The following is a 46004-nucleotide window of genomic DNA, read 5'->3' on the forward strand; positions in this document are numbered from 1 at the left end:
CCAGTCAGACCCAATCAGTGTGACCAACAAGCTCACGCAGAGATAAACCACCCCAACGGCCACGGTCCCTTGGGCAATCGCCGGGTAGCCGGCCGTCTTCATCAATGATTGCATCACCACGATAAATGAAAAGCTCGAGCCCATATAAGCGGGAATCTTGTGCCGGGTAATCAAGATATAAATCAAGGTCCCGACCCCAGAACTGAATAACGCAATCCCAGGATTTAACCCCACCAGGATTGGCACGAGGACAGTGGAGCCAAACATTGAGAATAAATGCTGAATCGAAAGCCCTAACCAACTACCGAACTTCGGTCGATCATGAATGTCTAAGACGACATCATCATTATGAAACGCCGTTTGCTTTGCCATAGTGCACCCCTATCAAAAAAATTTATAAAAGAAAAGACAGACCCCCACTCAAAAGCGGCTGGTCTGTCTGAATTGGATTCACCTATGGCAGGTAAAATTCCGGTCATCCTTTTCAGCCTCTCTGAGCTAAATTAAAGGAACTGTTTGGTTGTTGAATTTAGAATACTCGTGTTAGTTGAGTTTGTCAACAGAGTGTGAGGTAAAGCGGGTTGGGGTCGAGCATTGCTTAGATAAGCCAATTACTCGGTGTTCTTCCGAGTGGTTGACTTATCGTAGCAAGCGGAGTCCCCAGCTTTGCCGAGCACGTTTCGGCAAGAGTGTGAGGTTCGACGGGTTGCTCCTGAGCATTGCCTAGTCAGTCAATTATGCCGGTGCTTTTCCGGTATGGTTGACTGGCGTAGCAAGCGCAGGGAGCAGTCGGGCCGAGCACGTTTCAACAGAGTGTGAACGAGGGCGGGAGTTGATGAGCATTGCCTAGCTATCACAATTACTCGGTGCCCTTCCGAGTGGTTGTGATGGCGTAGCAAGCGGAGTCAACTGCCCGAGTGAACACGTTTCAGCTCGCTAAATAAAAGGGCACTATCACCATTACTTTGCTAAGTCGTAGCAATCTTTGATAATCCTCATTTCTAATCGAGCCAGCATCACCCCCAACAACAACCCAACTTTAATAACCACAAACCAGTTTTCAGCTTAGTTCGTCTCAATAACCATTATTAATTATCACGACATAAGTAATCCACCCAAGAATAATACCAACACTAACTGATCACTCGCCTTACTCCGGTCACCGACATTTTTAACCTTTTTCTACCATAATATGCGGTGCAACCGGGTGGCTCTGCATTGGCCGCTAGTTAACCCAAAATGCAAGTGAGCCTCAATAACGCTTTTTAGGTTACGTTTCTATCACCATCTAAAACCGTCACCCTATTTAAAATAACTGTTCACAAGATTAGGTTTAAATGCGTAAATCCATTAAATAGCCCTCGACCTTAAGTCGCAAAAAAAAACGCCAATTAGCAACTTACTTGCTAACCAGCGTTTAAATTTAGCGTTACGTTTTACTTCGTCCCGAATAATCGGTCGCCAGCATCGCCCAAACCAGGCACGATGTAGCCATCTTCATTCAAATGGTCGTCCAATGCGGCCGTGTAAATGTCGATGTCTGGGTGAGCTTCTTGAAGAGCTTTAACCCCTTCAGGTGCAGCTACTAAGCACATGAACTTAATGTTGCTTGCGCCCCGCTTCTTCAACATGTCCATTGCCATAATTGCTGAACCACCAGTAGCTAACATTGGATCAACAACAAATAATTGCCGTTGTGAAATGTCACTTGGTAATTTGACAAAATATTCAACAGGCTTCAGCGTCTTTTCGTCACGGTACATCCCCACATGCCCAACTTTAGCAGCTGGAATCATGTTTAAGACACCATCGACCATGCCAAGTCCGGCCCGTAAGATTGGCACAATGGCCACTTTCTTACCGGCTAGCGTCTTTTGCGTGGTCTTAGTAATTGGGGTTTCAATTTCAATATCTTTTAATGGCATATCGCGTGATACTTCGTATGCCATCAAAGTTGATATTTCATTGACCATTTCCCGAAAGACTTTTGTGCCACATTCTTTTTCCCGAATGATGGTTAACTTATGCTGAATGAGCGGATGATTCAAAACCTCAAACTTACCCATGTTACTTTGCACGCTCCTTAGTGATTTCTTTCTATTGTAGCTAACTTGGAGCGAAAAAACCAGACCTGTCGCGAATTAGTTAGTCAACATCGATCGGATGCTTGGCAGTTAAGGCCATCGCCTTAGCCTTGACATCATCGAGATTGCCCGCGTTTTCAGGGTCTTGTAAGGCTTGCAAAATTAATTTGGCAACTTCGGTCGCATCGGCTTCATTAAACCCACGCGTAGTAATTGCCGGCGTTCCTAATCGAATCCCAGAGGTCTTAAAGGCACCTAACGTTTCATTAGGAATCGCTTCTTTGTTGACGGTGATATAAACCGTATCTAATAAATCTTGGACTTGACGCCCATTTAAACCAGATTTAGTCACATCTAACGTCATCAAATGGTTATCGGTCCCACCAGAAATGACCCGTACTAAGTCGGATTCATTAAAGACAGCGGCCATAGCCTGTGCGTTCTTGATAATTTGTTGCGCATAAACTTTAAATTCCGGTTGTAAGTCTTCGCCTAACGCGATAGCCTTACCCGCAATGACGTGGTCTAAAGGTCCGCCTTGGTTACCAGGGAAAACAGCGGAATTGATCTTCTTGCCATATTCAGCCTTAGCCAAAATCAAACCGCCACGGGGGCCCCGCAATGTTTTATGCGTGGTTGTCGTAACCACATCCGCATATGGAACAGGACTTGGATGCAATCCAGCGGCAACTAACCCAGCGATGTGAGCCATATCTACCATTAACATGGCGCCCACGGCATCGGCAATCTCACGGAATTTAGCAAAGTCAATAATGCGACTGTAGGCTGAAGCCCCAGCAACGATTAACTTCGGCTTGAAAGCTTGGGCTTGCGCCAAAATCGCGTCATAATCCAATTCTTCAGTTTCGGGATTTAAACCATATCCTTGAAAATCATACAGTTTACCTGAAAAGTTGACACTTGAGCCGTGAGTTAAATGGCCCCCGGCATCTAGAGACATTCCTAAAACCCGATCGCCGGGCTGGATCAAAGCCATATACGCAGCGGCATTGGCTTGTGAACCGGAATGGGGTTGAACGTTGGCATATTCGGCACCAAATAATTCTTTGGCCCGTTCAATAGCTAAGGTTTCAACTTGGTCGATAAATTCATTACCACCGTAAAACCGATGGCCTGGATAACCTTCAGAATATTTATTGGTGAGGACACTGCCTTGAGCCGCCCGGACGCCTTTTGAGACGATGTTTTCAGACGCAATTAACTCAATGTTGTGTTGTTGACGAGCCTGTTCCTTACTAATTGCAGCCCAAACTGCTGGATCTTGTTCTTGGTAATTCATGAATATTCTCCTCCATTTCGCAAGTGACAACTTTCGGGTTTTCCCGACTTGGCATTATTATACCCTAAAATGTGTCTGACCGGCAGATTTATTTAATCGATTCATGTAAGCCGCACCAAGTCCGTAATTATCAAAGGCTTGAGCTAGAATATCCTTGATTGAAGTTTCCGTATCGAAGTGCCGTAGTCCGGCAAATAATTCTCGACTTGCCGATTGAACGTCATTTCCTAACGAAAATCGTTCGCAATTTGCTGGTAGTTCGTTAGCTTTCAAAACAGCGTCGGTTGCCATCACGCCCATCGGTACCTGTTGCTGGGCGGCCCATTTCAAAGCTGCTGGCCAATCCGTCACCTGATCGACGATATAAACTTGCGCATCTGGCGCATAGTGTTTGTACTTCATGCCAGGGGCCTTGGGAACTTCTGTGGCACCAACATGATGCTGCTCAGTTAAGACCGGTTCGTCAATGACGGCTTCAATTGCTTCCGCCGTTACTGCCCCCGGCCGCAAGATCGCCGGTTGGTCACCAGATAAGTCTAAAACAGTGGATTCAACCCCAACCTTGGTGGCCCCATCATCTAGAATCCCCGCAATCTTGCCGTCTAAATCATGTAAGACATGTTGCGCGGTCGTTGGACTCGGCTTGCCAGACGTATTCGCTGACGGCCCGACAATCGGCGTTTTAGCCGCTTTAATCAGCGCAATCGTCGCAGCATTCGCGGGATTACGAAAGGCCGCAGTCGTTAAGCCCCCGGTAACTTCAGGCGCCAAGGCATCGGGCTTCAAATTAAAAATCATGGTTAATGGCCCTGGCCAGAAAGCTTTAATCAACCGTTTGGCATTAATCGACAATGGCTTGGCAAATCGTTCCACCGTTGCGACATCGGCAACGTGGACAATCAACGGATTATCACTCGGACGACCCTTGGCTTGATAGACTTGCTTAACAGCCGCGACGTTTGTGGCATCGGCCCCTAAGCCGTAGACCGTTTCGGTCGGAAAAGCTACTAATTGACCGGCCGCAATCAGAGCAGCGGCCTGATCAACAGCACTTGGTTTAAAAACTTTAGTTTCCATATTAATCTCAATCCTTCTTTTTTAACAATTATGGTAAGGCCACGCGTAACATCCGATCGTGCCCCGCCATATCCTGACGCAAGGTCACTTCAGCAGTTGGTAACGCTTGTTCAAATAGCCGTTTAACTGTTGGACCTTGCTGATACCCAAATTCCAAATACAACCGGCCCTGTGGCGCTAAATGGGCTGCCACGGTTTGAGCTAACTGCTCATAGATAGCTAAGCCTTGGTGGTCGGCAAACAACGCTTGTTTCGGCTCATAATCTAAAACGTTAGCATCCATGACGGCCGTTTCACTCGTGGCAATATAAGGTGGATTGCTGACAATCACATCATACGACGTCGCCGGTAATCCGGCGAACAAATCGCTTTGGTAAAATGTCACGGGCAACTGTAACTCCTGGGCGTTCTGTTTAGCCACCTGTAGCGCGGCCGCTGAGATATCACTGGCAGTCAGTTGCCACGCTGGTCGGGCCGTTTGCAAGGCTAAGGCAATGGCTCCAGAACCGGTCCCGATATCTAAGACGGTTAAGGCTGGCTCGGCATAATCAGTTAAGATCCAATCAACTAGTTCTTCAGTTTCGACCCGTGGAATCAAGACGGCCGGATCAACGTGCAAGTCAAGGCCATAAAACGGGGCTCGTCCTAAAACATACTGAGCCGGCTCACCAGCGACTACCCGTTGAATCGCCGCTTGGTACCTTTCCCAAATAGCGCGCGGTAACGGCTCACGATAATGAACCAATAACTGCGTTTGATCTAATTTCGTCAACCCTAATAACAAAAAACGGGCAGCATCAGCGGGTTGGTTAGCTGTTGTTAGACAAAAAGAAGCCCATCGCTGGGCTTCAAAGTAAGTTGGCTGCTCCGGCAACTTAGTCATTGGCTAAGCGCTCGATTTTCTTAGTTTGATCGGCTAAAATCAACGCGTCGATGATTTCATCTAATTCACCGTTCATAACCCGGTCTAACTTATTCAAAGTTAAGCCGATTCGATGATCAGTCACCCGGTTTTGTGGGAAGTTATACGTCCGAATCCGTTCGGAACGATCCCCAGTCCCAACCGCGGACTTCCGTTCAGCATCGTATTGGTTTTGTTCCCGTGATTGATAATAGTCATAGACCCGTGCGCGTAAGATTTCCATCGCCTTGGCCCGGTTTTGTTGTTGTGACCGTTGATCTTGCATTGAGACCACGATTCCAGTTGGCAAGTGGGTCATTCGAACCGCGGAAGAAGTCTTGTTAATATGCTGACCACCGGCACCAGATGACCGGAAGACATCGACCCGGATATCCTTTTGATCAAGCTTGATATCAACATCCTTGGCTTCAGGCATAATGCCGACTGTCGCTGTTGACGTATGCACCCGGCCAGCAGATTCCGTCACTGGCACCCGTTGAACTCGGTGAGCGCCACTTTCATACTTCAGCTTCGAGTAAACTTTTTTCCCGGAAATAATTAAGACGATTTCTTTAAAGCCCCCGACTTCGGTTTCGTTACGGTCAGCGACTTCAATATTCCAGCCTTGACGTTCCGCATACTTGGAGTACATGTTGAATAAGTCAGCGGCAAATAAACTGGCTTCGTCCCCACCAGCCGCGCCATGGATTTCCATGATGATATTTTTATCATCATTAGGATCTTGTGGCAACATTAATAAGGTGATTTCATGTTCCAATTGGTCTTTTTGGGCGTTTAAGTTCTTCAAATCGTCCTTGACCATTGCATTCATCTCATCGTCGAGCTTTTCACGCAATAATTCGTCATTTTCCTTAATTTGGTCAGTGACATCTTTATATTGCTTGTACTTTTCAACGGTTTCGCGAATGCTGGCTTCTTCTTTCGACAGCTTTAAGAACCGTTGCGTATCCGCAATAACTTCGGGATCGCTCAACAGTTCGCCGAGTTCTTCATACCGGTCGGCAACCGCTTGTAATTTATCAAAAAACTTATCCATACGTGTTTAATTCCTCACTTTGTTAATTTCGGCGGACAGAAGTAATGACGACGACAAACTGGGAAGTATGCTTGATTCCCCCCAATTTGAACTTGGTCGCCTTCGTAAACCGGCTGACCATCGTTATACCGCAAGTTCATAATCGCCTTTTTCCGGCAGAACCAGCAGATCGTCTTCATCTCTTCAATCTTATCCGCATACAACAACAGGTATTTACTACCTTCAAATAATTCATTCTTAAAATCATTCTTTAACCCAAACGTCATGACGGGGATCTGCAAGTCATCCACGATGTGCGCCAATTCTAAGATATGATGTTTCTTTAAAAATTGGGCTTCATCAATTAAGATGCACGCCGCATCAGTATTGATTTTTTTAACGGTCTCTAAAATGTTCGTGTCATCATAAATCGTAACGGCATCCCGTTTTAGACCAATCCGACTGCTGACGACACCCACACCATCGCGGCTATCCAAACTACTGGTCATAATAATGATTGATTTATGTTGTTCCTCATAATTATGGGCGACTTTTAAAATCTCAATCGACTTACCACTATTCATTGCGCCATATCGAAAAAATAACTGTGCCAAGCTCCTCGGTCCCCTTTTTTACACATTTCTAATTAATTATAGCCGATTTAAGCCCAAATTTCAGCATTCAGTTATGAAAACTGATTAATGATTTCATAAAACCGAGTTAAACCCAACAGTATCGCTTTTCTTTTAACCACGTTCAGTATAAAATACTTGGGAGTACTTGAACGCGTTTAGACTGCTTTTGGTGATCGTTAACTTGCCGCCTACCGGTTGGATCCTAAAACTATTGGAACCAATACGGTTTCTAAATTCCAGTTAATTAACGCCGGGCGGCCCAGAATTGGCTCAGTGGTGTCGTTTATTTTGGTCAGTGATTTTTCCGACCTAGATAAAGCCCGGCTTATGAGACCGCACTTTGGCTCATAAACGTGGCCACCACGTTCCAGCCGATTCTGGGCCAACCAGAGTGGCAATCAATCACCAGACGCAGTTAATTAAAAAGTAAGGGGCAGTATCGATGTCAATCAATAGTCTTTTGGCAACTTGGACTGGTAAGTCAGCTTATTGGTTCTTGCATACCTTCCGCGGCGGCGGTAGTTCGCTACCCGGAAAATTAGCATTGAAGCTTGATCCAGCAATTTTAAAACATTTGGCACGCAATTATGACGTCATCGTCATTACTGGAACCAACGGGAAGACGTTAACAACGGCGCTAACTGTTAAAGTTTTGCAGGCCCAATACCCAGACATTCTCACCAATCCTAGCGGGTCAAACATGAAGCAAGGGATCGTCACGACGTTCTTAACAGCACCACGGGCTCATCAAAAGCCATTGGCCGTGTTAGAAGTCGATGAAGCCAATGTCATTATGGTCACGAAATACATCACCCCCAAAGCCTTCGTCTTCACGAATATCTTCCGGGATCAGATGGACCGTTATGGCGAAATCTATACCACTTATCAAAAGATTTTAGATGGGGTTGCCTTAGCACCCACCGCGACGATTATTGCAAATGGTGATTTGCCATTATTTAATTCGAAGCAATTACCAAATCCAATCTTATATTATGGCTTTGATTACCAAGCTGACGGTGACGAACACGCCCCCGCCAATACGGACGGCTTGCTATGTCCCCGTTGTCAGCACATCTTACATTACCGTAACCGCACGTACAGTAACATGGGTAAGTATTTCTGTCCTAATTGTGGCTTTGAACGGCCTCAATTGACCTATAAACTCAATGCCTTAACTAACATGACACCAACGTCTTCGGACTTTGAAATCAATGGTCAAGCGATGCATCTAAACATCGGTGGCCAATATAACATTTATAATGCGCTGGCTGCTTATGCGGTGGGCCGCTTTATGGATGTCCGCCCGGCTCAGATTGCGCAAGCGTTGAGCGATAACGATGAACAAGTCTTTGGGCGCCAAGAAATCTTCCATGTGGGCGACAAAGATGTCACCTTAATTCTGGTGAAGAACCCTGTTGGCCTCAATCAAGTCTTACAAATGATTGGCACCGACACCCGGCCCTTCTCGTTTGCAGCGTTACTGAATGCGAACTATGCCGATGGAATTGATACCAGTTGGATCTGGGACGGCGATTTTGAAGCGTTACCGAAGTTGCATGTTCCCGCCTATATTAGTGGCGGGGAACGCTACCGTGACATCACGTTCCGTTTGAAAGTCGCGGGTGTTCCTACTGACGACTTAACGATCGTGCCGGATCTAACCAACATGACCGCTGAGATTCAAAAATTACCAACGCAGCAAGTTTACGTGGTCGCAACTTACACCGCAATGTTGCAGTTGCGTAAACAATTGGCTAGTCAAGGCATTATTGATGGAGGGATGGCTTAATGGCAACTTACACGTTAAACGCCGCCCATCTATACGGCGACTTAATGAACACTTACGGTGATATCGGCAACATCTTAGCGATGGGTTATTATGCCAAGGCGGTCGATGCCGAAATCAACACCGAACTGGTTAGTTTGGATGATCTGTTTGACCCGGACAACTATGATTTTGTCTTATTCGGTGGCGGTCAAGATTATGAGCAAACGATTGTCTCAAAAGATTTACAGACCAAAAAAGCCGCTTTAACCAGCTACATCGAAAATGACGGCCCGTTTTTAGCCATTTGTGGTGGCTTTCAAATGCTTGGGCACTACTATATCGGTGCCCAAGGTGAAAAAATTCCTGGCATCGGCGCTTTAGATCACTACACCCTTAGTCAGGATCATAACCGATTCATTGGGAACATCACGATTAAGAATGCCGAAACCGGTCAGACTTACTACGGCTTTGAAAACCATAATGGGACAACGTTCCTCGGCAAGAGCGAACGCCCACTGGGGACTGTTGAACAAGGTAACGGCAATAACGGTCAAGATAAATCCGAAGGCGTCATCTACAAGAATACCTTTGGTTCATACTTCCATGGTCCCATCTTGGCGCGGAATGAAGCCCTCGCCAAGCGCATCTTAAAGTTAGCCTTACAACGTAAATATCCTGACGCTGACTTCAGCGCGCTCAATCAATTAACTGAAGATTTAACGAAGAATGTCACGATTAAACCTTAACTAAAAAATCACGTTCGGCCAGATATACGGCTGAACGTGATTTTTTAGTTAACCCCTCAAAGTTATAAATAAATATTATAGACTTAAAAGAAGTAATTATTGTTAAACTGATAGCCACAGCTTTTAGGCAAAAAAGATTGATACCAGCAATTAGCCGATATCAATCTCAATTATAGTTTCAGGTGTTTAACTAATTACGCTTTTTCGCCGGGTTCGGAAGCAATGATTTGTAAATCACCCTTTAACGTCCATTGTTTAACATCGAATGGCAAGATAAAGTGAACCCCTTTCTTCAAGGGATAATCCTTACCGTCAACCGTAATACTCCCGGCCCCATCTAAGACTGAGACCAATGTATAAGGGGCCTTGCCGCGATTGAAAGTGGCTTGACCATCCGTTAACCGCCATTGCCAGACGCCAAAGAATGGCGATTGCACGTATTTCGTAACCGTGGCATCGCCAACCTGGGTCTTCGTAATGTCTAACTTAGGATCTTCATGAGGGACGATCGTCGTATCGATCGATTGTTGTAAGTGCAATTCACGCTTCTTACCAGTCGTCTTATCAACGCGATCCCAATCATACAACCGATAAGTCGTATCAGAACTTTGTTGGGTTTCTAAGACCATGATCCCTTTACCAACCGCATGAATAGTCCCAGATGGCACGTACAAGAAGTCACCAGGTTTAACTGGGACCCGCCGGAACAACTTATCCCATTCGCCGTTGTGAATCCATTCGGCTAATTGTTCCCGAGTCTTAGCATAATGCCCATAAACCATGGTGGCCCCGGGTTCCGCCGCAATCACATACCAGCATTCCGTCTTACCAAGTTCGTGTTCATGTTCAGCGGCGTAAGCATCGTCCGGATGCACTTGGACTGATAAGTCTTCGCTAGCATCCAAAATTTTCGTCAATAATGGGAAGACATCGCCTTTGGCATTACCAAAGACATCGCGGTGTTGTTCCCAGACCTTATCCAAGGTCATCCCAGCATAAGGCCCATTTTCAACCGTTGCTGGGCCATGAGGATGAGCTGAAATTGCCCAGCATTCACCAGTATGATCACTAGGAATTTCGTAACCAAAATCACTCTTTAGTCGGGTTCCACCCCAGATTTTTTCGTGAAAAACGGGTTTTAAGAAATAAGGTTCACTCATTGCACGCACACTCCATTTATTCGATTTGATAATTAAAGTTTAGCATAAATGAAAGCGGTTGTGAAACCAGTCTGACTTAAAATGTAACCGTATCCGCAACCCAGGCCGCAATCAAGCGCCGCCGAGCCGGTAAAAACGCGTTATTCGGCGCCGTCGGATGCACCCGATTCGCTAAGAAAACCAAGGCTGATTGGGTTTCACGATCCAACATATAAAGGGTTCCCGTATAGCCCGTATGGAAAATAATTGGCTGGCGAGTCGCACTTGCATGCCACAAATTCCACCCAAAGCTACGCCGCAACTGCTGATTCGGGGTCCAATCTTGGTACAAACTAGCGATCGTCGCAGCGTCTAGTACTGCTGGGACTGACGTTTGACCAAGCATAAACTGCGCAAACACCACTAAATCTTCCACACTGGCAAATAAGCCAGCCGACCCACAATGTTTACCTAAAACTCGCGCTTTGGGATCATGCACCACACCCTGAAGCAACCCGGCCGTTGGCGAATAAACGGTGGGTACACATTGGGCTTTTTCTGGCGTAAACGTCGCATCCGGCAATCCCAGTGGTTTAATAACCCGGTCGGTAATCGCCGTTTGAATCGGCTCACCGACCAACTTTTCAATCACTAATCCAGTTAAAATCAGGCCTAGATCCGTATACACCACCCGATGATTCAAGTTGGCTTGACTGACCGGCAACTTTTGAATCGCCGCCAACAAGTCTGCCGCTGGTAAGGCATTCCGATTCGGAATATACCCACTGAGACCACTCGTATGAGTCATGAAGTTTAAAATGGTTGCTTGGCGGCTCTCAAAAGCCGGTAAATAATCATGGATTGGCCGGTTAATGGCCAACTCACCACGTGCCATTAGTTGCGCCGCTAGCGTGGTCGTGCCAATCACCTTCGTCACCGAGGCAAGATCATACAACGCATGCGGCCATAGCGGTTGCACGGTCGGTACGATTTGGGCAACGCCCACTTGAGCAGTCTCAATTTGGTCGCCATGCATCACGGCATAGCTGGCGCCAGGAATAATTTTTTGGTCAACCATTTGTTGAATTTGTGCTTTCGTTCGTTCAAAACTCACTGTATCTTCACCCATTCTGTTTTACTTCTTTTACTATCTAGATTGAACTTGCCACTCTGGTTGGGCCAGAATTGGCTCAGTGGTGTCGTTTGACTTAGGCGGTGATTTTCCGACTTAGTCAAAGCCCGGCTTTTGAGACCGTCCTTTGGCTCAAAAACGTGGCCACCACGTTCCAGCATCAATCCAGACCAACTGGAGCGGGAAACTCAACAACAATTAATAACTTACAGTGTAGGCGTCTTTACAGTAGCTGACTACCCTTTTTAGCAAAGCTTACAAGAACGATAGGTTTACGTGAACAAAAAAACACCCGCCAAAATGACGAGTGCCTTAAATTCAAATTTAGTCTAAATCAACCTTTTGTACCCAGCCTTCAGGTGCTTCACGATCACCGAATTGGATACCCGTTAATTCATCGTATAACTTCTTCGTAACGGGACCAACTTCAGTTTCACTGTAAAAGACGTGTAACTTGCCATTGTGTTCCAAACCGCCGATTGGTGAGATAACAGCCGCCGTCCCACAGGCACCAGCTTCAGCGAAGCGGTCTAAGTCATCGATGTAAACATCGCCTTCTTCAACTGCCATACCAAATTTATGTTCAGCCAAATAAAGTAAGGAGTACTTCGTTACTGATGGCAAGATTGATGGTGACTTAGGGGTCACAAACTTGTTGTCTTTCGTAATCCCAAAGAAGTTGGCTGAACCGACTTCTTCAATCTTCTTATGATCAACTGGATCAAGGTAGACACAGTCGGAATACCCATTACTGTGTGCTTCTTGACCAGGGAATAAACTAGCCGCATAGTTCCCGCCAACTTTATAAGCCCCGGTTCCTTTATGAGCAGCCCGGTCATAGTTTGACGTGGTAAAGTTCGTTGGCGTCATCCCACCTTTGAAGTAACTGCCGACTGGCATCGCAAAGACCGTAAAGATATATTCTTTGGCTGGATGAACCCCGATGTTACCACCGACCCCGATCATTAATGGCCGTAAGTACAAGGTCGCTCCTGTCCCATATGGCGGTACGTAATCTTGGTTAGCCCGAACAACTTGTTTAACCGCATCTACGAACATGTCAGTTGGCACTTGTGGCATTAACAACCGTTCGCAACTGGTTTGCATCCGCGCAGCGTTCCGGTCTGGCCGGAATAATTGGACGCTACCGTCCTTGGTTCGATAAGCTTTTAAGCCTTCGAAATCTTGTTGACCATAGTGTAAAGCCGTTGAGCCTTCGCTAATATGTAAAGTCGCATCGCCGGTTAATTCTTTTTTATACCACTTACCATCTTTCCAATACGCACGGTAACGATACGGAAGGTTCCGATAGTTGAAACCTAAGTTATTCCAGTCTAATTGTACATCTGCCATATGATTCGACTTCCTTTATATGTAATTTACCCCAATTGATTAATTGGAATTTAATTAAAAGATTAATAGATTATGAGAACTTTGTCAAGGCCTTTTGAATTCAATTAACGACTTTTCCGCTTCTTTTGGTATAATAGATTAAAATTCTGTACATCAAAGGACGGATTCGTCGTGGCTAGTAATTCAGATTCAATTTATAACGTTATGTTCTATATCGTCCACCACCCCGCGGAGATTACCTTTACTTCGGAATACACCAACGTGGTACGGATGGGGATTCCTGACCAGATCAAAGTCGCCAACCCCGAAATCTATTTTCCTGACAACAAATTGTTAGTCAATCGCTTCCAAGAAGACTTTGTTGCTAAAAATGGCGATTTGTTAGATTTCTTTTTTGACTATACTGAAAAGAAAGTGCCGAACTACCATGAAGTTTGGGTCTCAACGGCGCATTTACCTAGTAAACAGTTGTACTTTTTAGAATTGTCATTTGAATAAGTAACTGGAAGTAACGATTCCGGTTATAAAAAGTCACTCCTTTTTCCTTAAATAGGATGCGTGACCGACTTATTTTTTTACGCAAAAGAACCGGTCCCCTTAACCTGAATTGGTTTTGGGGACCGGTTCTTTTGCTTTTTTTCTAATTTGCCGAAACGTGTTCCGGGCGGCAGTTTCCTGTGCTTGCTACGCTAAGTCAACAATGTGGAAAGACCACCACATTATTGACTTAGCTAGGCAATGCTCAGAAACTCCCAGCCGCCCTTCACACTCTTACTTGGTCATAAAAATATACAAATCCGAAGCCGAGACCCCAACCGAGAACTTCACGCCCTTCGAATAAATCGGATCGATAGTCGTGGTACTGCTCTTGTTGCTCTTGGTTTCTTTACTGAATTTCTTCATGACTTGCTTGGCATTAGCGCCCGTCACACTGGTCATTAAGGCAAAGGCCGTGCCGAATTTCTTCTGGCGGGTCTTATTCTTAAAGGCCTTGGTTGGTACGATCATCGCTGACCCCATCACGTCACCCGCTTGCACATTCAAACGAATCGTATAATCTTTAGTGCTTAAGACATTCGTCACACCTTTAGGCGTCTTAGTTGGCAATAACTCGTCTTTGACCTTAGCCTTAGCCGTCTTCATGGCCGCGGCCACTGACTTTTGACTCGCCTGCAGACTCGCAGCTTGCGTTTGTAATTGGGCCGCTGCTGCCTGTTGGGCTTGCAAGGTCTTTGCGCCAGCCATTGCTGCCGTACCGCCCTTAGCAACTTGCGCTTTAGCCGTCTTAACCGTGGCTTGAAGCTTGGCTTGTTGCTTCTTTAAAGCCGCACCTTGGACTTGTAACTTTTGGGCTGCTTTTCGTTGTTTTTTCGTCAACTTAGACCCAATCAACGCTTGATTGTAACCATTCGCTAATTGCTTATAAGTTGTCAGTCGTTTAGCGGCCTTCACATGGACCGTCGTCTTGTCATTACCAGCCGTTAAGGTCACCTTTTGACGGGTGGTCTTCGCGGGAACTTGAATAACAAACGTCTTGTCCCGAACTTTTTGCTTTTTAGCTTGAGCGCCATCGACTTGGTAACTCACCGTTTTAGCATTGGTATGGCCTTTAACGGCGGCAACTAACCCATTGCGGGTGTAAGTTGATTTCGTGGTCGTCAGCTTAGACTGCCCACAACCAGCCAAGACTAAAGCTAGTAGACCGGCTGTAGCGGCGACTGCGTACGTTTTTTTCAACACTTGACACCCCTCCTTTAGGCTTGTTCGATATTGCCAGAAAATTGACTGTTATACAGATCAGCATAGAAGCCATTTTTCGCCATTAACTGTTCGTGATTCCCAGTTTCGACCACGGAACCATGGTTCATCACAATAATGTTATCCGCGCCTTGAATGGTTGATAACCGATGCGCGACCACGAAACTCGTCCGGTTCTTTAAGAGCCGTTCCATCGCGTGTTGAATATGCACTTCGGTCCGCGTATCAACGGAGCTTGTGGCTTCGTCTAAGATCAAGATTTCCGGATCGGCAACAAACGCCCGGGCAATTGTTAACAGTTGCCGTTGCCCTTGTGAGATGTTGGAGGCTTCTTCGTTCAGTACCGTTTGATACCCGTCTGGCAACTTCCGGACAAAGCTATCCACATGGGCTGCTTTAGCCGCGGCATAGATTTCATCATCCGTGGCGTCTTCACGACCATACTTCAAGTTGTCAAAAATTGTCCCGGTAAACAGCCACGTATCTTGTAAGACCATCGCAAAATGTGACCGCAAATCTTCACGCTTTAAGTCCCGCGTATCAGTCCCATTTAAGCGGATTGACCCACCTTTGACGTCATAGAAACGTTCCAACAAGTTAATGATGGTTGTCTTCCCGGCCCCAGTTGGCCCAACAATGGCCACTTGTTCACCTTGTTTCACATCCAAATTATAGTCAGTCATTAATAAATCGTTATTATCATAACCAAATTGGACATGTTCCAACGTAATCAAGTTAGGATCATCCGTCTTAGCGGGTAAGTCGGAATGTGTTTGGGTCATTTCTGCTTCGTCTAAGACTTCGAAGACCCGTTCCGCCGACGCGACCGTCGATTGAATCGTATTCAATAAGTTGGCCATCTGCGAGATTGGTTGTGAAAATTGTTGGGTGTATTGTAAGAACGCTTGGATATTCCCTAAAGACACGTTCCCATGCGCCACATCAATCCCACCAATAATCGCGACAAACACATACCCAATATTGTTTAGAAACATCATCAACGGCATGATAATCCCAGAAATAAATTGCGCTTTCCAGGCTGATTGATAATAGTTATCATTTTGTTCTTCGAAATCATCAATCGTATCTTGTTCCTTATTAAAACTCTTGATGACCACGTGACCCGCATAGTTTTCTTCAACTTGATTGTTTAATAACCCCAGACTCTTTTGTTGAATCCCGAAGAATTTTTGCGACTTAGGGGCAATAATCCCAACCACGACCACACTTAATGGAATCGTGATTAACGCGATCAATGTTAACTTCCAGCTAATCGTTAACATCATCCAGAGTGTCCCAACAAACGTGACGACACTTGTCACGGCTTGCGTTAAGTTTTGTTGCAAAGTGTTAGCGATGTTATCCATATCGTTAACGGCCCGACTCATAATATCCCCGTTAGAATGGGTATCGTAATATGAGATCGGCACTTTTTGCATCTTGCCTTTAAACGAACGCCGTAATTTATAAACCGTTCGTTGTGAGATACGGGTCATAATAAATTGTTGCATAAAACTGAATAACGCTGAAGCTGCGTACATCAGAATGACAATTAAAACGATCTGACCGATTTTTTCAAAGTTAATTGGGTAACCAGATTGGCTAACGCCCGCTTTTTGTTGGGCGATACCTTTCATGATACCTTTATAAATTTCAGTCGTAGCTTTCCCTAAAATCTTAGGCGTCCGAATTTGGAAAATAACGGAGGCAATCGCAAATGCCATCACGACAACTAAGCCAACCCAACGATCCGACATGTAACGCATCAAGCGCCAAGCCGTTTTCCAAAAACTCTTGGGCTTTTAGACTAAGCCTTGACTGCCAGGACCATGCCGTGGACCGCTTGGCCGTGGTTGATCAGCACTAGTGGCTTTCTTTTCACTCATTATAGCTGATCCTCCTCTCGTAATTGTGACTTCATAATTTCTTGATAGACTTCATTATTGGCTTTAAGTTCAGCGTGGGTCCCCTTACCAACTAACTTCCCGTTATCTAAGACGAGAATCAAATCGGCATCGGCGACGGTTGCAATCCGTTGGGCCACAATAACAACGACACTTTGTTGGATTAACTTATCTTGACGTAGTTCGCCCCGTAATTCAGCATCGGTCTTAAAGTCCAAAGCTGAGAACGAATCATCAAAAACATAGACTGAAGCGTGCTTAACTAAAGCTCGCGCAATCGCTAGCCGTTGCCGTTGACCACCGGAGAAGTTGCCCCCACCTTGTTCAACGTGGGCATCCAGACCGCCTTCTTCTTTAACGAAATCAGTTGACCGCGCAATTTCGAGCGCGTGCCAGATTTCATCATCCGTGGCGTGCTCATTCCCGAACTTCATATTATCGCGAATCGTCCCCGTAAAGAGTGTCGCCGTTTGTGGGACGAATGAAATGGTTTGATGTAAATCGGCGGTCTTGACGTCACGAACGTCTTGTCCGTCCACGCGCACGTGCCCATTTTCAATATCGTAAAACCGGGGAATCAAGTTAACCAACGTCGTTTTACCGGAACCAGTTCCCCCGATAATCGCCACCGTCTGACCAGAATGCGCTTTAAAGTCAATGTCGCTTAAAGCCAACTGTTCCGCCGTTTGATAGCGGTAGTCGACATGGTCAAATTCTAGACTATGCTCCGTCGAAACGGGCAACGTCTTGGGCGCTTCTGGGTCAACAATCTTAGGTTCAATATTCAGAACTTCTTGAATCCGTGAAGCTGAAGCAGCAGCCCGTGGAATGAAGGCAAAGACCATCGCCAGCAACATAAAGCTCATCAACACTTGCATGGCGTATGTCATAAATGCAATCATATTCCCAACTTGCATCGCTTGGCTACTGATCAATTGTCCCCCAAACCAAACAATCGCAACGTTAGTGCCACTCATGATCAAGGTCATCACTGGAAAGGCAAACGCCACGATCGTGTTAACGTTGATCGCGTTGCGGGTGTAATCTTGGTTCGCATCTTCAAACCGATCTTGTTCAAATTTATCTTGCCGGAATGCCCGAATAACCCGGACCCCCGTTAAGCCTTCCCGGAAAACTAAGTTAATCCGGTCAGTCTTGGTTTGCATCGCTCGGAATAATGGAATAGCAAACCCCATAATAATCCCAATAAAGACTAGCAAAACGGGAATGGCCACCACGAAGATCCAAGTCAATTCATGACTTTTGGTATACGCCAAAAAGCTCGCGCCGACTAACATAATCGGTGCCATGATCATCATCCGTAACGCCATCATTGCTACGTTTTGGATCTGGACCACATCGTTGGTTGTCCGGGTAATTAATGAAGAGGTTTCAACTTGATCAAATTCATCGTTGGAAAAGTTGATGACCTTCTTATAAATATCTGAACGTAAATTCTTCCCTAACTTTTGTGACGACCGCGCGGCTAGGAAAACGTTCCCAAACGCTGCCACCACTGACAACAGTGAAAAACCGACCATTTCAAAACCGATCTTCCAAATATAATTGATATCACCTTTGGCGACCCCGTTATTCACAATATTGGAGGTCAAACTGGGCAAATTCAAAGTGGCAATCACTTGGACAATCATAAACAAAATTGCCCCAATGACAGCCCAATATGAGATTCGACCCTTGGCTATTTTAAGCATCTACACGCTCCCCTTCATTAATCTGATTCTGATGTAAGCAGTCAACTATCTAATCTAACTAAAAATGGTGCTTTTGTCAACCATCTTTACAAGACTCACGCAAACTATTGTAACTCACCCAACCCCTTTTGACAGCTAAAATGTCTTAAGATTCATTAAAAGTCATTAATTTTTTTATACTTGGATTAATTATCCGGTGCTTGATATTGGTTAGAGATAAATTGCCACTCTGGTTGGGGCAAAATTGGCTGGTGTTACCTAACGTCTTCCAATACTGTCATGCCTGGTTATTTTAACCGGCAATTTTAACTAAACGGTTGATTCCTAAAATGCACAACTATATTGCCGATCACCATGCTAGTCTTTTCCAAATTGAAGTTAACGACTATTTTGACCCCCAACTAACCAATGACGACAAACCTAACTCGATAACGAAAAACACGCCTCATTCAAAAAAATAATGACTTACTTATTACTATTATAGTAACCAAATTTCGTCGCGACCAATAAATGCGAATCTCACAAACTTGCTTGACAGTTGTAAACGTCAATGCTAGTTTATTAGATAACGATTTGCTTTTTAATTTGATTTTAATCTAATGATGTTGATGAGAAGAGTACGTTAACTAGTAACTGTAACAGCGACCACCGATAGTGTAAGGGTGGCAGTGAACCTTAACCGAAGATGAGCTCGGAGTCTTGGTCAGTGCGTGCAAGCGCCTGCCCCGTGTGGACCCGTTACCGTCCCTGGCATAGCTAGTCTGTGCCGTTGAGGTTAGCTTTAGCTAACGAAATTGGGTGGTACCACGATACGTTCGTCCCTGTAATAACTTACAGGACGGGCGTTTTTTGTTGCCAATTTTTGACACTACTGATTAATACCGCTGTTAAAAATTGCCAGCCCGTGCTCTATTCTCAAATTGACCCACTAATAAACCAAGAGAAGCCTTCAGTCAACATCATAGCTAGCCAAGAGGTTGGCGGCAATTAATTTCAAATTAAAACCCAATCAAATCCACGAAAGGAGTCGATCGACATGAGTAGTTGGGCCATTATTCAGCAAAGCCTGCCCTTATTTCAAAAGGGGTTCTTCATTACCTTAAAACTAGCCACCCTCGGTATTCTTGGCGCTATCGTGGTTGGCATCATCTGTAGTCTGATCCAATATTTCCACTTACCACTCTTAAATCCGCTAGTAACAATCTATACCGAAATCGCCCGTAATACACCCTTGTTAATTCAATTATTCTTTCTGTACTACGCTTTTCCGCAACTGGGCTTACGGTTAACCGCCAGTCAATGCGGTGTCGTCGGATTAATCTTTCTTGGCGGTAGCTACATGGCGGCCGGTTTCACGGGGGGCTTTGACGGCATCAGCCCATCACAACTGGAAGCCGGCCAAGCGATTGGCCTCAGTCGTTGGCAGTTAGCGCATTATGTCGTCTTACCGCAAGGCTTGGCCCTCAGCGTGCCAGCTTTAGCCGCCAATATAATCTTCTTAATTAAAGAAACGTCGATCTTCACCGTGATTGCGATTCCTGAATTAACTAATACGGCGCTAGATCTAATCGGGATGTACTACCACACGAATGAATACTTATTAGTGCTCGTCGTGGCCTATGCGCTTATCTTGATTCCACTATCCATAATTTTGACTTATTTAGAAAGGCGGGTTCGTTATGGCGCATTCGGGAATTGATGTTTTAACTGCTGGCTCAAACTTCAGCCGACTACTAGGTGGCTTGTGGGTCACCGTCAAAATTGCGTTAATCGCGATTTTGATTGGCACAATCGTTGGTATCTTACTCGGCATCTTACGGACACTCCCCAATCGACCGCTCCGCTTTATCTTACGGCTCTACCTAGAATTTTTCCGTATCGTGCCAACGGTCGTCCTCCTATTCTTGTTCTACTACATTTTGCCGAAACAATTTAATGTCAACTTGCCCGCTGAGACAGTGGCGACCCTCGTCTTTGCATTATGGGTCGCATCCGAAATGAGTGATATCGTCCGCGGGGCCCTGGAATCCGTGCCTCAACATCAAAAAGAAGCCGGTCAAGCCATTGGTCTAAGCTACTGGCAATTACAACGCTACGTTTTAATTCCGCAAGCCTGGCCGCTGGGGTTACCGGCTACCGTCAACTTAATGACCCGCGTCGTGAAGACGACCTCCCTGCTAATGTTGATCAGCGTGATGGATGTTATTAACATCGGCCAGCAGATCATTGAGGCTAATAACAAGACCGCGCCCAATGGGGTCTTTTGGATCTACGGAATCATTTTCATGTTTTATTTCATCATCAACTACCCACTATCACGCTGGGATAAACACTTGAATAAACGCCGATTGGAGGCTAATCACTGATGAGCACGCCCTTATTACATGTCAGCCATTTAGAAAAATATTATCAAAAGGCCCATATTTTACACGATGTGAACTTCGAATTAAATACTGGCGAAGTCCTGACACTACTAGGACCATCTGGCTCTGGTAAAAGCACCCTGTTACGCTGCTTAAATGGCTTAGAAGCTTACCAACAAGGCGCCATTACCTTTGACGGTCAGGCAGTCACCCAAAAGCCTAAGCAGTGGCAACAACTCCGCCAACAAATCGGGATGGTTTTTCAGAGTTACGACCTCTTCCCTAATCGTAATGTGTTGGAAAATATTTTATTAGGTCCGCTAAAAGTTCAAAAACGTCCCCGGGCAGCCGTTTTACCAGAAATCCAACAATTACTTAAAAAGGTTGGGATGGCCGACTACGCTGACGCTTACCCACGGCAACTCTCCGGCGGTCAAAAACAACGAATCGCCATTGTCCGGGCGCTCGCCTTAAAGCCAAAATTAATGCTCTTTGATGAAGTCACCGCGTCCCTCGATCCTGAAATGGTCCGCGATGTGCTCAATATTATTCGCCAATTGGCTGCTAGTCACGCGATGACCATGCTCGTCGTCACCCACGAGATGGACTTTGCAAAACAAATTTCTGATCAAGTGCTCTTTTTAGCAGACGGCCAGATTCTTGAACAGACCCCGGGAACACAATTCTTTGAACAACCGCAAACCGAACGGGCTCAGAACTTTTTAGCTAGTATGGATTTTTAATTAACTTTAGGAGGAATTTGCAGATGAGAAAATTAGGATTGAAACGCTTATTAACAACCGTTGGGGTACTGGCCATATTAATTGGTGCATTGGCTGGTTGTGGTAGTAGTAAAGCCAGCTCCAGTCACACTACCAACCAAAATAGTGTCGCTAAGATCAAAAAACGTGGGACCTTGCGTGTCGCAGTCTTCGGCGACTTGCCACCTTATGGCTGGGTCAACAAGTCCGGGCAACGCGTCGGCTACGATGTGACCCTCGCACGGCGGGTCGCTAAGGATTTAGGCGTTAAAATTAAGTTCGTTCAGGTTAATGCCAACAACCGCGTGGACGCCCTGAATGCCAATAAAGTTGATATTGTCTTGGCCAACTTTACCGTTACTAGTGAACGCAAACAAGTGGTGGCCTTTGCAAAAGCTTACATGAAAGTTTCCGTTGGGGTCGTTTCGCCAAAAGATGCCAAAATTACTAAGGTCAGCCAGCTCAAAGGGCAGAACTTAATCGTAACGAAAGGCACCACCGCTGAAAACTACTTTACCTCGCAACAAACCAGCGCCAACTTACTAAAGTTCGATTCTAAAACGCAACAATTTAACGCGCTAAAGAACAAACGCGGCGTCGCTTTAGCTGATGATAATTCTTACCTGTATGCCTGGGTTAAAAATAACCCGAAATACACCGTTGGCATTAAAGGTATCGGTCCTAAGCAATATATTTCGCCAGCCGTTAAGAAAGGCAACACGTCACTGTTGAACTGGACTAATCAAGAAATCACTAAATTAACTAAAGCCGGCTTCTTCAAGACCGACTATCAACAACAGCTCGCACCTTACTTCGGTAAAGAAGTTAAAGCTAGCGATATCATTATTAATCATTAACATATTAACAACAAAACGGGCGTCACCAGATAATTTCCGGTGACGCCCGTTTACGTTAAGCTTTTACTAACAACTGGACCACGCTGGTTGGGACGACTGCTTGTGCGACCCCTTCCCAATTCTCAACGTTTTGCCCTTTAGTTTCAATTTTTAAATAATGTTTCAACTTCAACCGCTTATCGGCAGTAAACGTTAAGGTGCGGGCCTGGCCTTTTGCATCGTAAGTTTGCATTCGATACGTATAGACATCTTCGCCCATCTGCCCCTTACCGTGCTTAACCGCAGCATTGGTCAAACCATAGACCGTCGTGGTTTTAACGAGCGGATTCACGTTGTCTAATGCCATCGATAATTCCGAACCGCTATTTTTAGTTAAGGCGCTTGAGCCGAATAATGCCCCCGTCCCGATTCCAATCAGAACTAACAACCCGATTAATAATTTTTTCATGCTTGTATTCCCCCTGCAAGTAATGATTAAATATGATGATTTTAATCATAGCAAGCTTCAGCCACCTTGCCTAGCTGGATAAGGGTTTCTTAATCGGGTTAGTTAATCTCTAATAAAGTCAATATTTTCTTAAACTTTAGGCTTCATTGAAGTAGGCTGGGAATAATTCTTCATACATTTTGATAAAGTCTAAGTACATGGACTTAGAGACGTATTCATTCGGTTGATGTGAGGTAAAGTTACCTGGACCAAAGACGGTGTAGTCAAAGCCTAATGGTTGATCAACCAATAACCGCCGTGCGTCAGTCCCGCCCGGTGCGCCCAAAGCGGGAATCGTGCCCGCTGGTAATTCCCGACCAAGCATCTTCGTCACAATTTGATTTTGCTGCTGATCGCTAGCAGAGAATTTAGCATTCAATAAGTAAGGTTTCGCCACGCGTTGAATCAGTTGCAACATCTTAGACTGCGGATCACCAACGACCGGATTTAAGTCCATCTCAACGTGCATGTTGATCTGACTACCGTACTTGGCCGCATCCGCATCAATGACGTCATGGAAAATCTGTAGAATTTCAGCGTTGCTGACTTCTGGAATCGTCCGTAAATTAATTTTAGCCAAAGCATGATTTGGAATCGTATTAACTTGCTCGCCACCATTGAATACATCAATGTTGAATAACGTGTCCGTATTTAAGACAGCATTATGCAGGCCCGCTGCCCGCGCCATAACTTTGGCTTTAATCGTATACAGCACTCGAATCAAATGATCGACCGCGTTACTACCGAGAGCTGGCATCGAACTATGGGCATTCTTCCCGATGGATTCCAAGTCAATATCGATCGTCCCAGCTTGACCATAACAGATCCGATAGCCGGATGGTTCTGCAATCATTAGCGCGTTGACGCCTTGCATATAACCAGCATCATAGAGCATCTTGGCGCCCAATTCACCGACTTCTTCGCCAAAGGTTACCATTAACCGAATCGTTCCGTTAATAGGCACTTGTTGCGCTTTTAATTCCAGCATGGCAATCGTCAACGCAGCCAACCCGCTCTTCATATCATTAGCGCCGCGCCCAAACAATTGGCCATCCTTTTCCGTTAGCGTAAACGGATCAGTCGCCCATTCCTTGGCATCCGCGGCCACAACATCAAAGTGACCTGAAATGGCTAAAATTGGTGAGCCACTGTCAATTTCAGCAATCAAGTTGGCCCGGTCTTCACCAACTGGCAAGACCTCACACTTAATCCCAGCGTCATCAAAGAGTTGCTTCAAATACTTAGCTGGTTCAATCTCATTACGGTTGACCGTATTCATCGCCACTAACCGACTTAAAAGACTAATTTTTTCAGTATCTTTCATTAGAAAACCCTTCAATCATATTTTAAGTAAACTGCTATACACAGTCTATCATGCCACTAAGTTCATTTAATTGATAGCGATTGCACTAGTTAATTTAGTCAATAACTAAAAGCTGACCAGCGCTATCTCAAACACAGTTAACTGCTGTTCAGATTGACCTGAATTGAAAACGTGGCAACCGCCAAGCTTCATGTAGGTGCTAGTATGACCGACTTCAACCAATGTGCACGGGTTATCGATTTCTAATTTTTAGCCAATAAAAAATCACTGATCAACCATCGCAAGCAATGATTGATCAGTGATCTTTTTAACTGATTGGGTATACTGGGCTCGAACCAGTAAATTACGGATTCAGAGTCCGCTGCCTTACCAATTTGGCGAATACCCAATAAACAACTATTCAATCTTAACTTTAAGATTAAATCATGTCAAGGATTACCAGAAAATTACTTGAATTTTGTTGCTAAGACCGTCAAACTAAACTTATGAGGAAGTGACTGATCATGACTCAAAATGAATTAACCCGGTGGTTCAACCACTTGCGGCAACAATTAATCGTCTGGGCCGTCACCGCAGTTGGCCTGGCCGTCATGCGGACTTTTTTGCTCCCACAGCTACTGACCTTTGTCTTTTGGTGTAGTGTCGCCTATTGTTTACTCCTATTTATCGCCCTCTGTGTGATTACAGTTATCCGGTTACATTCTAAATGAACGATTGACAAGCGTCCAATCTTTCGGTAAGATGGTATTTGAATTTGCCCGCTGGTCAAATTGGTTAAGACGTCGCCCTCTCAAGGCGGAGTTACGGGTTCGATCCCCGTGCGGGCGATACTGATAAATTTTGGGAACTTAAAAAGCTTTGATAAAGACCGTTACAACGGTGTTTGTTAAAGCTTTTTTTGTCGTTTCAACCTTATAACTCACCATGCAAACTGCCTGCCTTGTTACCAACCACCTCATTTCAACTATTTCGATAGCTGTTTCGCTAAACCCGATAATTTGCGTCACGTTGGATGCTAATTAGATGTTCTTTGCCACTCTGGTTGGTCCAGAATTGGCTCATCAGCCGGGCTTTATCTAAGGACAAAAACGACACCACTGAGCCAATTCCGACTTAGACTAAAGCAGTTTCGTAGACTACTTTTGGGAGTCTTCAAAATACCCCATGGTGCTCCAGCATTTTAGGATCCAACCGGCAGCTGGCAACCGTAACTAACACTGAACGTTTACGTCATTTAACACCCTTTTCCAATCGCTAGCGCATCAATTTCTTAACATTAGATTGTTCGTAAATTTATTAGTTCGTGTTTTATTACTATTTTTGCTTTTAAAATCATTCCATTAGTTGTATATTAGCATTATCACGAATGATGGGGTGAAAATAGTGCATTGGATAGCAGATTTACTTGCAGCAGTGGGAGTTGTCTTAAACGGCATCCCCCAAGGTATCATGGCCATGGCGTTAGGCTTCGCCGTTTTTCCAACTAGCTTTTCGTTTGGATTAGCCGCAATTGTGAACGGCATGACTGGTTCCGTCGCGCCAATTTCGTTTCAAGCTGAATCATTAGCTTTGACCGGCCATTTAGGTCACAATCTCCGCGAACGGTCGTCGATTATTTTATTTGGCGCCAGTATCATGCTGGTGATTGGCCTGACCGGCACATTGAGCAAGATCGTTAGCCTGTTAGGTTCACAGATTATGGGTGGTATGATGGCTGGGGTTGGCATTATGCTGGCTAAGCTGGCTTTACAAATGACCAAGCAGAACCGCCATTGCGGCTGGCTTTCAATCGGCCTCGCCATTATCACCTACATTTTGACTAAGGACCTCGTTTGGACCATTGCCATTTCCGTGATTGGTACTAGTCTATACGCGGTCTTGGTTGAACATTACCATGAACAATTGCCTGCCCACGTTACCGCGCGAAAGTTACAACTCGTCAAACCGCAATTCAATCTCAAAATCTTGCGTGGTGCCCTCAGCTTGGCCTGTCTGAATATCGGTGCCAACATTTCTTACGGCTTGATCACCGGTCAAATGACTGGCCTTAAGCCCAATCCGGTTAACCTAAACCTTTTAACCAGTACCCAAGCCCTCGCTGACTTTGGCACCAGCTTGTTAGGCGGAGCGCCAGTCGAAACGATTATTTCCGCTACCGCCAGTGCGCCAGAGCCGGTCATCGCTGGGATTTTGATGATGGTCATCATGGCAATTATCCTCTTACTCGGCTGGTTACCTAAAGTCGGCCAATACGTCCCGAGTACCTCAATTGCCGGCTTTTTACTAATTCTGGGTGCCGTTGTCATCTTCCCTGAAAATGCGACCGCCGCAATGCATGGGCCACTCAGTACTGTCGCTGGCATCACCTTAGTTGTGACGGCCATTGTCGATCCGTTTACCGGCCTATTAACTGGTACGCTGCTAAAATTTGTTCTCCCATTATTGGGGTTAGGAGTTTAATGATGTCGACCACTTATACCTTAACGTTAGGACCATTGACCCGGCAATTACCGTTGATTAAGTTAAATGACACCACGACAATTGCCTCATTTGTTTTGTTAGGCGATGCAGAATTGACGACCTACGCTGCTGAACAACTTAATCAACGACTTGCCGACGTTGATTTTGATTATCTCGTGACGATGGAAAGTAAGGGCATTCCGTTAGCCCAGGCGCTCAGCCAGCTGACTGACCACCCACGCTTTATTGTCCTCCGTAAAAGTATCAAAGACTATATGCGGACCCCATTAACGACGCCAGTGCAATCGATTACGACTAGCGCTGACCAAGAGCTGGTCCTCGATGGCACTGACGCTGCTTTAATTCAAGGCAAACGGGTCGCCATTGTCGATGATGTCATTAGTAGTGGTGGTTCCCTAGCGACCGCCCAGACACTACTAGCTAAAGCTGGGGCCACCGTCGTCCGCAAAGTAGCCATTTTAGCTGAGGGTCCTGCCGCCAAACGGTCTGATATTGATTTTTTGGCCCCGTTACCGTTATTTACGACGAAATAATTATTATTCACACTACCTAGAGCGTGGCAAAAGACCGGCTAACCAGTCTTTTGCCACGCTCTTCAGTTATCTGAATCGACGGTTACCGAACAAATTAGGGTTTACGCTTGGCATTCCGGGTTTATAATAGTAGTGTAGATTGTTTAACAACGTTAAGTTAACTTAGCGAATCAGAATTATTAAACCGTTTCAAACGTCAAAACAAAGGAGATCTTGTATTTGGTTTACAAAGATGTATTTGGGATTGATCATGAAGACTGCCACATCGTTCAAACACGGCATGAATTCAACCGTATCTTTATCATCGAAAATGCCGTTGGATCCCGATTCACTTGTATCAAAAAGGATGCGCCGCTAGAAAAGAAAATGTCTGGACATTGGAAGTACGCTAAAGCCAGTGACGCGCCTAAAAACTACGCGGTTCCTTACAAAGCTCAAAAGGGCTAAAATCCGCTAGAAAGAGGATTAAGATGCGACTTTACAAACCGTTAGCCAATCACGATGGCCGCGCTTACCGCCATGGTGATCGCCACATCAACCCCTTTTACGGCCAACATGGTGCGGATTGGGTCAAAAATGGCAATGCCTCCCTTTATAATGCGCAACACGAACATTCACCGGCTAATTCACACCTTCAAAAGCGAGTTAGTCGAATCGCGTTAACCAGCTTGTGGGTCGTCATTGCCATTGTTGTGATGCTAGTTGGGGGCTTTATCGTCTATTCGTTGGCACTCAATCTTTAAATAAAAAAGAAGTTCCAAGCATCGTCAGCTGTTTAGCTAATCATGCTTGGAACTTTTTTAGTGACTGACGCTTGTATGGATGCGATTTTAGCCTTATTTTAGAAATGACTTACGTGTCACCAATCGATAAATGGCATCACTTAATCCAACGATAAAGACTAAGATCAGCCCCACAAACTTCAACCACGGCCAAGCCTGATCAATACTAGTCACTTTACTCCCGATTGCAAACACAATCAGCCCAGCGACAATCAATAGACTTTCAACTAAATTCAATGTTTTCAATGACTCAACACCCCTTAAAAACTAATTTTCATATTCCAAATCTTTAATGCTAATGACTAACCCACGCGCTGATTGATTTCTATATCACTAGAACATGATGAACCCTTTTGAAGTAAACAATCGTTATTTATGGTCACTCGTTAGTTAACGCCGGGCGAGCTATAATTGGCCCAACCAGAGTGACAATCTAACTATTCAACAAGCTAGCAAGTCATAATGATATCATTCTCTATTATACCGTTCAAACAAAAAAACGCTCCTAAAATCGGCTTAATCACCAACTCTAGGAGCGTTTTAATTAATTTGCTAATTTATTATTTAAGACGGGAAGTTAATTCCTTAGTTAAGTCTTCATAACCAGGCTTGCCAAGTAAAGCAAACATGTTGTTCTTGTAAGCTTCAACGCCTGGTTGGTTGAATGGGTTAATCCCGTTCAAGTAACCAGAAATAGCAACTGCAGCTTCGAAGAAGTAGATCATGTAGCCTAAAGTATAGGCATCTTGACTAGGAATATTAACGACCATGTTAGGCACACCGCCATCAACGTGGGCCATAATAACCCCTTCAAAGGCTTTGGTGTTAACTTGGGCCATTGTCTTACCTTCAAGATACTTCAAACCATCAAGGTTTTCAGTTTCTTTAGGGATGTCAACATCGCTAGTGGCGTTGTCAACTTTAACAACCGTTTCCATCAAGTTACGACGACCTTCTTGGATATATTGACCCAATGAATGTAAGTCAGTCGTGAAGTTAGCTGATGATGGGTAGATCCCCTTTTGGTCTTTCCCTTCGGATTCGCCCATTAATTGCTTCCACCATTCTGAGAACATCGCCATATTTGGTTCGTAGTTTTCAAGAATTTCAGTGGTATAACCCTTCCGGTATAAGATGTTCCGGAAAGCAGCATATTGGTAAGCTTCGTTCTTAGTCAAGTCAGCATCTGAGTATTGACCTTGAGCATCTGCTGCACCCTTCATTAATGAATCGATGTCGCCGCCTGAAACGGCAATTGGTAATAAACCAACTGGGGTTAAGACAGTGAAACGACCACCAACGTCATCAGGAATAACGAATGATTCGTAGCCTTCAGCGTCAGCTTCTTGCTTCAACGCACCGCGTTTGCGGTCAGTTGTTGCGAAGATCCGGCCCTTAGCTGCTTCTTCACCATACTTAGCAATTAACTTTTCTTTGAAGACCCGGAAAGCGATTGATGGTTCAGTCGTCGTCCCAGATTTTGAAATAATGTTAACTGAGAAGTCACGGTCGCCGATTAAGTGAATCAAATCGTTGACGTATGATGATGAGATTGAGTTCCCAGCAAAGACAACTTGTGGGAATTTACGGTCTTCACGTGAAAGTGATGACCAGAATGTTTCATGTAAGAATTCAATGGCTGCCCGAGCGCCGAGGTATGAACCACCGATCCCGATTACCACCAAGACATCTGAGTCTGATTGAATCTTCTTTGCAGCCGCTTTAATGCGGGCAAATTCTTCCTTGTCGTAATCTGTTGGTAAGTTTAACCAGCCGCGGAAATCATTTCCGGCGCCAGTACCTTCACGCAGCTCCTTGTCAGCAGCTGTGACCATAGCTTGCATTTCGCCAAGTTCGTTGTCGTGAACGAACTTAGTTAAATTAGAGCTGTCAAATGAAATGTGTGCCATTTACTATTACCTCTTTCTATACATATTTAACAACTCACATTATACAATACGAACGAACGGAATGAAAAGCGCTACCCCCGCCTTTTTCGTAAATTTTCGCAATTTATGTAAAAAACAAGCAAATTTATATAAAAAAAGACGTTGATAACCGTTAGCTATCAGCGCCATGACTACTTTTAAGCCATTCTAATATAATTTAACTAATTTACTAGTAAAAGTTTTACTAAGCCTTCATTAAGGATAGAGCGACCCCACCGACAATCACTAAGATTGAACCGATAACTACGTACACCATCTCACGCTTGGTCTTATGCTCGCCTAACAAGTAAATACTCCCAAAGGTTGAGATCACAATTCCCATCTGTGATAAGGAATAGGCAATCGCTTGGCCGATTTGAGCCATCGCCATAAACATGAACAAGTTTCCGACACCCCAGACCACCCCAGTAACCAAGTTACGATAAGTGGCTTTTTCAGTCCATGGCTTGTCCTTAAATGACCAGATCAAAGCACCAATTAACATCCCAACGGCTTGCGGCATTACCACAGCTTGCGCATTGACATTGCCATAATGCACCACGATCGTGTAGCCCGCATAACCGATCGTTGATAAGATCAAAGCCCGAATCCCAACACCCCAGTTTTCAGAGGTCCGTCGATTCGGATCAGTTCGGTCAGTTAATGAGGTCAAGACGGCCCCGCCAATCAAAACGATAACAGCGATTGAACCGATCCAGTACATCCGGCCGTGCCATTCATTAAAGAGTAATACCCCGGCCAATGCGTTAGCGACCAGTTGCATCCCAGTGGAAATCGGGGTGGTCCGCGAAATCCCAACGGCCTTCATCGATGTGAATTGTTGCCCTTGACCAACACTCCAGAATAACCCGGAGACAATCCCGGTCATCCAAACGGCGGCGGTTAAAGCTGGTTGTTCGAACAACCATAAGACGATCCCAAATAATAACGCACCCATGGTCATCCCTAGGGTCTGTTGGCGAGCGGTCCCGCCCATCTTACCACTAATTAAGCCGATACTGCCCCATGCAATTGCCGGAATCAGTGCAATTAGAATTCCCATTAAAATAATCCTCATTTCTCTATTTTCTCTGTCTGCCTAATGACAAAAAACAATTTTAACAGGAAAGTAAACGTTTTACCAGCACTAAACTGCGGTTACCAGCGCGATATTAAGATAGTTGTATTTTCATGAATCCGTTTTCTTAGTGATAGGGACCGTTTTCAATTTATGAAAACGGTCCCTGAATGAAGCGTAAAAATTTTTTTAATTTAAACTTTTATGGCTAAAAACTAGCTTTATTTGTCTAAGGCCAAAACCAAGACTTTCAAATAGTTGCTAGCAACATAAGCCTTACGCGTGACAAAGTCCGTTGGCAAACGGAACGTTTCAGTCACCGTATAAGTCCGATCACTACCAATAAAGGCATCGTCGACAGCTTCATGGAATTTCTTCAAGGAGAAGTTGTTCGCCGTCGTAGCAACCACTAATTGACCTTCACGCCGAACCGTTGGTAACGCTTGTGCCAATAAATCGGTTAAGTCAGTCGCCACTTGGAATTTCTGCTTCTTAACCCGGGCAAACGTTGGCGCCGTTACAACAACCACGTCATAACTCAAATGATGCTTGGCCGTATAATCCAAATAGTTAGTGACTTCAATTGCCCGAATTTCGTGCTTATCCGGATCGATGTTGTTCATCGCTAATTGATCAGCGGTAGCGGCAGCACCCTTTTTATTGGTTTCAATTGAGATCGTTTTAGCTGCCCCGGCCACGGCAGCGGCAGCGGTAATCCCGTTTTCTTGACTAAACAAGTTCAAAACGGTCTTCCCTTGTAACTCAGCACTCGCTAACCATTGACGGATTGGCCGCATATCAAGTAACAACCCAGTCGTCAAATCATCTTGCAAGTGTACCGGATACGTCACATCGCCTTCAGTGACCAATAATGGTTCTGGCGCTTCAGTGCCAGTCACAAGTTGACTCTTTAAGTTTGCTTCTTCAACGTTAAACCGTAGCTTTGCATAAATGCCCTTAAATTGATGATCAGTAGCGGTTTCAAAAGCCGCATAGATCATTTCGCGTTGTTGATAGACGCCTTCAGCGTACCAAGTAAAGACGTAATAATCGTCATAACGATCGATGGTGACCCCACCTAAACCGTCACCAGCTGCGTTGAAGACCCGTTGTGGCATGCTAGGATTCATCGTCGTTTCACGCCGGACTAACGCTTGTTTGAATAACTTACGGAAATAATCAGTCGTTGGCGTTTGGGTTTCGTCTAAACTCAATACCCAACCTAATTGTCGCCGATGCTTGGCGATTAACGCGTAGCCCATAAATTGAGAACTCGCCATTAAGGCCACAAATGAGCCGTCCGTTAGCTTCATGCTAGGATCTTTTAAGTCATCTTGGACTAACAACGGATAGCCATCTTTAACTTTTCGTTGGGAATTACCAGTAATTTGTACTCTTTGCATAAATTTGTTTCTCCTATTCGTTCAGTTCTTATCTAAAGTAGCGGTAAATCGCTGTTCACAGCCGTTCTAAGTGTAACATATCTCGCTGGTTGACCGTTAGTCGTTAGTTACTACTGCAGTGAGTTGGGTTAAGCGGTCACGCTGGTCAGGCCAGCATCAGTGTTAATCGATTGCCGATTGGTGAACCGTTCCAGCCGTATATTTAGTTGAGCGATTGGTTGCCAAAATACTCAGCTGGTCGCCCTTTTAACGCCTAATCGGTTGCCGGTAAAAAGCCGCTTCCATATTCTAGACCAATTAAAAAGAGAGTGGCCTTAACGACAACTCTCTTCATTAAATAGGACCATTGGATTGAAAAGCGTCCACAGGAAAAATAAGCTTTCATTAACTAAACGGTCTACCTAAACTTAACCCAATTTAGCTAGATTAATCAGGGACAGTCTTCCAGTTCAAACCTAATCTTCAATAATTGGTTTATCAAAGTCCTTATCCGGGAAAGTGACCGTAAAGCGCGTGCCTTGGTTCGGTTCACTCTCAACTTCAATCGAGCCCCCATGTTGCTGGACCAATTGATGGGAAATCGCCAAGCCTAACCCTGATTCGCCATACTTCGTGTTCTTCCGGGATGGATCAGCCTTATAGTAACGTTCCCAGATATTCTTGACTTGATCTGGCGTCATGCCAATCCCGTGATCTTGCACCGTAATAACTGCCGCATGTTCACTACGACTAGCTGTGACTTCGATTGACCCTTTTTGTGAGAATTGAATCGCATTTTGCATAATATTGAATAAGACTTGTACAAAGCGATCGTAGTCGGCCCACACCGGTAAATCATCCGGCGTCGTCAACTCAAAGTGATCACCAGCGGCAGCCGCTTTCTTTGTGAGTTGTTCAACTAAGTTATGCAGTACTTCCGCACCGTCAAAATTGGTCTTGTTCAGCCCAATTTGACCCGTCCGAATTTTTTCATAGTCCAGATTCTCATTGACCAGTCGAATCAAGCGCTTCGTTTCATTTTGCATCAGTTCAATCGAATGGGCCTTATCTTCTTCCGGAATGGCATCATAAGCCAAGCCTTCCAAAATTCCATTGATTGTTGTGAGTGGTGTCCGCATTTCGTGCGCAGCATCGGCCATGAATTCACGCCGTCGTTTTTCTTGCCGCTTGATCTCATCATCCGAAGCCCGCAATGAACTGACCATGCCGTTGAAGTCATCGGCTAAATCATCAATTTCATCTTTATGATGACTCTCAACTTGAATATCAAAGTCCCCACTTGCAACTGAATGCGTGGCGTACCGCAGCCGATTGATACGTCGAACTGAGTAGCGCGCTAGAATAAAGCTTAATAAGAGTGCCGCAATCCCCGAAACAAGCAAGGCAATAAAGAGATTATTCTCAATCTGTTGCTCGTTAGCTTGCAAAGTCTGTTCAAACGACCCAATCGAAATCGCCCCGACAAACTTCTGCGTCTGGCCGCTCTTATAAAACAACGGGACTAACACATCAATCGTCCGCAATGACGGCTTGTTAACCGGTCGATCATGATTACGCGACTTAAACGTGACGTGCGGCGACTTAGTAATGGTCTTATTTTGCTTTAGCTTTTTCCAATCACCCGCGGAGATACTTGGTGCATAAAACGAGCCGGTTGGCATATTACTCAAGCCCAAGCTATTCGGATAAACGACTTTCTTGTTAGCATCATAGACTGAAAAATGAATATGCTGATCCCGCAAAATCGCCGTGCCATCATTTAAGAACTGCTGATTAAACCCCACGACTTTGTGTGTCCGGGTATTATAGCGAATCGCTTCTTTTTCAATACTCGTCGCATACTGTTGTAACTGTTGCCACGAATTTTGATAGATCATCGTCTTGGTCGTGCGGATAAAGGCAAAACCCAATACCACAATCACCGTAATAATGACCGCAAAAAACGATAGCATCTGCTGATAGATCAGTTTCATTGAGCATTCACTCCACTATCATCGAACTTGTAGCCGACCCCCCAAACGGTTTGGATAATTTGTGGACCGGCTTTTTCAATTTTTTGCCGTAACTTCTTAATATGCGCATCAACGGTCCGTTCATCACCATAGTATTCATAATCCCAGACCAGTTGTAATAGCTGTTCACGGGAGAAGACTTGGCGGGGCTTTTGCGCCAACGTCTTCAATAAATCAAATTCCTTTGGCGTTAAATCTTCAATTTGTTTGCCGCCCAGATAAGCTTCACGAGTCTTGGTGTTCAACTTAAAATGATCCGTCTGCACATCAAAATCGCTGACTGCATCGGTGGCCGGCTTAGCTGGGGCTACCTTGCTTAAGTCTGCCCGCCGATGTAACGCCTTGATCCGAGCAATCAAGGTAATCGGTGAGAACGGCTTCGTCACATAATCATCGGCCCCCATCTCCAAGCCCAACACTTGATCACTTTCAGAGTCGCGCGCCGTTAACATGATAATTGGTACAGTTGGTGATGCTTTGCGAATATCTGCACTAACTTGCATGCCATCTTTACCTGGCAAGTTCAAGTCTAGCGTAACCATATCCCAACCATCAACATCTTCATTGAACATCGTGACCGCTTCATTACCGTCATAGGCGAAATGGGCGTCCCACTTTTCTTTCTTAAAGAACATCGCCATCATCTCTGAGACGGATTTATTATCTTCAATCATTAATAATTTCATTTATCAATTTCCTCCAAGTTTATCGTTTACTCTGATAAATCTGTCTGGACGGTTCGCTAATTCACAAATCGCCGGTTAATCTAGTTATAATCATACCCCACTTCAGGCTAATTATCAGTCCTAGTATATCAACAATTTGGTAACATGCCGTGGCTGATTTGTGAAAAAAGTATGGCGACAATGCGTTGATAATCCTACTTTTAAATCATTATGTTAATCTTGATATGCTTAGTACTAATTGGATTAAATTACCACTCCGGTTGGGGTAGCAATTTTAACTAGCACCAACGCAACGTGTCTTGATATACTTAGATAGACAAGGGGGACTTTCATGCAAACACCCAAAATCGACCAGAATCAGTTATCACCACTAGCTTTTCAAACGATCTACACTGATGACGATCAACTACTCTTACACGGACAGCTCAGCGACGAAACCGTAACTAAACAAACATTAGAACACCCAATTTTTGAACAATGTGTCTTTGAAAATATGACACTAACGGACAATAACTTTTTTCGTGCCGAGGTCAATGATGTCATCTTTAAGAATTGTGACCTCTCTAACTGTCAGTTCGAAAAAGCGGGGTTTTATCGCGTCCAACTGATTAACTGTAAGCTCGTAGGCACAACTTTTGATAAAGCCTTCATTAAAGAAGTTCAATTCGATCAGTGCAATCTGAACTTGGCAAACCTCAATGAAGCCAAACTAACCAAGGTCACCTTTCAAGCCAGTCGCTTAACTGAAATCAATTGTATGGAAACAACGTTAAAGCAAGTCAAATTCACACAATCCGACCTCAATAACGCCGATCTGACCAATACCAATTTGCATCGGCTAGATCTCTCAACTTGCCAATTCAAGGCAATCCGGGTGCAACCGTTTGATATTCGGGGTTGCCGTGTGAATGCCGAACAGGCGCTCTATTTTGCAAATCAATTCTTAGAACTCCGAATTGACTAATAAAAGCCGCTCGACTAATTGGTCGGGCGACTCTTTTAGATTACCGAATCATGTGACGCTAACCTTAATTCTTAAACGAATGAATCGGCGCTGGAATATGACCACCTCGCTGGATAAATGCTTGGGGCTGACTCGGATTAATCGCCATCACTGGAGCGCGACCGAACAAGCCGCCGAATTTAACACTGTCACCAACTTGTTTACCGGTTGCCGGAATCACCCGAACCGCCGTTGTCTTATTATTGATCATCCCAATCGCGGCTTCATCGGCAATCATACCGCTGATCGACGCCGCGGTCGTATCACCAGGGACGGCGATCATATCTAACCCCACGGAGCAAACTGCCGTCATTGCTTCGAGCTTTTCAACTCCCAGCCGGCCCGCTTCAACCGCACGAATCATTTCAGCGTCTTCAGAAACCGGAATAAAGGCGCCCGACAGCCCGCCAACATGCTCACAAGCCATCACGCCACCCTTTTTAACAGCATCATTGAGTAAAGCTAATGCGGCAGTTGTTCCTGGGGCCCCAACGCTCTCTAACCCAATCTCTTCTAAAATCTCAGCTACCGAATCGCCTTCATTGGGAGTTGGCGCCAAAGATAAGTCAACAATCCCAAATGGCACGCCTAGTCGTTCCGCAGCAATCGAGCCAACTAGCTGACCCATCCGCGTCACTTTAAAAGCGGTCTTTTTAATCTGTTCCGAAACAATATCAATCGATTGGCCGCGGACTTGTTCCAACGCCCGCTTGACAACTCCCGGACCACTAATTCCAACATTGATCACCCGATCGGCTTCACCGACCCCATGAAAGGCGCCAGCCATAAACGGATTATCATCCACGGCATTCGCAAAGACGACCAAGCTCATGCAATTCACGGGATCAGTTGCCGCAATCTGCTTAATAATACGGCCCATTTCACCGACCGCGTCTAAGTTAATCCCCGCCCGTGTCGAGCCAATATTAACCGAGCTACAGACACGTTTCGTTTCTGCTAGGGCTTGCGGGATCGACGCAATTAACTTCCGATCACCACTCTGGTAACCCTTTTGCACTAGTGCCGAAAAGCCACCAATTAAATCCACGCCGAGATTTTCTGCCGCTCGCTCCATCGTCTGGGCATAAGCCACGTAGTCCTGATCGCCACTAGCAGCCGCAATTAATGCAATCGGGGTGACAGCGATGCGTTTGTTAATAATCGGCACGCCGTACTCAGTCTGAATCTGATTAGCAACGGTCACTAAATCTTTGGCACTAGTCGTAATTTTATCGTAGATTTTTTGCCGCGCTTTAACCCCATCGCTGTCGATACAGTCGAATAACGAGATTCCCATCGTAATCGTCCGAATATCCAGATTCTCTTCAGCTACCATTTGAATTGTTTCTAAGATTGCTTTGGCTTCCATGGCGTCACCTACAACTTCTGAATCGCGTCAAAAAGTTCCTGACGCTGAATATGAATCGTTAACCCCGTCTGTTGTCCGAGCTGATCCAGCGCTGTTTTAGCCGCTGCAAAGCTCAATTGCGTTGCGTCCCACTCGCCGGATAACATCATCGTAAAGTTATGCGCCATCAACGTTTGGGAAATATCAACAATATTGATTTTTAATGTCGCCAGCTTAGTCGCAACCGTCGCAACAATCCCGACTTGATCTTGACCAACCACCGTAATAATTGCTTTCATCAGGAACCCTCCAGATTAAAATTTAATAAGAAGCTTGTTTTGCTAATCATAGCATGTTGGTTAGGTGAAAGTACACTGTTTTCAAATGGCATTTTACTTGCTAGGGGGATCAGTTATCTAAACCGCTTACAATTATAATCCCATGAATAATCACTGAAATCACCGCGGTCAATGGTCGGCTTTTGCTATAATAAGCCTCGCTGCATTAATTTCGTTCGACATAAGGGGTTGGGTATAAAGATGAACTTCATTACCAATGGGACGTGGCAAAAATGACGCGTCAACATCATTTAAAGGGCGTTTTGCTTGCGAGTATCGCCTGTATTTTGTGGGGTATTTCCGGGGTCGCCGCTAGTACCATCTTCCAATTGAATAGCCAAATCACGGCACTCTGGTTAACCCAAGTCCGGATGATCAGCGCCGGGATAATCCTCCTAGTCATGGGCCAAGTGATGGGGGTCAAGCCGACTAAGATTTGGCGTAACCGCCAAGATAGCCTGCGATTAGTCAGTTACGGGCTACTGGGGCTCGTGCCGGTCCAGCTCTGCTACTTTGAGGCCGTTAAATATGGTAACGCCCCGATTGCAACCATTATTCAATTTCTCGGACCTTTTATTATTAGCATTTATTTCTTCTTATTTAAGCACGTCACGCCACAGCGTTCCGAAGCCATTGGCATGATCATGGCCTTTATTGGCACCTTACTTATCGTGACACATGGCCATCTGACCAGCTTAGCCATTTCACCGGTCGTCCTCTTTTGGGGCGGCCTATCAGCTATCGGCGTGGCCACAAATACTTTGATTCCACGCCCGTTATTGCAAAAGTACGGCTCAATGACAATAACGGGCTGGGGGCTCTTGGTGGCCGGTGTCTGTTTAACCATTTTCAAACCGCTCTGGCAAGTTCACGTGCAGTTGACTGGCATGGAAATTAGCCTGTTACTGGTAATTATTATTTTGGGAACCGTCTTTCCATTCTTAATGTTTGCCAATAGTTTGAGCTACATCTTACCCACTACTGCCAGCTTGCTCGACGCCTTTGAACCGTTGGCCGCGACTATCTTTTCAATTACTTTTTTAAACGTACAACTAACCGGGTTTGATTTATTCGGCGGTAGCTTGATTATTCTAGCTGTCATGGCATTATCACTAAATGTTCGCAAGATGATGAGGTTACTGCATCGCCGACGGACTGACTAAAAGCCAGGCCCATAAACATATTAGTTGGCAGAATGGTAACGCTATGCTAAACTATGTTTGTATCGAATTTGGGGATGTTCTGGATTCGACAGGTATAGTTTGAGTTCGGATTGCGCTTCGTGGTTGCGCCACGTAAAACCGCTCAGTTTATTTATAACTGCAAAAAATAATAACAATTCTTACGCTTTAGCTGCCTAAAAAGCGCTTAACGTAGATCCTCCTAAGATCGTCCATGTCTTAGATCTGGGTCCTAAATTTAGTGGACTTACGCTCAATGCTTCCACCTGGAGCAACGAGAAGAGACTAATCAGGTTAGTCATTGCTGGGTGCCCTGACATACGGCGTTTGTAATGGCGAACTTCAAATAGTATGAATATGAACGTAGATATCCGAAGGGCAATATGCTTGGACGCGAGTTCGACTCTCGCCATCTCCATCAGTTACCACAACGACCACTTACCAGAGGTGGTCGTTTTTTTTATACCAAAAAAGCGCTAGCCACTAAGACTAACGCCGTTAACAGTCCTTGATTTTCAATTAAAAATTAAACTTACGGATTAAAACGTTGGCGACTAAAACCTAACTTCACTAGCAACATGTATACAATTGGCACAATTAAGAAGCTGGCCACTGCATTGATTAACGCGGCTAATAAACTAGTAAAAGCCCCAATAACCGCCACTTTTAACGTCGTTCCTACCATCAAAGCTTCGATAATCCCAGTCCCCCAAGACGTGATCAGCTTGATGATACCAGCCGCCATTGACACGATGAACAACTTCGTTAAATGGTCTTCATCATAATCCAACATCCGAAAGACCGCACTGACGACGGCAGCTAAAATAATAGCTTCAATCACCGTTAACCACGCTGTCGCAGCATAGCCGTTTAAAATATCGAACAGTCCCAAGCCAATCGCCCCAGCTGCGGCACCGTAACCGAAGCCTAAGTACATGACGGCTAAGATCGTCAACGTATTGCCAAAATGAATAAACGGCCGTCCAACTACCGCTGGCAACGGAATCCGCAACGCGCTGATTCCTACAAAAATAATTGCTGCAAATAGGCCTGCAAAAACTAACTTACGTAACTGATAATTCTTCCCCATAGTGTGCACCACTTTCCCTTTTTGTTAACTATCATAACACCCCAAATTCATCGTCAATCCCCGTTGACTAATATGTTACCATTTAACGGGTCCTTTCGACTACTAAAATTGTGTACAAAAAAAGTTATGATTTGTCATCAATTTAACGAATCATAACTTAATTGTTAGCTATTTAATTTTCAGCAGCTTGTTGACCGGCTAACCGTCCAAAAGTCTGCGCATGACTAGCAGCCAATCCCGGGACCCGATCTGGATAACTACCAAAGAAGAAGCCACCGCTATCATTACCAGCAGCATATAAATGTTTAATTGGGTCATAGGCCGCATTCATAACTTCCATCTTTTTATTGACACGTAAGCCATCTGAAGTACATAAGATACGGCCACCCAAAATACAACCATAGTACGGTTTCTTGTCGACTGGTGTTAACCGATAAGCTTCTTTACCGAAATCTTTATCAATATTAGCCTTAACTAACTCGTTGTTACGGGCAACTGTTTTCTTCAAAGCATCAACTGGTAAGTGTAACTTTTCAGCAAGTTCTTCAATCGTATCTGCCTTAACAACTAACCCTTTATCCACGTATTGCTGTGTATCGGCTTCTAGCTTTTCAGCACTGGCCATATAACCTGGGAAACCAACTCGAGCACAACCAAGTGTATGGAATTGCTTAGCATATTCACCATAATTATCATCCCAAATCATCGCGTATTGATAGCCCGGCTGTTTGCTGGCCGCATTCACAATAAACTGATATGGCACCGATTCATTGGCGAACCGTTCACCACGTAAATTGACTTTTAATAGTGGATGACTGCCAAGCCACAACCAGTCTTGATAAGTCGCTGTTTGGACATACATCTCATCAGTTTTAGTCCCGACCGGCACCAAGCCACGATCAAAAATACATTCCGCTGGTTCTTCGTCTTTAATCGCACCGACATTCAAAGCTGAGGTAATCCCGGCCCCGTTATTGCGGGGACTATCATTATAAACGTTCTTCTTTAAAGCTAATGGATTCCATTGTTTTAACAAGTCTTTATTTGCTGAATAACCACCTGTACAGAGAATAACGCCTTTAGGTGCATTAATTTGTAAATACTCGCCAGTTTGCACATTTTTAACAACAGCCCCAGTTACCATATCATCAGTCTTTACTAAGTCAACTAATGCCGTATTGAATTGCAAATCAACACCTAATTCAGCGATTTTTTCTTGGAACCAATCACCATAGGAAGCAAATGTCTGATCATCAATGGTGGGATCATTTTCAGTTGGAAAGCCTTCATAAGCGCTACTTGTCACCATCGCATCTGGTTCCGAACGCAGATGGGCACCGTGTGGCTTTAAAATATTGTCCTCAACCCAGTTAACAGCCTCAGCACTATGATTAGCCCAATGATAAATTAAGCCTTCATCAACATTATGTTGCGCAAAAGCTGCCAAATATTCGACTAAATCATGTTTATTAATCGTTAGGCCCGCCCGCTTTTGAGCATTGGTCCCGACGCCGCCTAATCCTAACCTTAATAAATTAATGCTGGCTTCTTTTTCAACAATCATCACTTTAGCGTGCTTTTCAGCGGCCGCAGCAGCCGCCATCATCCCGGCATTGCCTGCACCGACCACTAAAACATCGGTATCAATCACCTTTTTTATATCTGCTTGAGTGAATTTATTATGGTCAACATTCCACTGATTTTTCATTTTAATTGCCTCCATCTTGTGAACATACAATTAACATCGCAAATACCTCAAATTGACTTTCAAGGCCTCAATAGCAGTTGCTGCTGACTAGCAGTATTACTGTTATCGCTTACATTGTTCATGTTATCACGATATTCACAACCGGTGAAACGCAAAAATGTTATTATTAATAAGCAATCCTTATTAATAATTGAGGTGAATTTTATGAATATTGATCATTTAAAGATTTTCATTAACCTAACTCAAACGCTGAACTTCTCACAAACTGCTAAAACGATGAACATTTCTCAATCCGCTGTTTCACAAGCTATTAAATCCGTTGAAAATGAACTCGGCTTTGATCTATTTAAACGTACTAAACGCCAAGTGAACTTAACTAAGGGCGGTGAAGCCTTCAGCAAGCGAATGACGATTATACTTGCTAACTTTGATAAAGCAGTTATCGACAGCCGTGAGATTTCACAACGTGAACGTAGTGCCCTGACAATTGGAACAACCGGGACAACTTTTGAAGCCCATTTATTACCACTCATCATCCGAGAATTTCGGTTAAACTATCCAGATGTCAAAATCTATCTTGAATATTTTAGTCACAACCAACTGAAACAGCATCTACTTAATCAAGAATGTGACCTTATCTTTACAACCGCTGACGATATTCAAGCTGAACGAGCATTTAATTTCACGCCATTAGTCACCGGCTATTTTTGCGCTTTAGTCCCAAAGACGAATCCACTAAGTCATCAGTCTCGCTTAACCCTCAAAGACTTTGAACAGCAAAACTTGATTTTATTAAATGATGATTGGTGCCCACCACAGCAGTTAAAACTACAAACCACCATCAAAACGACCTGTACAACGCTAGAAACAACCTATGTTGATAATGTGGCGGTGGCAAACACGATGGTAGAAGCGGGCCTGGGGATTACCGTCATGCCCAACTTTATCAATTGCTCTAGCAAGAATCTATTTACTGCTATCCCATTAGCCTATAACGCTACCTTAGCCTACGGGACTGCCACCTTAACGCCAACCACAACGGCAACACATTTTATTAAACAACTAACAGCTTTCGATGGTTGGTCAAAGTAAAGCTTAGTGCTAGTTGGATTAAGTTACCACCGTAGTTGGGCCACCATTTTAGCAGCCAACTGGCAAGCGGAGCAGAGTGACAAACACCACCCAACTAATACTAAGTGTCATTAGTTACCTTGGCAGTATTTCCAGTTTATGCCTAAACAGCCTGTCACCACTAACCAAAACAGGGACTCAGCAATTAAACATTCTGAATCCCTGTTTGCTTCTGGATAATTGAAACTTGCATCAATTAGGTTGTGACTGTAACTAGCTCAAACTTTCATTGCTAAGATTCAGAAACCGGCAGCCCCACCAACGACCCTGACTGTAACCGATGGGCGTGAATCGATTGGACCACGGCCAATAAATCATAGCCAGCGCGCGGTAAGTCATATTGATGACAAAACAAATAATAGCCCAGATCAACCGCAATCTGATAAGCCACAACATCGACATCGTCGGTTTGATGCAATTGTAACCGCGCTCGGCGGACTAACCGGCTGAGCCGGCCGTCAGCTTGAATGGCCGGATTAGCCGCTGCTAAAATAAGTTGCGCCTGTAATTGGGCCCGTTGTCGTTGTTTAAAAGCTAGCCGTTTTGTCACCATCTCACTCAACCCCTATCTATCTAATCGGCCTTATCATAAAAGAACCACCCCGGATTATCAACCTAATGCACCTCATTAAATCCGCGTCACACCGGCTTTAAATCCAATTACAATTTTATTTATCAACAGCTAAATGAGTAAACGATTTAGCGGCCGTTATTCTAAGCTGATTACAGCAGGTTAACAAAAATGCCCGTCATTTTCAGGTTTATTTTAAATACAAAAATTTATATTAGTCATCGTGCGGCCAATTTCACCGCTAACAAAAAACCAGCTTGAAATTAAACTTCAAGCTGGCACTCATTTCTTATTTTGTCGCGTCAAAAACGTAAGCTGAATCGTAGAACGGCATTCGATATGCGCGGTAGACATAAGCTTTGGAAGCGGCGTTTTTAATCGTCATATTCCAAACTTGCTGACCTTGCTTCGATACTTCAATCACATTACTTTGTTTGCCGGTATCTTTAAAACCAAAATCAACTAAGGTATTCCCATTGGACTGGCGTTCGGCATAACCAATGACATCCGTAAAGTTAGCTTTGCCTAGCGACTTACCCCAAGCCCAAGTCTGATCAATCGTCATTTTCTTTGTATCGATATGATATTGAACCGCTTGTGAATACTTACCAGAGGTTGTCTTGTCCCCATTAGTCACGTTGGTATTATTGTCGTACAAGAGCACATCTTCACTAGCTGGATTGTTGTGTTCATCTTTCAACAAGTACAACGCATGCTGACCACCCGTAATCGTGGTCCCCTTGGTTGGCGTCAAGATCAGATCTCGATAAGCTTTAGGCCACGTTGCCTGCTTTTTACCACTGTAAATCCACTTAATCTTGTTCGTCTTATAATCCAACTTCATGATCATGTCTTGGTTCCGACCCGAAATCAGGATACTATCATCATTCTTATCGTAATCGATGGCATTTTGATGGAACCAATCAATCTTCCCATCAGCGCCCTTCTTGTAGTTGTGCCACATTGACTTCGGCAACAGCTTCTTCAAATCGATCACTTTAACGATTTTCCCAGTCTGGTGTGAAATCTCCACCATCGTATCTTCTTTGTACTTCGACCCATCCGAAACCGTCGCTAACAAATTGTGGTTAGGTAGTTCAATAATGTCATGATGAATCAAGGTTGAATAACTGACCGTGTTCTTCTTGTTCGCCACGGCTGCCGAGCCAGTGGAAGAGTCTGATGACCCGGTCTTGCTGGAGAAGCTATATTCATGATAAACACGGCCCAACAAATCAATTTCAGTTAAATCATTATAGACTTGCGAACTGTTATTTTTCTTCGTCAACGTCATAATATGCCCGTTCGACCACTGTTCAAAGATATGCTGCGAATAGTTGGTTGAATACCAACGTACAGCGCCGTCAGCATCGACGGCCATGGGTTCTTTAGTCGTCCGATTGAGTAAGGTTAACTTGTTGTCACCAATCGACATTTTAGACTTATCAACATTCTTAACCGTTACGGTCGCATTCCTCACATATTTCGGTAAGGCACCGGTTTGTAAGGTCACCTGCTGGGTCGTTGTCTGACCATTTTTCGTGGTGACTTTAAGGTTAACCTTGTTATTGTAATTGGCGTACAAGCCGACCACGGGTACTTGGTGCGTGGTGGTATACCCACCATGCACGGTGTTCGTTAGTGACGTCCCACTCGTCTTGCCCATGACGGTATAAGTAACTTTAGCCGCCGTCTTGGTCTTAAACGTCACCAGTGCAGACAAAGGTGACGTTTTGTACGGATTGATCTTGATATATGGGTTGCTTACCGTATACTGACTGCTTTTAGCAGCTGCTCGATACGTCTTCGTTAGGCTCGCCTGCCGATCTTCACGGGTACTGATCAACCGACTATCCAAGTTCTTCTTAATTTGACTAGTTGACAACGGAACGCTGCTACTAGACTGATGACTGGTGCTGCTGGCAGTCGAACTCGTTGATGACTTCGGCGAACAGCCCGCAACCACCAAAGCTAGCACGGCCACAGTAGTCATGACTGCGGCACGGCGGTGTTGTTGTTTCACTACATCCATCTCCTTAAAAATAGTTACAATAACGTGTTCCCAGTTAATTCTATTAACTAACTATGAAAAATTATTGAAGAATTTATAATAGAAATGTAGCAAAAAAGCGACGAAACTGCGACGGCCATTTTAACAAATGAGCCGAATCGCTTAGTTTCGCCGTCCTGACAACTTTCCGTACCTACTGCTAGGCACCGAAAAATTGATATTTAATTGGACTGCTTTTAACAATTTTATTTATTTTAGCACCTTGATGATTTTTTGACCAGTATTTCGCATAAAACGCAGATTTTACTAGGGTCTGTTCCTAAACATTGATTTCTGGTATACTCCATCAAAAACGGATTGGGGTACATCATGACTATACCAAA

At 44.6% G+C, this 46004-nt stretch carries 41 protein-coding genes, 2 tRNA genes, 1 other RNA gene and 1 pseudogene (1 of these 45 only partly in view); 17 read left to right on the plus strand and 28 right to left on the minus strand.

What is annotated here, in order from left to right; all coding sequences use genetic code 11:
• The 7 genes from FFM80_RS01995 to FFM80_RS02025 all read right to left on the minus strand — a co-directional run.
• Window positions 1-372: the 5' end (the start) of a uracil-xanthine permease family protein gene (locus FFM80_RS01995; protein ID WP_137639287.1), read on the minus strand. 909 nt of this gene lie to the left of the window's left edge; 372 of the gene's 1281 nt are visible here — the first part of the coding sequence; it begins with the start codon at window positions 370-372; its stop codon lies beyond the left edge, outside the window.
• A gap of 1064 nt (window positions 373-1436) precedes the next feature.
• Window positions 1437-2066: a uracil phosphoribosyltransferase gene (upp, locus tag FFM80_RS02000; RefSeq protein ID WP_137628778.1), complete on the minus strand. Its 630-nt coding sequence runs from the start codon at window positions 2064-2066 to the stop codon at window positions 1437-1439.
• Between the two features lie 79 nt (window positions 2067-2145).
• The gene (gene glyA, locus FFM80_RS02005) at window positions 2146-3384 is read right to left on the minus strand and encodes a serine hydroxymethyltransferase (RefSeq protein ID WP_137639288.1); all 1239 of its coding nucleotides are present in this window, start codon (window positions 3382-3384) and stop codon (window positions 2146-2148) included.
• 57 nt (window positions 3385-3441) lie between these two features.
• Window positions 3442-4461 (minus strand): L-threonylcarbamoyladenylate synthase, encoded by a 1020-nt coding sequence (locus FFM80_RS02010; RefSeq protein WP_137639289.1) that lies wholly within the window; start codon window positions 4459-4461, stop codon window positions 3442-3444.
• Window positions 4462-4489: 28 nt separating this feature from the next.
• Window positions 4490-5344 (minus strand): peptide chain release factor N(5)-glutamine methyltransferase, encoded by an 855-nt coding sequence (gene prmC / locus FFM80_RS02015; RefSeq protein WP_137639290.1) that lies wholly within the window; start codon window positions 5342-5344, stop codon window positions 4490-4492.
• Entirely contained in the window at window positions 5337-6419 is a 1083-nt protein-coding gene (gene prfA, locus FFM80_RS02020) for a peptide chain release factor 1 (RefSeq protein WP_137639291.1), read from the minus strand. The genes prmC and prfA overlap by 8 nt, the downstream gene beginning before the upstream one ends.
• Before the next feature lie 14 nt (window positions 6420-6433).
• Complete coding sequence (locus FFM80_RS02025) at window positions 6434-7012, minus strand: thymidine kinase (protein ID WP_137636337.1); 579 nt, start codon at window positions 7010-7012, stop codon at window positions 6434-6436.
• 463 nt (window positions 7013-7475) lie between these two features.
• Here FFM80_RS02025 and FFM80_RS02030 point away from each other — a divergent pair, with 463 nt between their 5' ends.
• Window positions 7476-8822 (plus strand): Mur ligase family protein, encoded by a 1347-nt coding sequence (locus tag FFM80_RS02030; protein WP_137639292.1) that lies wholly within the window; start codon window positions 7476-7478, stop codon window positions 8820-8822.
• The gene (locus tag FFM80_RS02035) at window positions 8822-9547 is read left to right on the plus strand and encodes a type 1 glutamine amidotransferase (RefSeq protein ID WP_137639293.1); all 726 of its coding nucleotides are present in this window, start codon (window positions 8822-8824) and stop codon (window positions 9545-9547) included. Before FFM80_RS02030 ends, FFM80_RS02035 begins: the two co-directional genes overlap by 1 nt.
• Before the next feature lie 194 nt (window positions 9548-9741).
• Here FFM80_RS02035 and manA read toward each other — a convergent pair whose 3' ends face one another.
• The 3 genes from manA to FFM80_RS02050 all read right to left on the minus strand — a co-directional run bounded on the left by manA (window position 9742) and on the right by FFM80_RS02050 (window position 13171).
• Complete coding sequence (gene manA, locus FFM80_RS02040; RefSeq protein WP_137639294.1) at window positions 9742-10707, minus strand: mannose-6-phosphate isomerase, class I; 966 nt, start codon at window positions 10705-10707, stop codon at window positions 9742-9744.
• A 76-nt stretch (window positions 10708-10783) separates the two neighbouring features.
• Entirely contained in the window at window positions 10784-11815 is a 1032-nt protein-coding gene (locus tag FFM80_RS02045) for a serine hydrolase domain-containing protein (protein ID WP_137639295.1), read from the minus strand.
• Between the two features lie 327 nt (window positions 11816-12142).
• Window positions 12143-13171, minus strand: coding sequence for a branched-chain amino acid aminotransferase (locus FFM80_RS02050; protein ID WP_137639296.1), 1029 nt, complete (start codon window positions 13169-13171; stop codon window positions 12143-12145).
• A gap of 171 nt (window positions 13172-13342) precedes the next feature.
• Between FFM80_RS02050 and FFM80_RS02055 the strand changes: the two genes are divergently transcribed.
• The gene (locus tag FFM80_RS02055; RefSeq protein ID WP_137639297.1) at window positions 13343-13669 is read left to right on the plus strand and encodes a hypothetical protein; all 327 of its coding nucleotides are present in this window, start codon (window positions 13343-13345) and stop codon (window positions 13667-13669) included.
• A gap of 273 nt (window positions 13670-13942) precedes the next feature.
• Here FFM80_RS02055 and FFM80_RS02060 read toward each other — a convergent pair whose 3' ends face one another.
• From FFM80_RS02060 to FFM80_RS02070, 3 genes and pseudogenes are all read right to left on the minus strand, one after another.
• Window positions 13943-14908, minus strand: coding sequence for a hypothetical protein (locus tag FFM80_RS02060; RefSeq protein ID WP_379852490.1), 966 nt, complete (start codon window positions 14906-14908; stop codon window positions 13943-13945).
• Window positions 14909-14925: 17 nt separating this feature from the next.
• Window positions 14926-16815, minus strand: a pseudogene (locus FFM80_RS02065) (ABC transporter ATP-binding protein).
• Window positions 16815-18545: an ABC transporter ATP-binding protein gene (locus tag FFM80_RS02070; RefSeq protein ID WP_137639299.1), complete on the minus strand. Its 1731-nt coding sequence runs from the start codon at window positions 18543-18545 to the stop codon at window positions 16815-16817. Before FFM80_RS02070 ends, FFM80_RS02065 begins: the two are co-directional and overlap by 1 nt.
• 1036 nt (window positions 18546-19581) lie before the next feature.
• Between FFM80_RS02070 and FFM80_RS02075 the strand changes: the two genes are divergently transcribed.
• From FFM80_RS02075 to FFM80_RS02090, 4 genes are read left to right on the plus strand one after another with little or no spacing between them, the layout of a single operon-like run.
• The gene (locus FFM80_RS02075; protein WP_137639300.1) at window positions 19582-20244 is read left to right on the plus strand and encodes an amino acid ABC transporter permease; all 663 of its coding nucleotides are present in this window, start codon (window positions 19582-19584) and stop codon (window positions 20242-20244) included.
• On the plus strand, window positions 20225-20911 hold the full coding sequence (locus FFM80_RS02080) for an amino acid ABC transporter permease (RefSeq protein WP_137639301.1): 687 nt from the start codon (window positions 20225-20227) through the stop codon (window positions 20909-20911). Before FFM80_RS02075 ends, FFM80_RS02080 begins: the two co-directional genes overlap by 20 nt.
• A complete protein-coding gene (locus tag FFM80_RS02085) occupies window positions 20911-21651 on the plus strand; it encodes an amino acid ABC transporter ATP-binding protein (protein WP_137639302.1) in 741 nt (246 codons plus the stop codon). Before FFM80_RS02080 ends, FFM80_RS02085 begins: the two co-directional genes overlap by 1 nt.
• A gap of 23 nt (window positions 21652-21674) precedes the next feature.
• Complete coding sequence (locus FFM80_RS02090) at window positions 21675-22526, plus strand: transporter substrate-binding domain-containing protein (RefSeq protein WP_137639303.1); 852 nt, start codon at window positions 21675-21677, stop codon at window positions 22524-22526.
• A gap of 55 nt (window positions 22527-22581) precedes the next feature.
• On the opposite strand, the gene FFM80_RS02095 is transcribed toward FFM80_RS02090, so the two are convergent.
• The 3 genes from FFM80_RS02095 to FFM80_RS02105 all read right to left on the minus strand — a co-directional run bounded on the left by FFM80_RS02095 (window position 22582) and on the right by FFM80_RS02105 (window position 24725).
• Window positions 22582-22974, minus strand: a complete 393-nt coding sequence (locus FFM80_RS02095) for a YxeA family protein (protein ID WP_137639304.1) — start codon at window positions 22972-22974, stop codon at window positions 22582-22584.
• A gap of 136 nt (window positions 22975-23110) precedes the next feature.
• Window positions 23111-24337 carry an ArgE/DapE family deacylase gene (locus FFM80_RS02100; RefSeq protein ID WP_137639305.1) on the minus strand — a complete coding sequence of 409 codons (1227 nt, stop codon included), beginning with the start codon at window positions 24335-24337 and terminating at the stop codon, window positions 23111-23113.
• Window positions 24338-24652: 315 nt separating this feature from the next.
• Window positions 24653-24725 (minus strand) — tRNA-Gln (locus FFM80_RS02105).
• A 115-nt stretch (window positions 24726-24840) separates the two neighbouring features.
• Here FFM80_RS02105 and FFM80_RS02110 point away from each other — a divergent pair.
• The 6 genes from FFM80_RS02110 to FFM80_RS02135 all read left to right on the plus strand — a co-directional run bounded on the left by FFM80_RS02110 (window position 24841) and on the right by FFM80_RS02135 (window position 28094).
• Window positions 24841-25047: a hypothetical protein gene (locus FFM80_RS02110; protein ID WP_137639306.1), complete on the plus strand. Its 207-nt coding sequence runs from the start codon at window positions 24841-24843 to the stop codon at window positions 25045-25047.
• A gap of 45 nt (window positions 25048-25092) precedes the next feature.
• Window positions 25093-25165, plus strand: a tRNA-Glu gene (locus FFM80_RS02115).
• 555 nt (window positions 25166-25720) lie between these two features.
• Window positions 25721-26797, plus strand: a complete 1077-nt coding sequence (locus FFM80_RS02120) for an NCS2 family permease (RefSeq protein WP_137639307.1) — start codon at window positions 25721-25723, stop codon at window positions 26795-26797.
• 2 nt (window positions 26798-26799) lie between these two features.
• Window positions 26800-27351, plus strand: coding sequence for a phosphoribosyltransferase family protein (locus tag FFM80_RS02125; protein ID WP_137639308.1), 552 nt, complete (start codon window positions 26800-26802; stop codon window positions 27349-27351).
• A gap of 213 nt (window positions 27352-27564) precedes the next feature.
• Entirely contained in the window at window positions 27565-27798 is a 234-nt protein-coding gene (locus FFM80_RS02130; protein WP_137635621.1) for a hypothetical protein, read from the plus strand.
• Between the two features lie 23 nt (window positions 27799-27821).
• On the plus strand, window positions 27822-28094 hold the full coding sequence (locus FFM80_RS02135; RefSeq protein ID WP_137639309.1) for a hypothetical protein: 273 nt from the start codon (window positions 27822-27824) through the stop codon (window positions 28092-28094).
• A gap of 93 nt (window positions 28095-28187) precedes the next feature.
• On the opposite strand, the gene FFM80_RS02140 is transcribed toward FFM80_RS02135, so the two are convergent.
• From FFM80_RS02140 to FFM80_RS02165, 6 genes are all read right to left on the minus strand, one after another.
• Window positions 28188-28379 (minus strand): hypothetical protein, encoded by a 192-nt coding sequence (locus tag FFM80_RS02140; protein ID WP_137639310.1) that lies wholly within the window; start codon window positions 28377-28379, stop codon window positions 28188-28190.
• Between the two features lie 314 nt (window positions 28380-28693).
• Complete coding sequence (locus tag FFM80_RS02145; protein WP_137639311.1) at window positions 28694-30043, minus strand: glucose-6-phosphate isomerase; 1350 nt, start codon at window positions 30041-30043, stop codon at window positions 28694-28696.
• A 223-nt stretch (window positions 30044-30266) separates the two neighbouring features.
• Window positions 30267-31124: a GRP family sugar transporter gene (locus FFM80_RS02150; RefSeq protein WP_137639312.1), complete on the minus strand. Its 858-nt coding sequence runs from the start codon at window positions 31122-31124 to the stop codon at window positions 30267-30269.
• A gap of 236 nt (window positions 31125-31360) precedes the next feature.
• Window positions 31361-32542 carry a class I SAM-dependent methyltransferase gene (locus FFM80_RS02155; protein WP_137639313.1) on the minus strand — a complete coding sequence of 394 codons (1182 nt, stop codon included), beginning with the start codon at window positions 32540-32542 and terminating at the stop codon, window positions 31361-31363.
• A gap of 455 nt (window positions 32543-32997) precedes the next feature.
• Window positions 32998-34515 carry a sensor histidine kinase gene (locus FFM80_RS02160; RefSeq protein ID WP_137639314.1) on the minus strand — a complete coding sequence of 506 codons (1518 nt, stop codon included), beginning with the start codon at window positions 34513-34515 and terminating at the stop codon, window positions 32998-33000.
• Window positions 34512-35240, minus strand: a complete 729-nt coding sequence (locus FFM80_RS02165) for a response regulator transcription factor (RefSeq protein WP_137639315.1) — start codon at window positions 35238-35240, stop codon at window positions 34512-34514. Before FFM80_RS02165 ends, FFM80_RS02160 begins: the two co-directional genes overlap by 4 nt.
• A gap of 331 nt (window positions 35241-35571) precedes the next feature.
• On the opposite strand from FFM80_RS02165, the gene FFM80_RS02170 reads away from it, so the two are divergent.
• Window positions 35572-36204 carry a pentapeptide repeat-containing protein gene (locus FFM80_RS02170; RefSeq protein ID WP_137639316.1) on the plus strand — a complete coding sequence of 211 codons (633 nt, stop codon included), beginning with the start codon at window positions 35572-35574 and terminating at the stop codon, window positions 36202-36204.
• 64 nt (window positions 36205-36268) lie between these two features.
• Here FFM80_RS02170 and FFM80_RS02175 read toward each other — a convergent pair whose 3' ends face one another.
• Both FFM80_RS02175 and FFM80_RS02180 read right to left on the minus strand, forming a co-directional pair.
• Entirely contained in the window at window positions 36269-37612 is a 1344-nt protein-coding gene (locus FFM80_RS02175; protein ID WP_137639317.1) for a PFL family protein, read from the minus strand.
• A gap of 8 nt (window positions 37613-37620) precedes the next feature.
• Window positions 37621-37890, minus strand: coding sequence for an ACT domain-containing protein (locus FFM80_RS02180; protein WP_137639318.1), 270 nt, complete (start codon window positions 37888-37890; stop codon window positions 37621-37623).
• A 272-nt stretch (window positions 37891-38162) separates the two neighbouring features.
• Between FFM80_RS02180 and FFM80_RS02185 the strand changes: the two genes are divergently transcribed.
• Window positions 38163-39092 carry a DMT family transporter gene (locus tag FFM80_RS02185; RefSeq protein ID WP_137639319.1) on the plus strand — a complete coding sequence of 310 codons (930 nt, stop codon included), beginning with the start codon at window positions 38163-38165 and terminating at the stop codon, window positions 39090-39092.
• Window positions 39093-39162: 70 nt separating this feature from the next.
• Window positions 39163-39531, plus strand: a transfer-messenger RNA (tmRNA) gene (gene ssrA / locus FFM80_RS02190).
• A gap of 111 nt (window positions 39532-39642) precedes the next feature.
• Here the strand turns inward: ssrA and FFM80_RS02195 are convergent.
• Both FFM80_RS02195 and FFM80_RS02200 read right to left on the minus strand, forming a co-directional pair.
• On the minus strand, window positions 39643-40200 hold the full coding sequence (locus tag FFM80_RS02195; protein WP_137639320.1) for an ECF transporter S component: 558 nt from the start codon (window positions 40198-40200) through the stop codon (window positions 39643-39645).
• 172 nt (window positions 40201-40372) lie between these two features.
• Entirely contained in the window at window positions 40373-41908 is a 1536-nt protein-coding gene (locus tag FFM80_RS02200) for an FAD-dependent oxidoreductase (protein ID WP_137639321.1), read from the minus strand.
• Between the two features lie 204 nt (window positions 41909-42112).
• Between FFM80_RS02200 and FFM80_RS02205 the strand changes: the two genes are divergently transcribed.
• Window positions 42113-43000, plus strand: coding sequence for a LysR family transcriptional regulator (locus FFM80_RS02205; protein ID WP_171001015.1), 888 nt, complete (start codon window positions 42113-42115; stop codon window positions 42998-43000).
• Window positions 43001-43271: 271 nt separating this feature from the next.
• Here the strand turns inward: FFM80_RS02205 and FFM80_RS02210 are convergent, their stop codons facing one another.
• On the minus strand, window positions 43272-43592 hold the full coding sequence (locus FFM80_RS02210; protein WP_137639323.1) for a hypothetical protein: 321 nt from the start codon (window positions 43590-43592) through the stop codon (window positions 43272-43274).
• Between the two features lie 307 nt (window positions 43593-43899).
• On the minus strand, window positions 43900-45642 hold the full coding sequence (locus FFM80_RS02215; protein WP_137639324.1) for an aryl-sulfate sulfotransferase: 1743 nt from the start codon (window positions 45640-45642) through the stop codon (window positions 43900-43902).
• Window positions 45643-46004: the final 362 nt, after the last annotated feature.

This window comes from Lactiplantibacillus dongliensis, from assembly GCF_005405105.1.
Lineage (GTDB): Bacteria > Bacillota > Bacilli > Lactobacillales > Lactobacillaceae > Lactiplantibacillus > Lactiplantibacillus dongliensis.

What these genes read in the sequence shown, in the direction of transcription:
- FFM80_RS02030 (WP_137639292.1), top strand. Translation starts at nt 7,476, where the DNA reads ATGTCAATCAATAGTCTTTTGGCAACTTGGACTGGTAAGTCAGCTTAT.
- FFM80_RS02035 (WP_137639293.1), top strand. Translation starts at nt 8,822, where the DNA reads ATGGCAACTTACACGTTAAACGCCGCCCATCTATACGGCGACTTAATG.
- upp (WP_137628778.1), bottom strand. Translation starts at nt 2,066, where the DNA reads ATGGGTAAGTTTGAGGTTTTGAATCATCCGCTCATTCAGCATAAGTTA.
- glyA (WP_137639288.1), bottom strand. Translation starts at nt 3,384, where the DNA reads ATGAATTACCAAGAACAAGATCCAGCAGTTTGGGCTGCAATTAGTAAG.
- FFM80_RS02200 (WP_137639321.1), bottom strand. Translation starts at nt 41,908, where the DNA reads ATGAAAAATCAGTGGAATGTTGACCATAATAAATTCACTCAAGCAGAT.
- FFM80_RS02195 (WP_137639320.1), bottom strand. Translation starts at nt 40,200, where the DNA reads ATGGGGAAGAATTATCAGTTACGTAAGTTAGTTTTTGCAGGCCTATTT.
- FFM80_RS02185 (WP_137639319.1), top strand. Translation starts at nt 38,163, where the DNA reads ATGACGCGTCAACATCATTTAAAGGGCGTTTTGCTTGCGAGTATCGCC.
- FFM80_RS02085 (WP_137639302.1), top strand. Translation starts at nt 20,911, where the DNA reads ATGAGCACGCCCTTATTACATGTCAGCCATTTAGAAAAATATTATCAA.
- prmC (WP_137639290.1), bottom strand. Translation starts at nt 5,344, where the DNA reads ATGACTAAGTTGCCGGAGCAGCCAACTTACTTTGAAGCCCAGCGATGG.
- FFM80_RS02135 (WP_137639309.1), top strand. Translation starts at nt 27,822, where the DNA reads ATGCGACTTTACAAACCGTTAGCCAATCACGATGGCCGCGCTTACCGC.
- FFM80_RS02075 (WP_137639300.1), top strand. Translation starts at nt 19,582, where the DNA reads ATGAGTAGTTGGGCCATTATTCAGCAAAGCCTGCCCTTATTTCAAAAG.
- FFM80_RS02160 (WP_137639314.1), bottom strand. Translation starts at nt 34,515, where the DNA reads ATGAAACTGATCTATCAGCAGATGCTATCGTTTTTTGCGGTCATTATT.
- FFM80_RS02070 (WP_137639299.1), bottom strand. Translation starts at nt 18,545, where the DNA reads ATGCTTAAAATAGCCAAGGGTCGAATCTCATATTGGGCTGTCATTGGG.
- manA (WP_137639294.1), bottom strand. Translation starts at nt 10,707, where the DNA reads ATGAGTGAACCTTATTTCTTAAAACCCGTTTTTCACGAAAAAATCTGG.
- FFM80_RS02180 (WP_137639318.1), bottom strand. Translation starts at nt 37,890, where the DNA reads ATGAAAGCAATTATTACGGTGGTTGGTCAAGATCAAGTCGGGATTGTT.
- FFM80_RS02125 (WP_137639308.1), top strand. Translation starts at nt 26,800, where the DNA reads ATGTCGACCACTTATACCTTAACGTTAGGACCATTGACCCGGCAATTA.
- FFM80_RS02080 (WP_137639301.1), top strand. Translation starts at nt 20,225, where the DNA reads ATGGCGCATTCGGGAATTGATGTTTTAACTGCTGGCTCAAACTTCAGC.
- FFM80_RS02010 (WP_137639289.1), bottom strand. Translation starts at nt 4,461, where the DNA reads ATGGAAACTAAAGTTTTTAAACCAAGTGCTGTTGATCAGGCCGCTGCT.
- FFM80_RS02215 (WP_137639324.1), bottom strand. Translation starts at nt 45,642, where the DNA reads ATGGATGTAGTGAAACAACAACACCGCCGTGCCGCAGTCATGACTACT.
- FFM80_RS02145 (WP_137639311.1), bottom strand. Translation starts at nt 30,043, where the DNA reads ATGGCACACATTTCATTTGACAGCTCTAATTTAACTAAGTTCGTTCAC.
- prfA (WP_137639291.1), bottom strand. Translation starts at nt 6,419, where the DNA reads ATGGATAAGTTTTTTGATAAATTACAAGCGGTTGCCGACCGGTATGAA.
- FFM80_RS02100 (WP_137639305.1), bottom strand. Translation starts at nt 24,337, where the DNA reads ATGAAAGATACTGAAAAAATTAGTCTTTTAAGTCGGTTAGTGGCGATG.
- FFM80_RS02165 (WP_137639315.1), bottom strand. Translation starts at nt 35,240, where the DNA reads ATGAAATTATTAATGATTGAAGATAATAAATCCGTCTCAGAGATGATG.
- FFM80_RS02050 (WP_137639296.1), bottom strand. Translation starts at nt 13,171, where the DNA reads ATGGCAGATGTACAATTAGACTGGAATAACTTAGGTTTCAACTATCGG.
- FFM80_RS02175 (WP_137639317.1), bottom strand. Translation starts at nt 37,612, where the DNA reads ATGGAAGCCAAAGCAATCTTAGAAACAATTCAAATGGTAGCTGAAGAG.
- FFM80_RS02110 (WP_137639306.1), top strand. Translation starts at nt 24,841, where the DNA reads ATGACTCAAAATGAATTAACCCGGTGGTTCAACCACTTGCGGCAACAA.
- FFM80_RS02170 (WP_137639316.1), top strand. Translation starts at nt 35,572, where the DNA reads ATGCAAACACCCAAAATCGACCAGAATCAGTTATCACCACTAGCTTTT.
- FFM80_RS02045 (WP_137639295.1), bottom strand. Translation starts at nt 11,815, where the DNA reads ATGGGTGAAGATACAGTGAGTTTTGAACGAACGAAAGCACAAATTCAA.
- FFM80_RS02095 (WP_137639304.1), bottom strand. Translation starts at nt 22,974, where the DNA reads ATGAAAAAATTATTAATCGGGTTGTTAGTTCTGATTGGAATCGGGACG.
- FFM80_RS02150 (WP_137639312.1), bottom strand. Translation starts at nt 31,124, where the DNA reads ATGGGAATTCTAATTGCACTGATTCCGGCAATTGCATGGGGCAGTATC.
- FFM80_RS02090 (WP_137639303.1), top strand. Translation starts at nt 21,675, where the DNA reads ATGAGAAAATTAGGATTGAAACGCTTATTAACAACCGTTGGGGTACTG.
- FFM80_RS02210 (WP_137639323.1), bottom strand. Translation starts at nt 43,592, where the DNA reads ATGGTGACAAAACGGCTAGCTTTTAAACAACGACAACGGGCCCAATTA.
- FFM80_RS02205 (WP_171001015.1), top strand. Translation starts at nt 42,113, where the DNA reads ATGAATATTGATCATTTAAAGATTTTCATTAACCTAACTCAAACGCTG.
- FFM80_RS02155 (WP_137639313.1), bottom strand. Translation starts at nt 32,542, where the DNA reads ATGCAAAGAGTACAAATTACTGGTAATTCCCAACGAAAAGTTAAAGAT.